This window comes from Prescottella agglutinans (assembly GCF_004011865.1).
Classification (GTDB): Bacteria; Actinomycetota; Actinomycetes; order Mycobacteriales; family Mycobacteriaceae; genus Prescottella; species Prescottella agglutinans.
Genome location: NZ_RKLP01000003.1, coordinates 340,146 through 396,043, shown reverse-complemented (window position 1 = coordinate 396,043; position 55,898 = coordinate 340,146). Strand labels below are relative to the sequence as shown.

Annotated in this window: 58 protein-coding genes (2 of these 58 cut by a window edge); 19 read left to right on the top strand and 39 right to left on the bottom strand. The window is 69.6% G+C overall.

From position 1 onward, the window contains the following. From EGT67_RS08805 to EGT67_RS08790, 4 genes are all read right to left on the bottom strand, one after another. On the bottom strand, window positions 1-430 hold the 5' end (the start) of the coding sequence (locus tag EGT67_RS08805) for an MFS transporter (RefSeq protein ID WP_127915674.1). It extends 893 nt beyond the left edge of the window; only the first 430 of its 1,323 coding nucleotides appear in the window; it begins with the start codon at window positions 428-430; its stop codon lies beyond the left edge, outside the window. A gap of 116 nt (window positions 431-546) precedes the next feature. After that, a complete protein-coding gene (locus EGT67_RS08800) occupies window positions 547-1,203 on the bottom strand; it encodes a YoaK family protein (protein ID WP_127915673.1) in 657 nt (218 codons plus the stop codon). A gap of 73 nt (window positions 1,204-1,276) precedes the next feature. Beyond that, window positions 1,277-1,831, bottom strand: a complete 555-nt coding sequence (locus tag EGT67_RS08795) for a hypothetical protein (protein ID WP_127915672.1) — start codon at window positions 1,829-1,831, stop codon at window positions 1,277-1,279. 93 nt (window positions 1,832-1,924) lie between these two features. Beyond that, window positions 1,925-2,683, bottom strand: a complete 759-nt coding sequence (locus EGT67_RS08790; RefSeq protein ID WP_241565941.1) for a TetR/AcrR family transcriptional regulator — start codon at window positions 2,681-2,683, stop codon at window positions 1,925-1,927. Between the two features lie 123 nt (window positions 2,684-2,806). Here EGT67_RS08790 and EGT67_RS08785 point away from each other — a divergent pair, with 123 nt between their 5' ends. Beyond that, a complete protein-coding gene (locus EGT67_RS08785; protein WP_127915671.1) occupies window positions 2,807-4,570 on the top strand; it encodes a DEAD/DEAH box helicase in 1,764 nt (587 codons plus the stop codon). Then, window positions 4,570-5,127, top strand: a complete 558-nt coding sequence (locus EGT67_RS08780) for an SWIM zinc finger family protein (protein ID WP_127915670.1) — start codon at window positions 4,570-4,572, stop codon at window positions 5,125-5,127. The genes EGT67_RS08785 and EGT67_RS08780 overlap by 1 nt, the downstream gene beginning before the upstream one ends. A 42-nt stretch (window positions 5,128-5,169) precedes the next feature. On the opposite strand, the gene EGT67_RS08775 is transcribed toward EGT67_RS08780, so the two are convergent. The 8 genes from EGT67_RS08775 to EGT67_RS08740 all read right to left on the bottom strand — a co-directional run bounded on the left by EGT67_RS08775 (window position 5,170) and on the right by EGT67_RS08740 (window position 14,202). Then, window positions 5,170-5,688, bottom strand: a complete 519-nt coding sequence (locus tag EGT67_RS08775; protein WP_127915669.1) for a DUF779 domain-containing protein — start codon at window positions 5,686-5,688, stop codon at window positions 5,170-5,172. Continuing rightward, window positions 5,685-6,710, bottom strand: coding sequence for an alcohol dehydrogenase AdhP (gene adhP / locus EGT67_RS08770; protein ID WP_127915668.1), 1,026 nt, complete (start codon window positions 6,708-6,710; stop codon window positions 5,685-5,687). The genes EGT67_RS08775 and adhP overlap by 4 nt, the downstream gene beginning before the upstream one ends. A 59-nt stretch (window positions 6,711-6,769) precedes the next feature. Further along, window positions 6,770-8,293 (bottom strand): acetaldehyde dehydrogenase ExaC, encoded by a 1,524-nt coding sequence (gene exaC / locus EGT67_RS08765; RefSeq protein WP_127915667.1) that lies wholly within the window; start codon window positions 8,291-8,293, stop codon window positions 6,770-6,772. Window positions 8,294-8,404: 111 nt separating this feature from the next. Beyond that, window positions 8,405-9,724: a helix-turn-helix domain-containing protein gene (locus tag EGT67_RS08760; RefSeq protein WP_127915666.1), complete on the bottom strand. Its 1,320-nt coding sequence runs from the start codon at window positions 9,722-9,724 to the stop codon at window positions 8,405-8,407. A gap of 62 nt (window positions 9,725-9,786) precedes the next feature. Then, window positions 9,787-11,274: a mycofactocin dehydrogenase MftG gene (gene mftG / locus EGT67_RS08755; protein ID WP_127915665.1), complete on the bottom strand. Its 1,488-nt coding sequence runs from the start codon at window positions 11,272-11,274 to the stop codon at window positions 9,787-9,789. Window positions 11,275-11,276: 2 nt separating this feature from the next. Continuing rightward, entirely contained in the window at window positions 11,277-12,674 is a 1,398-nt protein-coding gene (mftF, locus tag EGT67_RS08750; RefSeq protein WP_127915664.1) for a mycofactocin biosynthesis glycosyltransferase MftF, read from the bottom strand. Window positions 12,675-12,747: 73 nt separating this feature from the next. After that, entirely contained in the window at window positions 12,748-13,428 is a 681-nt protein-coding gene (gene mftE, locus EGT67_RS08745) for a mycofactocin biosynthesis peptidyl-dipeptidase MftE (RefSeq protein ID WP_127915663.1), read from the bottom strand. A gap of 150 nt (window positions 13,429-13,578) precedes the next feature. Continuing rightward, complete coding sequence (locus EGT67_RS08740) at window positions 13,579-14,202, bottom strand: hypothetical protein (RefSeq protein ID WP_127915662.1); 624 nt, start codon at window positions 14,200-14,202, stop codon at window positions 13,579-13,581. A 316-nt stretch (window positions 14,203-14,518) separates the two neighbouring features. Between EGT67_RS08740 and EGT67_RS08735 the strand changes: the two genes are divergently transcribed. The 4 genes from EGT67_RS08735 (at window position 14,519) to EGT67_RS08720 (ending at window position 18,007) form a co-directional block, all read left to right on the top strand. Further along, window positions 14,519-15,010, top strand: a complete 492-nt coding sequence (locus EGT67_RS08735; RefSeq protein ID WP_127915661.1) for a VOC family protein — start codon at window positions 14,519-14,521, stop codon at window positions 15,008-15,010. Between the two features lie 89 nt (window positions 15,011-15,099). Then, the gene (locus tag EGT67_RS08730) at window positions 15,100-15,900 is read left to right on the top strand and encodes a mycofactocin-coupled SDR family oxidoreductase (protein ID WP_421958108.1); all 801 of its coding nucleotides are present in this window, start codon (window positions 15,100-15,102) and stop codon (window positions 15,898-15,900) included. A 1-nt stretch (window position 15,901) separates the two neighbouring features. Then, window positions 15,902-16,786: an aldo/keto reductase gene (locus EGT67_RS08725; protein WP_127915660.1), complete on the top strand. Its 885-nt coding sequence runs from the start codon at window positions 15,902-15,904 to the stop codon at window positions 16,784-16,786. A 303-nt stretch (window positions 16,787-17,089) separates the two neighbouring features. Further along, window positions 17,090-18,007, top strand: coding sequence for an alpha/beta hydrolase (locus tag EGT67_RS08720; RefSeq protein WP_127915659.1), 918 nt, complete (start codon window positions 17,090-17,092; stop codon window positions 18,005-18,007). Window positions 18,008-18,026: 19 nt separating this feature from the next. On the opposite strand, the gene EGT67_RS08715 is transcribed toward EGT67_RS08720, so the two are convergent. The 7 genes from EGT67_RS08715 to mftA form a co-directional block, all read right to left on the bottom strand. Then, window positions 18,027-19,985, bottom strand: coding sequence for a mycofactocin system FadH/OYE family oxidoreductase 2 (locus EGT67_RS08715; protein ID WP_127915658.1), 1,959 nt, complete (start codon window positions 19,983-19,985; stop codon window positions 18,027-18,029). Between the two features lie 13 nt (window positions 19,986-19,998). Continuing rightward, entirely contained in the window at window positions 19,999-20,811 is an 813-nt protein-coding gene (locus EGT67_RS08710; RefSeq protein WP_127915657.1) for a mycofactocin-coupled SDR family oxidoreductase, read from the bottom strand. A 9-nt stretch (window positions 20,812-20,820) separates the two neighbouring features. Beyond that, a complete protein-coding gene (locus EGT67_RS08705) occupies window positions 20,821-22,785 on the bottom strand; it encodes a mycofactocin system FadH/OYE family oxidoreductase 1 (protein WP_127915656.1) in 1,965 nt (654 codons plus the stop codon). Between the two features lie 26 nt (window positions 22,786-22,811). Then, window positions 22,812-23,990 (bottom strand): pre-mycofactocin synthase MftD, encoded by a 1,179-nt coding sequence (gene mftD / locus EGT67_RS08700; RefSeq protein ID WP_127915655.1) that lies wholly within the window; start codon window positions 23,988-23,990, stop codon window positions 22,812-22,814. Window positions 23,991-24,078: 88 nt separating this feature from the next. After that, entirely contained in the window at window positions 24,079-25,296 is a 1,218-nt protein-coding gene (gene mftC, locus EGT67_RS08695; RefSeq protein ID WP_127915654.1) for a mycofactocin radical SAM maturase, read from the bottom strand. 96 nt (window positions 25,297-25,392) lie between these two features. Next, window positions 25,393-25,713 carry a mycofactocin biosynthesis chaperone MftB gene (gene mftB / locus EGT67_RS08690; protein WP_421958107.1) on the bottom strand — a complete coding sequence of 107 codons (321 nt, stop codon included), beginning with the start codon at window positions 25,711-25,713 and terminating at the stop codon, window positions 25,393-25,395. Further along, entirely contained in the window at window positions 25,698-25,790 is a 93-nt protein-coding gene (gene mftA, locus EGT67_RS08685) for a mycofactocin precursor MftA (protein WP_127915652.1), read from the bottom strand. Before mftA ends, mftB begins: the two co-directional genes overlap by 16 nt. Window positions 25,791-25,914: 124 nt before the next feature. On the opposite strand from mftA, the gene mftR reads away from it, so the two are divergent. The 5 genes from mftR (at window position 25,915) to EGT67_RS08660 (ending at window position 29,856) form a co-directional block, all read left to right on the top strand. Then, the gene (mftR, locus tag EGT67_RS08680; RefSeq protein WP_127915651.1) at window positions 25,915-26,556 is read left to right on the top strand and encodes a mycofactocin system transcriptional regulator; all 642 of its coding nucleotides are present in this window, start codon (window positions 25,915-25,917) and stop codon (window positions 26,554-26,556) included. Next, complete coding sequence (mftM, locus tag EGT67_RS08675) at window positions 26,546-27,349, top strand: mycofactocin oligosaccharide methyltransferase MftM (RefSeq protein ID WP_127915650.1); 804 nt, start codon at window positions 26,546-26,548, stop codon at window positions 27,347-27,349. Before mftR ends, mftM begins: the two co-directional genes overlap by 11 nt. 159 nt (window positions 27,350-27,508) lie before the next feature. Beyond that, a complete protein-coding gene (locus EGT67_RS08670) occupies window positions 27,509-28,564 on the top strand; it encodes a ferredoxin--NADP reductase (protein ID WP_127915649.1) in 1,056 nt (351 codons plus the stop codon). A gap of 280 nt (window positions 28,565-28,844) precedes the next feature. Further along, complete coding sequence (locus tag EGT67_RS08665; protein ID WP_127915648.1) at window positions 28,845-29,207, top strand: SPW repeat protein; 363 nt, start codon at window positions 28,845-28,847, stop codon at window positions 29,205-29,207. Window positions 29,208-29,247: 40 nt separating this feature from the next. After that, window positions 29,248-29,856 (top strand): TetR/AcrR family transcriptional regulator, encoded by a 609-nt coding sequence (locus tag EGT67_RS08660; RefSeq protein WP_127915647.1) that lies wholly within the window; start codon window positions 29,248-29,250, stop codon window positions 29,854-29,856. Window positions 29,857-29,872: 16 nt separating this feature from the next. Here the strand turns inward: EGT67_RS08660 and EGT67_RS08655 are convergent, their stop codons facing one another. Together EGT67_RS08655 and EGT67_RS08650 are read right to left on the bottom strand one after the other, a co-directional pair. Next, on the bottom strand, window positions 29,873-30,640 hold the full coding sequence (locus tag EGT67_RS08655; protein ID WP_127915646.1) for a glutamate racemase: 768 nt from the start codon (window positions 30,638-30,640) through the stop codon (window positions 29,873-29,875). Between the two features lie 45 nt (window positions 30,641-30,685). Next, a complete protein-coding gene (locus EGT67_RS08650; protein WP_206612317.1) occupies window positions 30,686-31,888 on the bottom strand; it encodes an NAD(P)/FAD-dependent oxidoreductase in 1,203 nt (400 codons plus the stop codon). Between the two features lie 221 nt (window positions 31,889-32,109). Here EGT67_RS08650 and EGT67_RS08645 point away from each other — a divergent pair, with 221 nt between their 5' ends. Genes EGT67_RS08645 through EGT67_RS08620 form a run of 6 tightly spaced genes read left to right on the top strand, consistent with a single transcriptional unit; the run spans window position 32,110 to window position 35,315 of the window. Then, window positions 32,110-32,598, top strand: coding sequence for an Asp23/Gls24 family envelope stress response protein (locus EGT67_RS08645; RefSeq protein WP_127915645.1), 489 nt, complete (start codon window positions 32,110-32,112; stop codon window positions 32,596-32,598). Beyond that, window positions 32,595-32,933 carry a hypothetical protein gene (locus EGT67_RS08640; RefSeq protein WP_127915644.1) on the top strand — a complete coding sequence of 113 codons (339 nt, stop codon included), beginning with the start codon at window positions 32,595-32,597 and terminating at the stop codon, window positions 32,931-32,933. The genes EGT67_RS08645 and EGT67_RS08640 overlap by 4 nt, the downstream gene beginning before the upstream one ends. Beyond that, window positions 32,930-33,109, top strand: a complete 180-nt coding sequence (locus EGT67_RS08635; protein ID WP_127915643.1) for a DUF2273 domain-containing protein — start codon at window positions 32,930-32,932, stop codon at window positions 33,107-33,109. The genes EGT67_RS08640 and EGT67_RS08635 overlap by 4 nt, the downstream gene beginning before the upstream one ends. After that, window positions 33,102-34,067 (top strand): DUF6286 domain-containing Asp23/Gls24 family envelope stress response protein, encoded by a 966-nt coding sequence (locus EGT67_RS08630; RefSeq protein WP_127915642.1) that lies wholly within the window; start codon window positions 33,102-33,104, stop codon window positions 34,065-34,067. The genes EGT67_RS08635 and EGT67_RS08630 overlap by 8 nt, the downstream gene beginning before the upstream one ends. Beyond that, a complete protein-coding gene (locus EGT67_RS08625) occupies window positions 34,064-34,678 on the top strand; it encodes an Asp23/Gls24 family envelope stress response protein (RefSeq protein WP_127915641.1) in 615 nt (204 codons plus the stop codon). Before EGT67_RS08630 ends, EGT67_RS08625 begins: the two co-directional genes overlap by 4 nt. A 4-nt stretch (window positions 34,679-34,682) precedes the next feature. Continuing rightward, window positions 34,683-35,315 (top strand): pentapeptide repeat-containing protein, encoded by a 633-nt coding sequence (locus EGT67_RS08620; RefSeq protein ID WP_127915640.1) that lies wholly within the window; start codon window positions 34,683-34,685, stop codon window positions 35,313-35,315. Here the strand turns inward: EGT67_RS08620 and EGT67_RS08615 are convergent. Beyond that, window positions 35,312-35,689 (bottom strand): YybH family protein, encoded by a 378-nt coding sequence (locus tag EGT67_RS08615; RefSeq protein WP_127915639.1) that lies wholly within the window; start codon window positions 35,687-35,689, stop codon window positions 35,312-35,314. The two genes, EGT67_RS08620 and EGT67_RS08615, sit on opposite strands and share 4 nt — an antisense overlap. Window positions 35,690-35,791: 102 nt before the next feature. Here EGT67_RS08615 and EGT67_RS08610 point away from each other — a divergent pair, with 102 nt between their 5' ends. Beyond that, entirely contained in the window at window positions 35,792-36,682 is an 891-nt protein-coding gene (locus tag EGT67_RS08610) for a LysR family transcriptional regulator (protein ID WP_127915638.1), read from the top strand. Window positions 36,683-36,721: 39 nt separating this feature from the next. Here EGT67_RS08610 and EGT67_RS08605 read toward each other — a convergent pair whose 3' ends face one another. The 8 genes from EGT67_RS08605 to EGT67_RS08570 all read right to left on the bottom strand — a co-directional run bounded on the left by EGT67_RS08605 (window position 36,722) and on the right by EGT67_RS08570 (window position 44,803). Continuing rightward, window positions 36,722-38,317, bottom strand: coding sequence for an FAD-dependent monooxygenase (locus EGT67_RS08605; RefSeq protein WP_338324850.1), 1,596 nt, complete (start codon window positions 38,315-38,317; stop codon window positions 36,722-36,724). Between the two features lie 82 nt (window positions 38,318-38,399). After that, window positions 38,400-39,590: an elongation factor Tu gene (gene tuf, locus EGT67_RS08600; protein WP_127915636.1), complete on the bottom strand. Its 1,191-nt coding sequence runs from the start codon at window positions 39,588-39,590 to the stop codon at window positions 38,400-38,402. Window positions 39,591-39,679: 89 nt separating this feature from the next. After that, entirely contained in the window at window positions 39,680-41,782 is a 2,103-nt protein-coding gene (fusA, locus tag EGT67_RS08595) for an elongation factor G (RefSeq protein ID WP_127915635.1), read from the bottom strand. A gap of 151 nt (window positions 41,783-41,933) precedes the next feature. Next, window positions 41,934-42,404 carry a 30S ribosomal protein S7 gene (rpsG, locus tag EGT67_RS08590; protein ID WP_005518273.1) on the bottom strand — a complete coding sequence of 157 codons (471 nt, stop codon included), beginning with the start codon at window positions 42,402-42,404 and terminating at the stop codon, window positions 41,934-41,936. Further along, window positions 42,404-42,778, bottom strand: coding sequence for a 30S ribosomal protein S12 (gene rpsL, locus EGT67_RS08585; protein WP_127915634.1), 375 nt, complete (start codon window positions 42,776-42,778; stop codon window positions 42,404-42,406). The genes rpsG and rpsL overlap by 1 nt, the downstream gene beginning before the upstream one ends. A gap of 322 nt (window positions 42,779-43,100) precedes the next feature. Next, window positions 43,101-43,631 carry a DUF3558 domain-containing protein gene (locus EGT67_RS08580; RefSeq protein ID WP_127915633.1) on the bottom strand — a complete coding sequence of 177 codons (531 nt, stop codon included), beginning with the start codon at window positions 43,629-43,631 and terminating at the stop codon, window positions 43,101-43,103. Further along, the gene (locus tag EGT67_RS08575; protein WP_127915632.1) at window positions 43,628-44,158 is read right to left on the bottom strand and encodes a DUF3558 domain-containing protein; all 531 of its coding nucleotides are present in this window, start codon (window positions 44,156-44,158) and stop codon (window positions 43,628-43,630) included. The genes EGT67_RS08580 and EGT67_RS08575 overlap by 4 nt, the downstream gene beginning before the upstream one ends. 18 nt (window positions 44,159-44,176) lie before the next feature. Next, window positions 44,177-44,803 (bottom strand): TetR/AcrR family transcriptional regulator, encoded by a 627-nt coding sequence (locus EGT67_RS08570; protein WP_127915631.1) that lies wholly within the window; start codon window positions 44,801-44,803, stop codon window positions 44,177-44,179. Between the two features lie 220 nt (window positions 44,804-45,023). Here EGT67_RS08570 and EGT67_RS25455 point away from each other — a divergent pair, with 220 nt between their 5' ends. Beyond that, entirely contained in the window at window positions 45,024-45,152 is a 129-nt protein-coding gene (locus tag EGT67_RS25455; protein ID WP_277750146.1) for a hypothetical protein, read from the top strand. Window positions 45,153-45,210: 58 nt separating this feature from the next. Here EGT67_RS25455 and EGT67_RS08565 read toward each other — a convergent pair whose 3' ends face one another. From EGT67_RS08565 to EGT67_RS08525, 9 genes are all read right to left on the bottom strand, one after another. Continuing rightward, window positions 45,211-46,005 carry an enoyl-CoA hydratase family protein gene (locus tag EGT67_RS08565; protein ID WP_127915630.1) on the bottom strand — a complete coding sequence of 265 codons (795 nt, stop codon included), beginning with the start codon at window positions 46,003-46,005 and terminating at the stop codon, window positions 45,211-45,213. Between the two features lie 11 nt (window positions 46,006-46,016). Beyond that, window positions 46,017-47,180 (bottom strand): acyl-CoA dehydrogenase family protein, encoded by a 1,164-nt coding sequence (locus EGT67_RS08560; RefSeq protein ID WP_127915629.1) that lies wholly within the window; start codon window positions 47,178-47,180, stop codon window positions 46,017-46,019. Further along, window positions 47,177-49,195 (bottom strand): acetyl/propionyl/methylcrotonyl-CoA carboxylase subunit alpha, encoded by a 2,019-nt coding sequence (locus tag EGT67_RS08555; RefSeq protein WP_127915628.1) that lies wholly within the window; start codon window positions 49,193-49,195, stop codon window positions 47,177-47,179. Before EGT67_RS08555 ends, EGT67_RS08560 begins: the two co-directional genes overlap by 4 nt. Before the next feature lie 13 nt (window positions 49,196-49,208). After that, the gene (locus tag EGT67_RS08550; RefSeq protein WP_127915627.1) at window positions 49,209-50,807 is read right to left on the bottom strand and encodes an acyl-CoA carboxylase subunit beta; all 1,599 of its coding nucleotides are present in this window, start codon (window positions 50,805-50,807) and stop codon (window positions 49,209-49,211) included. Beyond that, the gene (locus tag EGT67_RS08545) at window positions 50,804-51,952 is read right to left on the bottom strand and encodes an acyl-CoA dehydrogenase family protein (protein ID WP_127915626.1); all 1,149 of its coding nucleotides are present in this window, start codon (window positions 51,950-51,952) and stop codon (window positions 50,804-50,806) included. Before EGT67_RS08545 ends, EGT67_RS08550 begins: the two co-directional genes overlap by 4 nt. Next, the gene (locus EGT67_RS08540; RefSeq protein WP_127915625.1) at window positions 51,949-53,697 is read right to left on the bottom strand and encodes an acyclic terpene utilization AtuA family protein; all 1,749 of its coding nucleotides are present in this window, start codon (window positions 53,695-53,697) and stop codon (window positions 51,949-51,951) included. The genes EGT67_RS08545 and EGT67_RS08540 overlap by 4 nt, the downstream gene beginning before the upstream one ends. Continuing rightward, window positions 53,694-54,533 carry a TIGR03084 family metal-binding protein gene (locus EGT67_RS08535; protein WP_421958106.1) on the bottom strand — a complete coding sequence of 280 codons (840 nt, stop codon included), beginning with the start codon at window positions 54,531-54,533 and terminating at the stop codon, window positions 53,694-53,696. The genes EGT67_RS08540 and EGT67_RS08535 overlap by 4 nt, the downstream gene beginning before the upstream one ends. Before the next feature lie 90 nt (window positions 54,534-54,623). Next, window positions 54,624-54,977 carry a hypothetical protein gene (locus EGT67_RS08530; protein WP_127915623.1) on the bottom strand — a complete coding sequence of 118 codons (354 nt, stop codon included), beginning with the start codon at window positions 54,975-54,977 and terminating at the stop codon, window positions 54,624-54,626. A gap of 150 nt (window positions 54,978-55,127) precedes the next feature. Beyond that, a protein-coding gene (locus EGT67_RS08525) for a DHA2 family efflux MFS transporter permease subunit (protein ID WP_127915622.1) crosses the window boundary here: on the bottom strand, window positions 55,128-55,898 show its 3' portion. The gene runs 768 nt beyond the window's last position; the window shows 771 of its 1,539 coding nt (coding positions 769-1,539); its start codon lies beyond the right edge, outside the window — the gene reads right to left on this strand; it ends in the stop codon at window positions 55,128-55,130.

Here is a 55,898-nt window from a genome sequence, read left to right as displayed (position 1 = left end):
CCCACTCCCCGCCCACGGCGAAGCCCTGGCCGAAGCGGAGCAGCACGAGGATGATCGGCGCCGCGACCCCGATCGTCGCGGCACCCGGGAGCAGGCCGATGAGGAGCGTCGAGATGCCCATCAGCAGGAGGGTGGAGACGAGGGTCTTCTTACGACCGATGCGGTCGCCGTAGTGCCCGAACAACATTGCGCCCACGGGCCGGGCGATGAACGCCACCGCGAAGGTCGCGAACGACGCGACGGTGCCGGCGGTGGAACCGAGCGCGGGGAAGAACACCGTCGGGAAGACCAGTGCGGCCGCGGTTCCGTAGATGAAGAAGTCGTAGAACTCGATCGTCGTTCCGATGCAACTCGCCACGGCCACCCTGCGCACGCTGGTGCGCGGGGAGGTGGCGGCAGCGGAGTCGACCGATGGCGACACAGTCGTCATGGATCCCTCTTCTCGAGCCGTGCATGACGCCCCGATTGGCGTCAGCGACTGCGAGGAAAGGTAGTGATCTGGCTCACGCGCCAACTACCCCCGGAAGGGGGTGGGAGTGATTCCGGTCACCCCCGGGCGGGCAGCGGCGGTGGCATCCGGGCGAGGAGAACGGCGAGTACCGCTCCCCACGACGCCGCCAGCCACAGCGCGTTCAGTCCGAGGAACCGGTGGGCGGTCGCCCCGAGAGCGGCCCCCACGACCATGGCCAGCCACAGGAGGAAGTGCCGGACCCATCCCCAGCGCTCACCGCCGGTCAGCGCGGTCACCAGGCGCTGCCCCATCTTCACGAGGGTGCCGGTCATGTAGGTGAGGCTGATGCTCACCTCGCCCTCCCGCTCGAACGTGGAGTTCTCCGCGCCCATCGCGAGCACCATCAGCGTGATCGCGACGGGGGTGGCACCCAGCAGGTGGGCCGCGGCGGCGAGGACGAGCATCGTCGTGACCAGCGTCAGGACCGCCGGGCGATGACGACGTCCGGCCCTGCGGCCCGTGAAGGAACCGGCCATCACCCCGATCACGAACAGCGCGACGATGCCGGCACCGGTCAACGCCGTCCCCAGAAGCCCGTCCGCGACCGAGACCGCCAGCTTGGTGGAGTTCCCGCTCATGAAGGACACGAAGTACCCACCGAGCGTGATGAATCCCAGCGCGTCCACGAATCCCGCGAGGGCGGACAGGAACACCGCGACGACCGCGACGCCACGGGGGTAGTGCAGCACCATTCCTGGAACATAGCCCCGACCCCGCCCACCGGCGCACACCGGTGAGCGGGGGCTCGTCGCGTCGGGCGGCGGGCTACTGCGCGTCGAGCCCGCAGGCGCCGCGCAACTCGCGCGCGATCTCGCCCCACACGGTGGCGTACGACGCGATCCCCGGGGCGGCGGCCCACTCCGCCTCGCCGGCCTTCACCCGCTGCAGCGCCTCGGCGAACAGGTCCTGGTAGCGCGACAGTCGCGGGACGAACGCGGAGACGTCGTCGAGCACGTCCTGAGCCTGCTTGTCGAGGGCGGCGAGCGCGGCGGCGTCGACGTCACCGCCGGCGACGAGTTCGCGCAGCGGCCCGTCGAGCTCGAGGAAACGCTCGTGGATCTCGGCGATCGAGTCCTCGTCGATCGAGACGCGTTCGGCGTCGAGCTGGTCGCCGAGTTCGGCGATGCCGGCGGCGGTCAGCGCGAACGCGCCGTCGCCGGTCTCCTCGGCCTTGCCCTGCGCGAGCAGGGCGTCCCGCGCGGCCTCCGCGGACGCGGCGGCCACCCCGAGCTGGGCGGCGAGGACGTCGGCCGTCACCCGCCCCTTCAAGCGGATCGTCTGCAGCAGTGCCAGTTCGTCGACGTTGCCCGCGAAGGCCATCGTGTACTCCTCGTGTTCTCGAAACGTGTCCCTCGAGAACCTACAGCTCGACGTTGCGGGCCGGGGACGCCAGCGCGTCCGCCGGTCCACCGTTCAGTCCCCGGCAACGTCGCGCACGAGCCCGTCCAAGAGCCGGTCGAGTCCGTACTCGAACGCACCGTCCGGGTCGGCAGGTGCCTGGTACAGCTCGCCGACGGTCGAACCCACCCGCGACGACAGCGGAAACAAGGTCGGCGGCATGACCGCGGCGAACAACGGGCCGTACACCTCCCACCACTGGGTGTCGCTCAACTGACGCGCAGCATGGATCGCGGCGACCGCCACCCGGGCGTTGCCCGTGGCGAACTCCGACAGCACCGTGATCACCCGGTCCATCGCGACGTCCGACAGACCGATGCCTTCGATCGCAGCGAGTTGCTGCTCGTAGCGGCGCATGCGCCCCGGTCCGAGTACGAGCCGCCAGGGCGGCACCTCCAGGAGCCAGGGATGCGCGATCAGCTCGGCGCGAACCTGGCGGGCGATGGCTGCCATCCGGTCACGCGGTGAGCACTCCGCGGAGATCTGGGTGGTGTCCTCGTCCGCGACGGCGTCGACCATGAGGATCGTGAGCACGTCCTTGCTGGGAATGTAGGTGTAGAGGCTCATCGGGCGCAGCCCCAACTCGGCGGCGACCGCGCGGATGGAGACGCTCCCGTAGCCCTCCCTGTCGGCGAGCGTTATCGCTGCGGCGACCACCGCGTCGAGGCTGACCGTCTGCTTCGGGCCCCGTCTGGCAGGGCGCGGCGGAAGCTCGTGCCGCCACAGCAGGTTCACCACCTGTTTCGCTTGCTCGGCGGTGATCTCTCCGCTCACAGATTCCCCTCCGGAACAAATCCAGTACGCTGTACGTTGTCACGGTACTCCGTACACCATACTCCAATTGTCCCGGGGGTCATTCTGCCCAGCACAAACGCCACCTACCTGCCGGATCGGCACATGTTCGCGCTGTGGACGTGGACGGGACGCGGCATCGGCCCGGCCCCGAGCGTCCACGGTGACCGGGAAACCCTCGCGCTGGCACTCCCGCTCGGCGCGGACGGCGCGATCGAGGTCGCCGACGTCGACACCACTCTCGTGAGCCCCGCGAGCTTCGCCGGTCTGACGGTCGAACCCGCGGGAGAGTCGGTGCCGCTCTGGCAGGACGCGCTGCACGCGGCTGCCGCGGACCCGCTCGCCGCGGCGGACACCGAGCGCCCGTCGCTACCCGTTGCGGCGCACGCGGTGCCGAACGCCACCGGCACCGCGATCGTGTCGGCGGAACGCGCCCTGCGCGTCCTGCGCGATACCGAAGCGGTGTCGGCGGAACTGCGCCCGACACTGAAGGCGCAACTGCGGCCGTATCAGGCGCGCGGGGTCGGCTGGCTGCGGGAGACCGTCGCCGCGCACGGTGGTGCGGTGCTCGCCGACGAGATGGGACTCGGCAAGACCGTGCAGACCATCGGCTTCCTCCTCGGTCGTGCCGGGGCGGGGCCGCAGCTCGTGGTCTGTCCGACCTCGCTGGCCGGAAACTGGGCACACGAGATCGGGCGGTTCGCACCGGGGCTTCGGGCAACGGTCTGGCGCGGCGGTGAGGTCCCCGACGAACCCGGAACCGTCGTCATCGCGGGGTACCCGACACTGCGCCTGCACGGCACGCTGCTGGCGGGGCAGCGCTGGGCGACTGCGGTTTTCGACGAGGCACAGGCACTGAAGAATCCGCGTACCCAGATCTCGAAGGCCGCGCGGGCGCTGGACACCGAGGCGAGGGTCGCACTGACCGGCACCCCGGTGGAGAACCATCTCGAGGAGCTGTGGGCGCTGGTGAACCTGGTGTCGCCCCGGCTGCTCGGACACCGGGCACAGTTCCGGCGGCGATTCGCCCATCCGATCAGGGAGGGCTCGGTTCCCGCCGCGGCACGGTTGCGGGACGCCGTCGAACCGATCGTGCTGGCGCGCAAGAAGGGCCAGGTCGCCGCGGCGCTGCCCCCGAAGATCCACAACGACGTGCTCTGCGATCTCACCGCCGAGCAGGAGGAACTCTACGACCTGCTGCTCGCGGAGGCCATCGACGACGGGTTCGGCTCCGGCATCGAACGCCACGGCCGTGTCCTGGCGGTGCTGACCTCGCTGAAACAGGTCTGCAACCATCCCGGCCTGGTCACCGGTGAGCTGGCCGCACTGGCCGGCCGGTCCGGGAAGCTCGATCTGTGCACCGACATCCTGGCCACCAATCTGGAAACCGAAAGCCCCACATTGGTCTTCACCCAGTACCGCCGGACCGGCGAGCTGCTGGTGCGTCATCTCGCCGAACAGTTCGCGGTCACGGCACCGTTCCTGCACGGCGGGCTGAGCCAGGCCGAACGCGACGAGATCGTGTCCCGGTTCCAGGCCGAGGACGGACCGCCGGTGGTGATCCTGAGCCTGCGCGCCGCCGGCACCGGTCTCACGCTGACCCGCGCCGCCGATGTCGTCCACTTCGACCGCTGGTGGAATCCCGCGGTGGAGGCGCAGGCCTCCGACCGGGCACACCGGATCGGCCAGACCCGTACGGTCACCGTCACCACGCTCACCTCGAACACCACCGTCGAGGAACACATCGCGGGCATGCACGACCGCAAGGCCGCACTCACCGATCTCAGCGACACGGCGGGCATCGCCGCGCTCGCCGGACTCGACGACGGCCAGCTGATCGAGGTGCTGCGCCGCAAGAGGGAGAGCTGATGGCGGACAACGAATTCGGCTACACCGCGTGGGGCATGGACTGGGTGCGCCTGGCGCAGCCGCTGCACCAGAGTGGACCGGCGCGGCTGCTGCTCCCCCGCGCCCGCAGCCTCGCACGCAACAACCTCGTGCAGGCCACGACAGAGGGAAGGATCGTGCGCGCCTCCATCCACCGTGGGGGTCAGGCATCGGTGACCCGACTGGAGGTGGCACCGATGACCCGAGCGTCGATCACCGGAATCGCGGAGATCGTTCCGGACACCACCGTGTTGACCGACGACATGCACCGGAGCATCGTCTCGGCCGGGATCGCGCTCGCGCCGGTTCTCGCGGACACCGACTGCTCGTGTACGGCTCGCTCGGCACCCTGCCTGCACCTGCTCGCCGTGCTCTACGAGATGGCGCGCCGGGTAGACGAGAACCCCCGGCTCGCCCTCGACGTCCAGGGGTATTCGCCCGCAGCATTGCACGATTCGGGGGTGGCGATGCCGGACGCGCGCTGGACCCCGATCAGCGCTCTCGATCCGGCGGCGTTCTTCGGGAGGGTCTCGCGCTGAGCCGGTCGGAATCGGTCCCGGCGATCTGCGTGCCGCGCCACGTCATTCGGACTCCTCACGGACGGCGGACGCGACGATCACCGGGCCCGTCTCGAGAGCGGGGCGGCGGCCGCGCGCCCACTCCGCGCCGACGACGGGAGGCCGCTCGGCGAGGGCGTACCGCTCGACGTCGTCGAACACGCGACCGCGGCTGAGTAGCCGGACCCCCTCGGGCGCCTCGAGGCTGAATCCCGCGCCGCGGCCCGGGACGACGTCCAGGACGAGTTGGGTGTGCCGCCACGTGCCGAACTGCGGACCGGAGATCCACACCGGCACGGCGTCCTCGTCCTCGGCCGTCCCGACCGGGACCTCCCCCACCCCCAGGCTCAGGTCGAGGACGCCGAGCAGCACGTCGTGGTCCCCGACGACGAACTCGCCCAACGGAAAGCACATCGGTGCCGAGCCGTCGCAGCACCCGCCGGACTGGTGCACCATGAGCGGGCCGTGGACGTCCGCGAGATGCCGGAGCAGGGCCGCCGCGGCCGCCGTGACGACCACCCGCGGCGGTACCGGCGCGCTCATGCGAAGTCCAGGACGACGCGGCCGTCGATCATCCCGCGGTCGAGTTGGTCGAAGATGTCGTTGATGTCCTCGAGTCGGCGCGCGTGGACGGTCGGATGGATCGTGCCGCGGGCATAGAAGTCGAGTGCCTCGACCATGTCCTGCCGGGTGCCGACGATCGACCCCCGCAGGGTCAGCCCCTCGAGGACGGTGTCGAAGATCGGGGTGGGGAACTCGCCCGGTGGCAACCCCACGAAGACGACCGTGCCGCCGCGGCGGGCCATGCCGATCGCCTGCCGGAACGCAGCCGGGTTCACCGCGGTGACGAGGACGGCGTCGGCGCCGCCGGTGGCCTCCCGGATCCGCTGGACCGGATCCTCCTCGTGCACGTTGACGAGCACCTCCGCTCCGTGGCGAGCGGCGAGTGCCAGTTTCGAGTCGGCGACGTCGACCGCCGCGACCCGCAATCCCATCGCCGTCGCGTACTGCACCGCGACGTGGCCCAGTCCGCCGATCCCGGAGATCGTCACCCACTGGCCCGGAATCAGGTCGGCGACCTTCAAGCCCTTGTAGACCGTGACCCCCGCGCACAGCACCGGCGCCACCTCGATCGGATCCGCGCCCGCGGGGACCCGCGGCGCGAACCGGGTGTCGACGAGCATGTACTCGGCGAACGACCCGTCGACCGTGTAGCCGCCGTTGACCTGCTTCTCGCACAGCGTCTCCCACCCGGTGCGGCAGTACCGGCACTCGAGGCATGCAGACCACAGCCACGCGTTGCCGACCAGATCGCCCACCTCGAGGTCGGTGTCCCCCTCGCCCAACGTCACGATCTCGCCGTAGCCCTCGTGCCCGGGGATGAACGGCGGTGTCGGTTTGACCGGCCAATCCCCCCTGGCCGCATGCAGATCGGTATGGCAGACACCGCTCGACCGGACCTTCACGAGGGCCTGGTGCCGCCCCGGGGTGGGGACGGGAACATCCTCGATGGTGAGGGGTTTGCCGAACTCGCGCACGACGGCCGCCTTCATGGTCTCGGTCATCTGACACCTCCCGGGTTCGCGATCACCGTTCGTCTGTTCCGTGCACCGGCGCGGGTCCGTCAGAAGAAGCCTTGTGCCTTCGCCGTGTAACTGACGAGCAGGTTCTTCGTCTGCTGGTAGTTGTCGAGCATCATCTGGTGATTCTCGCGGCCGATGCCGGACTGCTTGTACCCACCGAACGCCGCGTGCGCCGGATACCGGTGATAGGTGTTGGTCCACACCCGGCCGGCCTGGATGGCGCGTCCGGCGCGGTATGCGATCGTGCCGTCCCGCGTCCACACGCCCGCACCGAGGCCGTAGAGGGTGTCGTTCGCGATCGAGATGGCCTCGTCGTAGTCGGCGAACGCCGTCACCGACACCACCGGACCGAAGATCTCCTCCTGGAAGATCCGCATGTCGTTGGTGCCGGTGAAGATCGTCGGCTGCACGTAGAACCCGCCGGACAGGTCGCCGCCCAGTTCGGCTCGGCGACCACCGGTGACCAGGCGGGCGCCCTCGTCCTTACCGATCTCGATGTACGACAGGATCTTCTCGAGTTGATCGTTCGACGCCTGCGCGCCGATCATCGTCTCGGTATCGAGCGGATTGCCCTGCCGGACGGCCTTGGACCGCACCTTCGCGAGCGCGAGGAACTCGTCGAAGATGTCGGCCTCGATGAGCGCCCGGGACGGGCAGGTGCACACCTCGCCCTGGTTCAGGGCGAACATCGTGAAGCCCTCGAGCGCCTTGTCCTGGAAGTCGTCGTTCGCGGACAGGACGTCGGAGAAGAAGATGTTGGGGCTCTTGCCGCCGAGTTCGAGGCTGACCGGGATCAGGTTCTGCGCCGCGTACTGCATGATCAGGCGGCCCGTGGTGGTCTCGCCGGTGAACGCGATCTTGCTGATCCGCGGGCTCGCGGCGAGCGGCTTTCCTGCCTCGACCCCGAATCCGTTGACGACGTTGACGACTCCCGGCGGAATCAGGTCGCCGATGACCGACAGGAGGTAGAGCACCGAGGCGGGCGTCTGCTCGGCGGGCTTGAGGACGACGGCGTTGCCCGCCGCCAACGCCGGCGCGAGCTTCCAGGCCGCCATGAGGATCGGGAAGTTCCACGGGATGATCTGCCCGACGACGCCGAGCGGTTCGCGGAAGTGGTACGCGACGGTGTCGGCGTCGATCTCCGACAGCGTGCCCTCCTGCGACCGGATCGCGCCCGCGAAGTAGCGGAAGTGGTCGATCGCGAGCGGAATGTCGGCCACGAGGCACTCACGAATCGGTTTGCCGTTGTCCCACGATTCGGCGAGCGCGAGTCCCTCGAGGTTCTCCTCCATCCGATCGGCGATCTTGTGCAGGATCAGTGCCCGTTCCGCGGCCGACGTCCGTCCCCACGCGGGCGCCGCGGCGTGGGCCGCGTCGAGTGCCGACTCGATGTCCTCCGCGGTGGAGCGCGGAACCTCGCAGAACGGCTGACCGGTGACCGGAGTCGGGTTCTCGAAGTACAGGCCCTTCACCGGTGGCACCCACTCGCCGCTGATCCAGTTGCCGTAGCGCGATTCGAAGGCCATCAGTGCATCCGGTGAACCCGGACGGGCGTAGATGCTCATCGGGGACTCCTGTCTGCGCTGCCACACTGACCAGAGGGGCGTGCCACAGGACCCTAAGCATGCGTACGTTGCAACCGCGTTGCGGAAGTGGTCACAAGTGCGCGTCGGACGCTAACGCCACGCGCCCCCGCCGAACCGGCGGTCGAGCAGGCGCACATGCGCCTCGACCTGTGCGTGCAGCGCCGAGGCAGGGTCGAGCGTCAACAGGTACGCGGCCCACGCCGCCAGGTCCTGGCGCCCGTGTATGGAACTGGTCCAGGTCGCGAGCAGGCGCGTGTTCCCGGCCCTCAGCACGGTCGCCCGCATCCGCGCCCGGAGGTCGTCCCGGACCTCCGCGACACCGGGCGCCTCCGACCCGGCCAGGACCGGCCTGTCGTACAGGCGCAGCGCCGACGAGACGTCCCCGCGGTCGAGGTACGAGCGGACCTCACCGACGTCGGAGTCGAGCGGGGTGAGCAGCCGGTACGGCCGCGAGCCCAGTCGGTGCGCCCCGAAGACCTTGCGCAACCGCGACATCTCGGCACGGACCGTGACCGCGTCGAGTTCCACCTCGTCGAGCAGCACCGCGAGATGGTCCGCGCCCAGCCCCTCCGGATGCTCGGCCAACAGCAGCAGGATCTCCGCGTGCCGGCGCGGCAGTTCGTGGCGTTCACCGTCGACCACCAGCGCGGGGCGTTGCGAGCCCAGCACCTCGAGCCGCGGGGTCGACGTCGACACCGGCGACGGCGACGCGAGCGCCTGCAGCCGGAGTTCCGACTCGACGGCCGCGGCCGTCGCCCGGACGAGGGCGAGCGCCTCGGGCACCGCGACCCGGGGTCCGCCGGTGATGTCGAGCGCGCCGATGATCCGACCGGTGGCCGGATCGTGCACCGGCGCCGCCGAACAACTCCACGCGTGCATGGCCCGGTTGAAGTGCTCGGCCGCGAAGATCTGGACGCTGTGATCGAGCGCGAGCGCAGTGCCGGGCGCGTTGGTGCCGACCCGCTCCTCGCTCCAGTCCGACCCCTCGACGAAGTTGATGTCCAGCGCACGGTCCTTGGCCGAGGTGTCGCCCTCGATCCACAACAGCCGGCCCGCGGCGTCGCTCATCGCGACGAGCAGACCGGTGTCGGCGGCGTCCTCGACGAGGAGTTTCCGGACGACCGGACGGATCGCTGCGAGCGGGTGCGCGGCGCGGTACTCTTCGAGCGCCCTGCCGTCGAGCACCACCTCGTCGTCGACGAGGTCCGGGCTCACACCGTTTCCGCGACTTCGCACCCACGACGCGTGGACGACGTCGCGCACTGTTTCCGTGTCTTCCGTGTCGGTCTGAACCGACTCGACGAACCGCTGATGAGCCCAGGAGGTGCGCTCGGCAAGCACACCGACGTCATCGCCCGGTCGCACCGCAATCCACGGATTGCGCGGCGGTCCGGGTTCACGCTGTGCCATCGGCGCCTCCATCCCGCACCAATCCCGCCTGTCACCTCAAATTCGGGCCAACTGTAGCGCTTTCAGAAGAAGGTGCTGGCGCGTTCAGCCACCATGACGGCCGTGGCGTGCGGTCCGCGGCTGGGGACGGACGGCAGGATCGAGGTGTCCACGACGAACAACCCGTCGACGCCGTGCACTCGGCACCGGTCGTCGACCACCGACGAATCCTCGTCGGAACCCATCCGGCAACTGCCCGACAGGTGCAGCGACGTGCCGAGATGATCGGCCAGCCAACTGTCGGACATCTCGATCGGCTCCGGATCGACGAGCCGGCTCATCGGCCCCACGTGCATGAGGTCGGCGGCCTGGGTGACCGCCTCGCGCAGCGCCCGCCGGTCCTCGGCGGACTCGAGATAGCGGTACGCCACCCGCGGCGCGTCGGCGGGGTCGGCAGACACGAGACGGATCTCGCCGCGGCTCCGCGGCTTCATCAGGACCACCCCCAGGCACGGCTTCCCGATTCCGGATCCGGGGACGAGGTCACCGAACGACGCTGTGTAGGGGCGCATCTCGATGTCGTCGGTGTTCAGGGTCACTTGCAGCGCCGGTGTCTGCCGGGTCCGCGCGACCGGCCGGCGGTACCGGTACGGCACCACCACCTCGGGGTGGTCGGTGAACTGGGCGCCCACCGCCGGCAGGTCCGCGACCACCGGGACACCCAGCCCCGACAGGTGCCGGGCGTCCCCGATGCCGGACAGCATCAGCAGGTGCGGGGTCGCGACGGCGCCGGCGGTGAGGATCACCGTGGACGTGCGGATCATGCGCACGCCGGAATCGGTGGCCACCTCGAGGCCCACCACCCGCGCACCGGAGAAGAGGACGCGGGTGACGGTGGTGTCGGACCGGACGGTGAGATTCCGGCGGCCGAGGTTCGGCAGCAGGTAGGCGGATGCCGGACCCACCCGGACCCCGTCCCGGATGTTCAACGGCACCGGACCGATCCCGTGCGAACCGGGGGCGTTCTTGTCCGGGTCGTCGGGATGCCCGGCGGCGTGCGCGACATCGGCGAACGCGGCGCTGATCGGGTGCCACCGCTCGGGCGGTTCGCGCCGGACCGGGATCGGGCCGCTCGCCCCGTGCCACGGGCCGGTGAAGTCCGCGTCGGTCTCGAGCGCCCGGAAGAACGGCAGCACATGCTCGTACGACCATGACTCCGGCCAGTGGTCGAAGTCCTCCACCCGCGCCCGCACGAAGTAGCCGCCGTTGACCGCACCCGAACCGCCGAGCACCCGGCCACGGGCGATCCATCCGGACCGACCGCTCGTCAACTCCACCGGATAGGGCCAGATCCAGCGACTGTCCGGCCCCACCGGCAGGACACCCGCGTCGACCAACTCGGGCGGGAACTCCGCCGGAATCCGATGACCCGGTCCGGATTCGACGAGCACGACGTCCCGATTCGGCTCCTCGCTGAGCCGGCCGGCGAGGACGCTCCCGCACGAGCCTCCGCCCACCACGACGACGTCGGCGGATTCCGGGAACTCCGGGGACCCCGCGGCGGACGCCACGGTCAGTTGCCGATGCGCGGTTCGAGCGCCCGCAGATCCCGCGCGCGGATCGCGCCCTGCCACAGGCCCGCCCCGTACGCGACGTCGTCGAGGCGCTTGAACGCGGTGTGCCGCACCGGCCCCAGCCCGCCCGGTTCCCGGTGCGTCGCCCAGTCGACGACGCCCTCGGCGACCGCGACCGTCAGCACGAGCCGCCTGATGCGGCGCGACACGAGCATCGCGAGCAGGGTGACGGGCCAGTACGAGCGGCACATCGCGGACGCGAGCTGCCATGCGCCGTTGCCGAAGCCCCGCGCCGCGAGGACCGCCGCGATCCGGGTCGGCTCGTCGAGGTCGGCGAACGTGCGGCGCAGACGCAGCACGGTGACCAGCGACGTCGTGAGGCTCGCGAGGAGCCCGATCCGGGTGCAGCTCGCGGCGGCGAGGACCGACATCAGCGTCCACTTCGACATCGCGACGGGCGGGACCATGCCGTCGTGCCGGGCCGCGAGCGGGGCCGCCCCGGTGCCGTAGAACATCTTGCGGGTGAACCACTTGCCGAACGAGACGCGATGGTCGTGCGCGACGTGGGCGACCGGTTCGTAGCGCAGCCGCCAGCCCGCCTCCTGCAGCCGCCAGCACAGATCGACGTCCTCCGCGACGTGCATCGACTCGTCGAATCCGCCGGCCTCCACCAGCACGTCGCGGCGCAGCAGCATCGCCGCGCTCGGCACGTACGACACCGGGCTGCCGGAACGAACGGCGGCCTCCTTGCGGCCGAGGTCGAGCGACGAGCGCGTGTGCTCGTAGCGGGCCAGCGCCGCCCCCTCCGGCTCGAGGGCGACGATGCGCGGCGCGACCAGGGCGACGGCCGGGTCGCTGAAATGCCCGAGCATGCGCTCGAGCCACCCCGTCCGTGGCACCACGTCCGAGTCGAGGAAGGCAACGAAAGGGGTTTTCGCGGCACGGAATCCGGTGTTACGCGCGGCGGCGGGACCACGGGAGCGCGCGTGCCGCAGGAGCGTCACGTGCGCGGTGCAGCCGGACAGGTCCGGCAGCTCGAGCGGGACCGCCGATCCGTCGTCGACGACGATGACCTCGAGACCACGGAGCGCGGGGACGAGGCGCGCGATGCCGTCGACGTTGTCGCGGAGCGGCACCACGACCGTGACGTCACTCGGGGACGGCGTGCTCATCGGCCGCGGGTTCGCGATCCCGGAGTCGAGCAGCCTGCGAGCGACGACGGCCGTCTGCGAATCGACCACCTCGAGGTAGCCGTCGCCGATCATCTCGGCGGCGGCCGGAGCGAGTTTGAGCATGCGCATCGGCGAACCACCGATGAGAACCCGGCCGCCGGAGTAGGCGCGCACCTTGGGGTCGATGCGGATCCCGAACCCATCGGGCAGTCGCGGCTCGTGCATCAGACGATGGTAGAGGCGAATCGGACGTTGGGCAGAACTTGCCGCAAAAAACCCGGGCGTTTCACCACAAGGTTCACAAGAGCCGCCCATCGGGCCGCGGCGTCCAGCCGGCGACCGCCTTCCGTGAACGCTCGACCAGGGCGTCGAACAACACACGGCCTTCGTCCGCCGAGGCCCCTGTCGGGTCCCCGAGGACGCCGTTCGCGGTGGCCGCGAGCATGCCACCGGACCTCAGCCGCGGCAGCAACTCCGCGATCGGCGCGGTGTTGCCCGGCTCGGCACGGTCCATCGCGACGTCGTCGGGCGAAAGGTGCAGCAGCAGGGATGTTTCCGTCCGCCCCGCGTGTGCGTCGGCGCCCGGCACCGCGCACGGCAGCCAGACGACGTCGCGACCCTCGTACCGGAGCAGTTCCACCGCCTTCACCAGCGCCGGACCGTTGCCGCCGTGCCCGTTGACGAACACGACCCGCCGCGCCCACCGGCACGCCGACCGGCCGTACTCGACGAGCAGCATCTCGAGCGCCGCGCTGCCGAGCGAGATCGTGCCGGCGAACCCCTCGTGCTCACCGCTCGCGCCGTACGCGATCGCCGGTGCGCACGTGACGCCGGGCAGGGCACGGGCAACGGCCGACGCGATCCGGGTGTCGGTGTCCAGCGGCAGGTGCGGGCCGTGCTGCTCGAGCGAGCCGACCGGGACCGCGACGGTCGAGTCGTCGCGCGGCACATCCGGCCAGGGGGTGCGGGCGAGGTGCATCGGTCGATCGTATGCGGGCGCGTCGGACCGATCCGCCGCGTCGGCCGCCGACTCCCGCCGTCGGCGCGCGCCCCGATGCGGCGGGGCCGCTGCCCTCCGGCCGAATCCGGCTATGGCACAGGACAGTTGACCAGGCTCAGCCCACCGGGATCAGCGACGGAAGAGCGCCGCGGCCGCGAGCCCGTCGCGCAGGTGCTCGTAGTCTCCGACCATCGCCGCCCGGAGAATGGCCTCGTCCATGTCCGGTCCGGCTGCGAGCAGCGCCTCGAGCGCGGCCTCGTCTCCCCGCACCGCGGAGCCGAGCAGGTCGTCCGAGGCCTGCTCGAGGAAGTCCGCGAGGGTGGAGAGCGCGGACGTCGACTCCTGCGACGGCCCCGGCGCCAGCATCATCGGCGCGACACGCATCGGATCGTGCCCCACCGCGGACCACCGTCCGCCGTCGTACCCGTACGCGAAGTTCAGAATCTCGTCACCTGCGGCCGACTCGAGCCACCAGGCGTCCGCCCCCTGATCCTGCAGGACGGTGCGGTCGCCCTCGAGGTCCGGATCGGGGTAGTCGCGATCGAAACCGAAGATCGCGGCCCGGCCGTCCGGGAGCGCGAGGAAACGGAAGTACGACCCGCCACCGTCGTGGTAGGTGACCCGATCGACCTCGACAGCGAAGGCGTACTCCAGATCGGAGAAGGAGAAGACGGCCGCGTGGGCCGCCGCCCATGCCGCGAGCATCCGGTGAACAGTGTCCGGATCCGGTAGATCGACCTGCGTCTGTGCCATGGCCGGACCGTAACGCGCACCTCGGACATCCGCCCGAGCACGCTTCAGCCGTGGACGTTGTCCGCGAGCAGCCTTCCCACGACACCGGTGTACCGGGCCGGACGTGATCGTGTTCGGGGCCGATCTCGCGCATCGCGGATGTCCCGAAATTGCTGGTTGAACCTTCATTCAGCGGGCTTTTGCCACATTGCACATGGCGGTCGAGGGATCGAGTCGAACGAACTCACCTTGAATTATATCCAGATTTGAACGATCATTCACTACCGAGTCCGGCGCAGACTCTTTCGCTTGTCGCACGCCCACAGGGAGGATTCTGATGGAACCGTTCACTGCACCCGAGACCGACTTCGGGCTGGGGCGACTGCATCACATCGGCATCGTCGTGCCGGACCCCGAAGCCGCAGTCCGACACTTCCGGGATCTCTACGGCCTCTCGATACACCTCCTGCCGGAGTCGCAGTACCACTGCCGGATCGACGGTCTCGAGCACTCGACGGCGCAACGCCTCGGCCTCACCATCGACGGTCCCCCGCACGTGGAGTTGCTACGCGAGGTTCCCGAATCCACTGTGTGGCAGCATCGGTCAGGGATTCACCACTTGGGGTTCGTGGTCGACCATCTGGCCCTGGCCTCGCAGGAACTCGAACGTCGAGGCGCCCCGCTGTGGATGGGGGGCCTTCGCGACGGCCGATGCCCCGTCGGCACCGCCTATCACAGGGATGCCCTCGGCCTGACCATCGAACTCCTCGATCGCGCGACCGCGGCACGGTTGGCCACCCGACTGAGCGAGACCCGGGGCCGCCCGTAGTCGTAGTCGCAATAAAGGACGAACAACCGGCCCGAAACACCAGTGACCACCCAGTGGAACAAAATCCTTTTCACGCCTGGAGGCCTTTTATGAGAATGCAAGGAAAAGTCGTACTGGTTACCGGAGCGGCGCAAAGTCAGGGGCGCAATCACGCAGTAGCGATGGCTTCGGAAGGTGCGGACGTCATCGCGATCGACCTCTGCCGCCAGATAGATCTCGTCCCCTACGCGATGGGGACCGGCGAGGGGCTTGCAGAGACCGCGCGCATGGTCGAAGCCACGGGACGACGCGTGCACGCCGCCGAGGTCGATGTCCGCGATCGACGCGCACTCGAGCGGGTGGTCACGGACGGCGTCGAGCAACTGGGGCGGCTGGATGTCGTCGTCGCCAACGCCTCGATCTGCACGGTCCAGCGCCACGAGGAGGTGACCGACGAGATCTGGAAGACGACGCTCGACATCAACCTCACCGGGGTGTGGAACACCTGCGCGGCATCCATCCCGCACATGGAGTCCGCCGGCGGCGGGAACATCGTCATCACCGGTTCGACGGCGAGCACGGTCGGGTTGCCGTTCTACGCCCCATACGTCGCGTCCAAGCATGCGCTCACCGGACTGTGCAGGTCGTTGGCCCTCGAGCTTTCGAACCGCAACATCCGGGTCAACATGATCAACCCCACGGGCGTCGACACTCCGCAGGGGCACTCGCAGGTGCTTCCCGCTCTCCTGGCGGAGCGTCCCGACCTCGCGCCCATCTTCCTCAACTCACTGCCGGTCGAACGGATCGACGCATCGGACGTCACCAACGCGTTGATGTACCTCGCGTCCGACGATGCCCGGTACGTCACCGGGATCTCGCTCCCCGTCGACGCCGGCTCGACCATCCGCTGACATGAGCAGCACACACACTCCCGTCCGCCGACTCGGCGATCTGCGGGTGCCGGCCATCGGATTCGGATCCATGACGATCACCCAGGTCCCGGGATACGACGTCGAGCGCGGACGCCGAGCGGTACATGCGGCGCTGGATGCCGGTATCCGACTGTTCGACACCGCAGACGTGTACGGGCCCGCCGGTGGAGGCGACGGCGTCAACGAGTCGGCGCTGGCGGACGCGCTGCGGACCTGGCCGGGGCCGCTGGACGACGTCGTGGTGGCGACGAAGGGCGGCCACCTCCGGTTCCCCGAGACCGACACGTGGTGGATCGACGGAAGTCACGGGCATCTGCGGAAGGCGTGCGTCGCTTCGATCCGGCGGCTCGGTCTCGACCCGCTACCGCTCTACCAGCACCACCGACCGGATCCTCGCCTGCCGTACGAGGAGTCAATGCTCGCGCTCCGTGCACTCCACGACGAGGGATTGGTCGCTCGGGTCGGGATCTCCAACGCCGACGTCCACCGGATCGACGTCGCGCAGCAAATCCTCGGAGATGCCCTGGTATCGGTGCAGAACGAGTACTCCCCCGCGACCAGGTCCGCCGAAGCGGAGATCCGAGCGTGCGAGGACCGCGGGCTCGCCTTTCTGTCGTGGGGCCCCTTCGGCGGCATGCGTCAGGCGAAGAGCTTCGGTGGCGACGGTTCCCCCTTCGATGCAGTGGCACAGGCTCGCGGGGTGAGCGTCCACCGCGTCGCTCTGGCATGGCAACTCCACCGATCTCCGGTGGTGATCCCGATACCCGGTGCGTCGCGGCCGGAATCCGTCGCCGATTCGTTTGCCGCAGCCACACTCGACCTGACCGCCGACGAACTCGCGCTGCTCGACGCATCCCACGGATGACCACTGCCCGGGCCGGACTTGGTACACGATCCCGAATCGATTCGTGGACAAAAGCTCTCGCGGATCGAGATCTCTGGGAAGAAGCCTCCCGATCGTTGGGACGACGGTATTGCGGCCGTGAGCGGCTTCCTGCGAGGCTGAGCGTCACGGCGAGATCGGTGTCGTCGCAGCCTCGCCGAGGTGTCTGCGCTTCGACGCAGCGCCCGGTGCGCCGCTACCGGGGATTCGAGATGTCGAATACGAGAAAGGAATTGTGACGTGGGAGTGGATCGCCGAACCGACTTGCACCCCGATGTGGAAGCCATGCTCGATGTTCTCGAGTCAGGCTTCCCGGACGTCACGAAGCACCCGGCTTCGGAGCTTCGTGAGATCATCGCCTCTCGCCGGGCGCCGCTCACGCGCACGCCGGACTTGGCGATCGCCCGCGACGTCGTCATCGACGGCCCGGGTGGGGACCTGACGCTGCGTGTGTACGTCCCGCACTCCGAGTCGAACGATCCGCTACCGGTCATCGTGTTCGCCCACGGTGGCGGATTCGTGTTCTGCGACCTGGATTCCCATGACGAATTCTGCCGTTCGATGGCGGAGGCCGTCGACTCCGTGGTCGTCTCGGTCGACTACAGGCGCGCACCGGAACACCGGGCGCCCGCTGCCATGGAAGACGTCTACGCCGCTCTGCTGTGGGCCTCGGAGAACGCCGGCGGGTACCGCGGAGACCCGGACCGGATCGCGATCGCCGGGGACAGCGCCGGCGGGAACCTCGCGGCGACGGTTGCCCTGGCGGCGCGGGACCGCGGTGCTCCCCGGATCACCGCGCAGATCCTCGTCTACCCGGTCATCGACGACGACTTCACGACCGAGTCGTACACGAAATACGGGGTGGGCTACTACAACACCACCGATGCGATGCGCTGGTACTGGGACCAGTACGCGCCCGACGACAGGTCGAGCGAACTCGTGGTTCCGACCCGGGCCGCGACGCTCGCGGGCCTCCCTCCCGCCCTCGTCGTCACGGCCGAGTTGGATCCTCCGTGCTCGGCGGGCGAGCACTACGCGGAACGCCTCGCGGACGACGGGGTGCCGGTCGTCGCGCATCGCTTCGACGGCCTGTTCCACGGCTTCCTGACGTTTCCGAAGCTGTCGCTCACCGGTCCGGCCCGTCTCGAGCTGTGGCAGTTGATCCGGCGCGTGCTGAAGACGGGCGAGCAGTCGGCGAGCTGAGAGCCTCGACCGGTCGGTCCTACAACGACACCGCCACCCGGTGTCCCTCGAGCACCGCGGCATGCGACCGTCGCGGCGTCACGGCATCCCCGACGCGGTGCACCTCGAACGGCGGCGAAGCGCTGCCCGACAACACTTTCCACAGCCCGTCCTCGGGTTCCTGATGGATCGCGCACACCACCCAGTCGAACACCGCCACGTCGTCGCTTCCGGCCAGGTGATCGGCCGACGTGACCCGCACGGCATCACCGTCCGGCACCGCCGCGGTCACCGACAGATCGGTCCGCTGCTCGATCCCGGCCCGGTGCGCGCGCTGCTGCCAGCCCTCCATGTCCAGCGTGATGCCGAGGTCCTGGCCGACGATCATCCCCGCCGCCGCGATCGTCACCGCGCACCCGCGGGCGGCCAACGTCTCCGCGACCGACGGCCCCTGCTGGAAACCGAGTTCGTCGACGACCAGCACCCGACCGGCCGGGGCAGCAGCGCCTTCGAGCACCTCTCGGGCATGGACCACCCGCGGGCACTGCCCCGCCCACCCCGGACGCACCGGTCGCGCACCGGTCGCGACGACCACCGCGTCCGGGGACTCCGCGGCCAACGACTCGACCGTCGCCTCGACACCCGTCACGATCCGCACACCGCGGCGCACGCACTCGCGCTCGAGGTTGCGCACCAGATCCCCCAGTTCGCCCCGACCGGACGCCGACGCCGCCACCCGGATCTGCCCGCCCACGACGTCCGCGCGCTCGAACAGGGTGACGCGATGCCCGCGCTCGGCCGCGGTCGCGGCCGCCGACAGCCCGGCCGGGCCGCCACCCACCACGACCACCCGCCGCCCCGTCGGCGCGGGCGTCGGCAGCGTCACCGATTCCCTTCCCGCACGCGGATTCTCGACACAGCCGAGCCAGCGGCCCAGCCCCATGCGGCCGACGCACTCCTGATTGCACGACAGGCACGTGCGGATCTCGTCGTCGGCGCCGCGACGCGCCTTGTCGACGAACTCCGGGTCGGCGATCTGCCCGCGCACCACACCCACCAGGTCGCACCGGCCGTCGGCGAGCGCACGCTCGGCCTCGGCCGGCTCCTTCAGCCGCCCCACCCCGATCACCGGCAGCCGCACCGCCCGCCGGATCGCGTCGGAGATGTGCAGGGCGTACCCGCGCGGTGTCGCCATCGACGGCTCCACCAGGTGCAGCGTCGCGGTGGCCATTCCCATCGTCGTGTTGACGTAGTCGACGGCAGCGGTCGCCTCCACCAGCCGGGCGACCGCGACCGCCTCGTCGAGCACGATCCCGCCCGCCACCCGCTCGTCACCCGAGAGCCGCACGCCCAGAACCAGGTCCGGGCCGATCGCCTCCCGCACCGCCGCGATCACCTCGAGCAGGAACCGTGCCCGATGCTCGATCGGGCCGCCGTACTCGTCGGTGCGCCGGTTCGTGCCCGACGCGAGGAAGCCGCGGATCAGCGACGACTGCGAGCCCTGCAACTCGACGCCGTCGAACCCGCCGTCCCGGCAGTGCCGCGCCACCGTCGCGTATCCCGCGACCAGGTCGGCGATCTCGCGGCGGTCGAGCGCCTTGGGCACCTCCCGGAACAACGGGTCCGGGACGGGACTCGGCGCCCACAGCGGGCGCCGCGAGTACATACCGGAGCCCTGCCCGCCGTTGTGATTGAGCTGCGCGAGGATCACCGCGCCGCGACTGTGCACGGCGGCGGTGATCTCGCGGTAGCCGTCCACCACCTCGGGCCGGTAGCCGTGGATCACCTTCTCGTACGGCCAGTCCGACGGATGGACACACTGCTCCTCCGTGATGATCATCCCCGCTCCGCCCGCGGCACGCGCCGCGTAGTACGCGGCGTGCTGCGCGGTGGGCAGCCCACCGTGCGCGTAGTTCGTCAGGTGCGCGGTGAACACCACCCGGTTGCGCAGCGTGTGCGCACCCAGGCGGAGCGGGGAGAACAGCAGCGGATGACGCATGGACGTCCTCGCGTCAGACCTTCGTGTTGCCCTGATCGAGCGCGACCTGGCTCGCGGTCACCGTCTTGGAGCCGTCACCGGCCAGCCACATCACCGCATCGGTGATGTCGTCCGGATCGGCGATGGGCTTCTCGGTGAGGATCGGGGCGAAGCTCGCGCCGTAGTGCGGGTGCTTCTGCAGGATCACCAGGCTGCCCTGGTCGGTGCCCATGGGCGTGTTGACGCCGTACGGGTGGATCGAGTTGACGCGGATGTTGAACTCGCCCAATTCCTTCGCGGCGGCCTGCGTGAGACCGACGAGACCGAACTTCGACGCCGCGTAGTGCGCCTGACCCGGCAGGCCCTTCATCCCGGCCACCGAACTGACGAGGATGATCGAGCCGCCCCGGCCGCCCTCGATCATCGTCGGCACCGCCGCCTTCAGCGTCTTGAACGCGCCCGTGAGGTTGATGTCGATCAGGGTCTCCCACTGCTCGTCCGACATCTCCCAGAAGCGGTTCCAGTTGCAGATGCCGGCGTTCGCGATGACGATGTCGAGCCGACCGAACTGCTCCACACCGGCGTCGACGACGGCCTTCAGTGCGGCACTGTCGCGGACGTCGGCCTCGCGGGCGTAGATCTTCGCGCCCTCGGCCTCGACGAGGCGGACCGTCTCCGCGAAGTCGTCCGCGGTCGCCGCGTCGTAGGTGTTGTCGTCGGTGACGCTCTTGCACACGTCCACCGCGATGATCGCGGCACCCTCCCGCGCCAAACGCACCGCATGCGAGCGACCCTGACCGCGCGCCGCACCGGTGATGAAGGCGACCTTGCCGTCGAACTGTCCCACAGTGATCTCCTATCCCGTGACTACCTCGTGTACCGATCTCGTCGGCGACGCCGACGGTTTGGAACTCGTCGGCAGCGCCGACATTGCCGCGAGACGTCCCTCGCGGACAGCTTCGAGGACGGTCCGGGGTGCGACGCAGTCGCCGACCCGCAGCGCGTCCGTTCGGTCGATCTCCTCGTTCGGCAGCGGATGCGCACAGTCCACCAGCACCGCGCACGGAACCCGCGACACCTCGTCCGTGAACCGGCTGCGCAGCACCGCTTCTCCGGCCTCGGCCGACACCGGGACGGCCGCGAGGTGCAGTGCGATCCCGGCCCGCCGCATCCGCGCGTTCGCCCCGACGAGATCGCCGGTGGGTCCGAGCCGGGAGCCGACGATCTGGTCCGGGGTCACGATCGACACCGCCCGGCCCCGCTCGGCCAGCCACGACGCCACCGACACCGCGACGGGCCCGCCGACCGGGTCGACCACCAGCACCGGCCCCGGCTCCAGCGCGGCGCCCGCGAGGACCTGTGCGGCCGTGGTGGCCTGCACACCCGGGCCCACCGGACAGGGGACCGGACGGGTGCTGCTGCCGGTCGCGAGCACGACGGCGGAGTCCCGGGCCGCGTCGAGGTCGGCGGTCGACACGTCGACGCCGGTACGGATGTCCACCCCGAGTCGCCGGCACTCGTCCTCGAGCCACTCGACGAGGTCCGCCAGCCGCCCGCGGCCGACCGCGGCGGCCGCCGTCCGCAGCATGCCGCCCGGACGCTCCCGCCTGTCGCACAAGGAAACCCGGAATCCACGGAGGGCGAGCACCCGCGCGGTCTCGAGGCCGGCCGGTCCCGCCCCGACGACGATCGCCGGGCCGCGGTCGCCGCCGTGCACGGGTTCGGGGTCGACGGTCTCGTGTCCGGCCGACGGGTTCCCGATGCACGTGACGACCGGGTTGCGCGGGTCGCGCACCAGGCAGGTCTGGTTGCACAGCACGCACGGCCGGGGGACGACGCCGGCCCGCACCCTCGTCACGAGGTCGGGGTCGGCGATCTGCGCGCGGGTCATCTCGACGGCGTCGGCGACCCCGTCGTCCAGCGCACGCCGCGCCTCGTCCGGGTCGACGACGCTGCCCTGCAGCACCACCGGGACCCGCCCGCGCGCGGCGGCGCGGACACCCCGGCACAGGCCGACGTTGAATCCGGGTTCGGTGTGCCCGTCCGGCCGGTAGGACGTGGCCGAGTACGGCCCGCCACGCACCACGACGAGCAGATCCAGCGAATCGGCCAGTGCCCGAACCTGATCGGCGGCCTCCTCGGGCGTGACCCCCGCCCACGGGGCCTGCTCGTCACAGCTCAGCCGCAGCGACAGGACGCGCTCGTCGCCGAGTTCGGCGCGAACCGCACCGATCACCTCACGGGTGAGGCGCAGCCTGTCGGACCCGTACTCGTCGGCGCGATGGTTGGTCAGGCCCGAATGGAACTGCCGCAGCAACGACGACGCGCCCGCGTCGATCTCGACACCGTCCACGCCCGACGCCGCCGCGAGGGCGGCCGCGGCCCGGAAGCCGGCGACGAGCGCCGCGATCTCGGCACGCTCCATCTCCATCGGCAGTTCCCGCGACACCGGATCCGGGAACCGGGACGGCGCCCACAGCGCCGACTGCGACCACGCGCTCGAGCCCTGGAACCCGGTGTGCCCCAGGCCGGCGAGCACCAGCGATCCGTGCGGGCGGCACGCCTCGACGATCTCCCGCCAACCCGCGCCGCAGTCCGCCGCCAGCGGCGCCCGCTCGTACGGCCAGTCACTCGGATGGACCGACGCCGTCTCGGTGACGATCACCCCGGCACCGCCGCGGGCACGTCGTGCGTAGTACGCGACGTGCCGCGGCGACAGCGCACGGCCGGCACCGAGGTTGGTCTCGTGCGGACCGAACAGCACCCTGGCCGGGGCGGTGCGCCCGGCCAGGATGAACTGCTCGGTGAGTGTGCTGGGCATCGCGCCCCGTTCGACGCGTGCGGCTTCTAGCCGACGCCCAGGTCGCGGCGGAAGCCCTCGGGGATCACCAGATCGTTCGGGCTCAGGTCGTGAATCGACTTGTGGCCCAGGCCGAGGACCGCCGAGTCGATGCCGCCGCGGAGGATGTCGAGGACGTTCTCGACACCGGCCTGGCCGTTGGCCGACAGACCCCACAGGTAGGCACGGCCGATCATGACGGCACGGGCGCCGAGGGCGAGCGCCTTGACGACGTCGCTGCCGCGGCGGATGCCGCCGTCGAGCACGACCTCGAGCTGGTCGCCGACCGCCTCGGCGATCGCCGGCAGCGCCCGGATCGGTGCCGGGGTGCCGTCGAGGTTGTTGCCGCCGTGGTTCGACACCGAGATCGCGGAGCAGCCGGCGTCGAGTGCCCGCTTGGCGTCGTCGACACGCATGACGCCCTTGAGCATGAACGGTCCGCCCCACTGCTCACGCAGCCACGCGACGTCCTCCCACGTCGGCAGCGGGGTGCCCATCCACTGTCCGTACGCGCCGAAGAACGTGGGCGCGTCCTGGCCCGGTGCGGCCAGGTTCGGCGTCGTCAGGTCCGGCACCTTGCCGGTCTTGGCGAACTCCCACAGCCACTTCGGGCGCGTGATGCCCTCCGGGGCGAACTGGAACATCGCCTTGAGATCCATCTTCTCCGGGATCGCCGGGCTGCCCCAGTCGCGGCCGTTGGAGAAGGACCAGTCGAGGGTGATGATCAGGCCGGTCGCGCCGGCCGCGCGGGCACGCTCCATGCGCTGCAGCAGCGTGTCCCGGTCGCCCACCCAGTACATCTGGAAGAACGTCTGCGGGTTGGCCGACGCCACCTCCTCGATCGACTTGCTCGCGAACGAGCTCAACCCGATCGCGGTGCCGCGGGCGGCGGCGGCACGGGCGACGGCGACCTCGCCGTCCGGGTGCACGGCCTGCACACCGGTCGGCGAGATCATCACCGGCATCGAGATGGGCTGGCCCATCACGGTGGTCGACAGATCACGCTCGCCGCACAGGCCCGCGACGTGCGGGGCGAACCCGAGTTCGGAGAACGCCGCGATGTTGTCGTCGACGGTCAGGCCCTTCTCGGACCCGGCGACCAGCGCCGCATACACCGACTTGGGCAGACGCTTCTTCGCGCGACGTTGCGCCTCGGCAACCGTCTCGAACCACGCGCTCTTGGCCATAACGCACTCTTCCTTCGATCAGGGGGTGTGGCCGAATGTCACATGCGTCCAGTCGGATTGAACGCGTGTGACATTCGGCCATCGGGAACTACATACCGGCAAGCGGATTTTCGTCGCAGATCTTGGCCGGTGGACGGGTCAGCAGGGTCAGCGGAACCGGCGCCTGCGGCGTGCGCCGCTCGGCACGCTTACCGGTCCGCGAATGGTCCTGGCTCGACTTCGGCACGGTGCGCTCGGCCTCGAGCGCGGACGTGCCGTAGCCCTGGACGCACTCGGGGTCCGGGCCGTCCATCGGCAGGCCCGTGAAGAACTTGGCCGCCATGCAGCCGCCGCGGCACGAGTCGTAGTGGTCGCACTTGCTGCAGGCGCCGCCGGTCTGCGGTGACCGCAGATCCTGGAACAGCTCCGAGTGCTGCCACACCTGCTGGAAACCACCGTCGGAGACGATGTTTCCGGCCAGGAACTGGTCGTGGATCGCGAACGGGCACGCGTACACGTCGCCGATCGGGTCGATCAGGCACACGACGCGGCCGGCGCCGCACAGGTTGAGGCCCGGCAACGCGTCCCCGTATGCCGACAGGTGGAAGAAGGAGTCACCCGTCAACACACCCTCGCCGTTGGCGACCAGCCAGTCGTACAGCTCGCGCTGCTGCTCCTGCGTGGGGTGCAGCTCGTCCCACACGTCGGCGCCGCGGCCGGACGGGCGCAGCCGCGTGATGCGCAGCGTCGCACCGTACTTGTCGGCGAGCGTCTTGAACTCGTCGAGCTGGCTGACGTTCTCGCGGGTGACGACGACCGAGATCTTGGCGTCCCGGAAACCGGCCTCGGAGAGATTCTCGAGCGCCCGGATCGCCATGGCGAACGAGCCCGGCCCGCGCACAGCGTCGTTCACCTCGGCGGTCGCGCCGTCGAGCGAGATCTGGACGTCGACGTAGTCGCTCGCCGCGAGGCGCTCGGCCACCTTCTTGTCGATCTTGACGCCGTTGGTGGAGAACTTCACGCCCACCTGGTGTGCGGTGGCGTAGTCGACGAGCTCCCAGAAGTCCGAGCGCACGGTCGGCTCGCCGCCACCGATGTTGACGTAGAAGACCTGCATGCGCTGCAGCTCGTCGATGATCGACTTGCACTGCTCGGTCGAGAGCTCGCGCGGGTCCCGGCGTCCGGAGGACGACAGGCAGTGCACACAGGACAGGTTGCACGCGTAGGTGAGTTCCCACGTGAGGCAGATCGGAGCATCGAGGCCGAGTTCGAACTGGTCGACCAGTCGCCCCACCTTGGGAGCAGGAGGCTCGAGAACTGAGGTCATGGCTGAAATCCTCGAATCAGGCTGAATCCTCGGAACAAACGGTCGGGAAATTCAGGGATGTCTGGTTGGGTGCAGAGCGTGAGAAGGAGAAGCAGATCAGGACGGCACGATCATGTGCGAGTCGGCCAGGGTCTCGAGGGCGCGCAGATACGGCCGCGCCGCATCCTCCTCGATGCCGTTGGCCTGGAGTGCTGCCCGCACATTCCGGTGCTCGGGCAGGGATTCGACGATCGCGACGATGGCCCGGTTCTTCAGGAACGACAGCTTTCGCGTCCCGAAGTGGTAGAGCAGCGCCCCGAAAGGTTCGGGGCGCAGCGCCACCTGCGGGTGAAGCTTCCACGCCGCGTCGAGATCGATCGTGCCGACCGACGAACTGCCGCCGGCGACTTGTTCGGACACGATCAGTACACGCCGCACATGCCGTCGATGGAAACCTCTTCGACGAGGGACTCCTCGACGAGCTGGCTCTCGGTGACACTCTGGCGATCGGACATCGATTCCTCCTCCAAATCGGACCCCGGGACCGGAGTCAGAGGCCATAGTGACTGCTTCACTGTGACTCGGTTCACCACTGTAATGGCATCGGGTGCACAATGACTAGTGAAGGAGGTCACACAGGTGCGAAGCCGTAGGAACCCGTCGTCGCGGATCGGCCGACGGCCGACGACCACGCGCGACCGGATCGCCGCGGTCGGGATCGACCTGTTCGCCACGCGCGGATTCGACGACACCAGCGTCGACGACATCGCCGAGGCCGCAGGGATCGCACGTCGCACGTTCTTCCGGTACTTCCCGTCGAAGAACGCAGTCCCGTGGGGCGACTTCGACGCGCACCTGTCCGAGATGCGCACCCTGCTCGCCGAGATTCCCGACGACACGCCACTGCTCGACGGCCTGATCTCGGCACTGTTGGCGTTCAACACGTTCCCGCCCGAGGTCGCCGCGGCTCACCGCGAACGCATGCGGCTGATCTTCGTGGTGCCGGCCCTGCAGGCGTACTCGGTGGTGATGTACGACGGCTGGCGCCGGGTGATCGCCGAGTACGTCGCGCGCCGGATGCGACTCGACCCCACCGACCAACTCCCCCGCACCGCCGGGTACCTGCTGCTCGGCGTCGCCCTCGCTGCCTACGAGACCTGGCTGACGGACGACTCGCTCGACCTGATCGACCTGCTCACCGACGGCAGTCGGATCCTCTACACCAGCCTGAACGACATCGACGAAACTCTGCTGAACGGGACCGCCCACCATGACGCTTGACTCGCTCGCCCCCTGCCCGCCCGGCCTGTGGTCGCACGACCACGTCACCGTCGAGCGCGTCCCGAGCGGACCCATCACGCTCACCCGCTCGGGCGACGCGCTCCACGTGCGGCACTCGCTGGGACCGGAGTCGCTCAGCGAACGCCTGGTGGCGGAGGTGACCGCGTCGATCGGCGACGCCGACTTCGGTCAGACCGAGTTCGAACTGACGATGGTCGGACTGGTCCGCTCGACGGTGCCCGACGCCCTCGGGTCGTGGACCGCCTACTACCGCAACTCGCTCGCCGAACTCCTGGACGGCACCGCGGACTTCGCGCCGATCCACGACAAGGCCGCCGAACTCGTCCGCGGCAGCGTGCTGGATCTGGGATCGTGCTTCGGCTTCCTCCCGCTGCGCCTCGCCGGTGCCGGTGTCCCCGTCACCGCGACCGACATCCTGCCGGGCACGATGACGCTGCTCGACGCGGTGGCACCGACGCTCGGCCTGTCCGTCGACACCCTGGTGTGCGACGCCGCGAACGTGCCGGTGCCCGACGACAGCGCCGACACCGTCACCGCCGTCCACCTCCTCGAGCACGTCGACCCCGACACCGGGGCCACCGTCGTCGCCGAGGCGCTGCGGATCGCGCGCGAGCGCGTCGTGGTCGCGGTGCCCTACGAGGACGTCGCGACGGCGTGCCACGGGCACGTGCGTACATTCGACGCCGACGCGCTCCGGGCGCTCGGCGCCTCGACCGGACGACCGTTCGAGGTTTTCGATCATCACGGCGGCTGGCTGGTCCTCGAGGCCTGACCGCTCGAGTGTCCGATTCGGCGCTCGAGAACGCTCCCGATCAGCGGGAGCCGAAATCGGAGAATTACCATCGCCCCGGTAGCGTCGCTACGCTGCTACGCTGAAACTAGAACACGTTCTAAACGTTCTAGGCTGATCCACGAGAGGACCAGAGTTCGCATGACCACTATCGATGTGCCGCACAGCTCTCGATCCGCGGTGCTCACCGTGTCCGGGGTGATCGAGGAGACCCCCGACTCGCGGTCGTTGGTCTTCGACGTCCCCGCGGACATGAAGAGCAAGTTCCAGTACAAGCCCGGCCAGTTCCTGACGTTGCGCATCCCGAGCGACCTGACTGGCTCGGTCGCCCGCTGCTACTCGCTCGCGAGCTCGCCGTTCACCGACGACGCCCCCAAGGTCACCGTCAAGCGCACCGCCGAGGGCTACGGCTCCAACTGGCTGTGCGACAACGTCTCGGTCGGCGACCAGATCGAGGTGCTGCCCCCGTCCGGCATCTTCACGCCGAAGTCGCTCGACCACGACTTCCTGCTGTTCGGCGCGGGCAGCGGCATCACGCCCGTCATGTCGATCCTCAAGTCGGCGCTGACCGAGGGCAAGGGCAAGGTCGTCCTGGTCTACGCCAACCGCGACGAGAACTCGGTGATCTTCGCGGCCGAGCTGCGTGAGCTGGCCGCCAAGTACGCCGACCGCCTGACGATAATCCACTGGATCGAGTCGCTACAGGGCCTGCCCACCGCCGCCCAGGTCGCGACCCTCGCCGCGCCGTTCACCTCGCACGAGGCGTTCATGTGCGGCCCCGGCCCCTTCATGGACACCATCCACGACGCCCTGGCGCAGGCCGGCATGCCGCGCTCGCAGGTCCACGCGGAGGTCTTCAACTCGCTCGCCGGCGACCCGTTCAAGGACGTCGAGCTCGAGGAGGTCACCGCGGAGGAGGCCGCCGACGCCGCGACCGTCGAGATCGAACTGGACGGCGAGACGCACAACCTGAGCTGGCCGCGCAAGCAGACGCTCGTCGACGTCATGCTGTCGAAGGGCCTGGACGTGCCGTACTCCTGCCAGGAGGGCGAGTGCGGCTCGTGCGCCTGCACCGTGCTCGAGGGCAAGGTCGAGATGGAGCACGCCGGCGTCCTCGACGAGGAGGACATCGCCAACGGCTACATCCTGGGCTGCCAGGCCAAGCCGGTGAGCGATCACCTCAAGATCGAGTTCTGACACTCGACATCCGCTCGCAGAAGGGCCCGACCCCGCCGTCCGGTGGGGTCGGGCCCTTTCGCATGCAGCGCACCCTCCGGCCTTCCGGCCGAATGTCACATGCGTTCCGTCGAACTGAACCGATGTGACATTCGGTCACAGAACCGCGCCCTGAACTGCACGAATCCGTCATCGAAGTGCAACCCGGACATATTGATCGGCCGGTCAGTCAGCGTGACACTGAAGCCGAGGACGCGATCCTCTATCCCCTTTTCCGAGGCCTATCCCCAGGAGGCGGGTCATGAAGGCTTCAACTCGTTGGCAGGACTACGCGGCCGTGATCATCGGCGCGTTCGCGGCGCTCTCGCCGCTGTGGCTCTCGACGAACACCGGCGCGCGGTGGTCGCTGATCGTGCTGGGCGTGCTCACCGCCCTCGCCGGCCTGGCACACATGGCCCGGCCCGGGATGGCGGCGGCGGACTACGCGATGGGCGTGCTGGGCGTGCTGCTGTTCATCTCCCCGTGGGTCATGAACTTCCACACGATGACCGGGGCGGCGTGGACGGCCTGGGTCGTCGGCGCGCTGACCGTGGTGGTCTCCGTGGTCGGCATGCCCGCGATGAGCGCACGAATGCACGGACACGGAGGCGTTGCCGCGCACTGACAACCACCGAGAGACGACCCGACAGACAGCGAACCACGCCATGCCGCACCGTCGGCGCAGCGCCAGGATCGACGGGGACGCGCGCGCGAAGATCCTCGACGCCGCCGAGACCCTGATCGCGGACCGCGGCTTCGACGCCACGTCGACGGCCGCGGTCGCCGCGGCCGCCGGGGTCCCGAAGGGCCTCGTCTTCTACTACTTCCCCACCAAACCCGACATCCTCACGGCGCTGCTCGCCGAGCGCCTCCCCGCCGAACCCCTCGACGACATCACGCCGCTGGTCGCCCCCGGCGATCCGGCCCGGAGCCTGGTGAACCTCGACGACGCCCTCAACCTGCGGGACCACGACTCGTCGGTGATGCGGGTGATCATCTGGCGCGAGGCCGAGACCCACCCCGACGTCCGGAACTACCTGCGGCGGTTCCGGACGTACCTGCACGAGGCGACGGTCCGGATCCTGCAGGCCAGCGCGGTCGCCCCGGTGCGTCCGGGCACGCTGCGGGCCTGCGCGAACGCGTGGGTCGCGGCGATGTTCTCGGCCGCCAGCAACGACCGGATGCGCGACCTCGACGACATCCCCCGGCTGCACCACGACGAACTCGACACCGTCGCGCAGGTCGTGGCCGCGGGGATGGCCCAGATGGGCTGAACCGGGGACGGCGAGTTCAGCGGGACGGCGCTGCGAGCAGCAGACGGCCGGCGTCGAAACTGGCGGCGCTGACCGGCAGCTCACCGCGGGTCCCACTCAGCAGGACTTCGACCGTGCCCTTGCCGGTCGAATCGCGTCCCAGGGCGTCGATGCGCCGCAGGGTCTGTGCCGCGACGGCCTCGGCGCTGTCGAACAGCACGACGCCGTCGGGCAGGTGGGCCGCGATCTCCTCCGCCACCAACGGGTAGTGGGTGCAGCCCAGCACCACCCCCGTGACGTCGCCGGGGGTACGGGCGGCCGCCGACGCGATCGCCTCCCCGACCGCATCGATGTCGCCCCGGTCGATCGCGTCGGCGAGGCCGTGGGCAGCCACACCGACGACCGAACTGCCGTTGGCGAACTGTTCGACGAGGTTCGCCTGATACGCGCTGGACGTGGTCGCGGCCGTCGCCCAGATCGCGACCGAATCGCACATCGCCGCGGCCGGCTTGATCGCCGGGACCGTCCCGATCACGGGAATGCCGGAACCCAGGTCGGCGCGCACGTGCTCGAGGGCCGTGACGCTGGCGGTGTTGCACGGCAGCACCACGACCTCGGCCCCGCGGTCGACGGCCCGGCGGGCGGTGCCGACGACACGGTCGATCACCCACCGCTCGTCGCGCGGACCCCACGGGGCACCCTCCGGGTCGAGGGAGAGCATCAGGTCGAGGTCCGGACGCAACCGACGCAACCACGCAGACGTCGGGAGAAGTCCCAGACCCGAGTCGATGAGCGCAACGATCACCCGACAAATCTAGCCCGGTCTACTTCCGCCGGGTCGGGCAGGCGGTCAGGCCGGGGTGGACTCGAGCAGCTCCGCGATCGGTGCGCCGGCGGCGATCTTCGCCCGCATCTTCATCACCGCGCCGGCCGAGCCCAGGCCGACGACCGCGGTCAACACACCACCGCGCGAGTAGTAGGCCACGAACTTGCGCCCGTCGTCCTTGACCATGTGGACGTCGTCGTCGGGCGAGACCGTGCCGAGGGCCTGGATCTTGAGGCCGTACTGGTCACTCCAGAAGTAGGGGACCTGCGCCGGCGCACCCGGGTCGCCCGTTCCGGTCAGCGCCCCCGCGAGGATCTTCGCCTGGTCGCCGGCGTTGCTCCAGTGCTCGACGCGCTTGTGCCCGCCGAGCTCGTGCCGCCACGCCGCGACGTCACCGATGGCCCACACGTGCGGATCGTTGGTGCGGCCCACCTCGTCGCACAGCACCCCGTTGCCGATCTCGATGCCCGAGCCGTCGAGCCAACCCGTGACCGGCACCGAACCGATGCCGATCGCGACGACGTCGACCGCGAGCTCGGTGCCGTCGGACAGCACGGCGCCGCTGACGCGCCCGTCGCCGGTGAGGGCCGCGAGCCCGACCCCGGCCCGGACGTCGACGCCCTCCTCGGTGTGCAGACGCCCGACCAGCTTGCCGATCCGCTCACCCAGCACCGACGCCAGCGGGGCCGGCTGCGGCTCGAGGAGCACGACGTCGAGCCCCAGGGCCCGCATGCTGGCCGCGAGCTCGCACCCGATGAAACCTGCGCCGACCACGAGCGCACGCGCACCCTCGCGCAGGTCGGCGCGCAGCGCGCGGCTCTCGTCGACCGAACGCAGCACGTGGACGCCTTCGAGGTCCGGCAGGCCCGGGATGCGGCGCGGGGTCAGCCCGGTCGCGATGATCAGCTCGCCGTACGCGACCTCGCCGCCGTCGGCCAGGTGCAGCACCCGGCGCTCGCGGTCGACGCCCGTCGCGGCCGTGCCGAGGCGCAGGTCCACCCGATGCTCGTCGTAGAACTCCTGCGGACGCAGCGTCGTGTCGTCGTTCTCGCCCCGGACGACCTCCTTCGACAGCGGCGGCCGGTCGTACGGCAGGTGCGGCTCGTCGCCGACGACGACGAGTTCGCCGTCGTACCCCGACTGCCGCAGTTCCTCCGCGGCGCGGACGGCGGCCAGCCCGGCCCCGACGATCACGACCGGACCGACGGCCTTGTCACTACTGGTCATCCCTGCCAACCCCTCCGTCACCACACGCGACACCTCATCCGGCGTCCCACGCGAGCACGCCACATTTGGAACATGTTCTACCAAATCCGCGGGGTATCGGGTACCCGCCGGGTCCGGGACGTGTGGAACCGCTGCGCGTCGCACCCCATGCGGTGGCGGCACTCATTACAGTTGGACGGGAACCGGGCCGACGCGGGAACGGGACCGGGCGAGGAGCGACGATGACCACTGATCCGGGTGCAGGTGTTTCGGGCACGGAGGGCGGACGAATCCGGTTCGGCGGATCCACACCCGAACTGATCGACTCCCAGGGCAAGACGATTATCGCGGACGCGGTCGTCGCGAAGATCGCGGGCATCGCCACGCGGGAGATCAGCGGCGTCTACGACGTCGGCGGCGGCACCGCCCGCGTCGTCGGAGCGCTCCGCGATCGCATACCCGGCGCCCGGGTCAACCACGGGCAGGGCGTCGCCGTCGAGGTCGGCGAGAAGCAGGCCGCCATCGACATCGGCATCGTCGCCGAGTACGGAGTCGCCCTCCACGAACTCGCGGCCGGGATCCGGCGCAACGTCATCGCGGCCGTCGAGAACATGACGGGCCTCGAGGTGACCGAGGTGAACATCACCGTCTTCGACGTCGTCCTGTTCGACGAGGACGAACCGGGCGCCGGCGACACGAAGCCGGGCGACACCAAATCGCGAGTGCAGTGACCGAGCCTGCGACACAATCACTTTCGACGGCCGAGCGCGCCGCCGAGGCGGCGCTCGCCGTCGCGGGGGTGACGGGTCTGCACGGCGGCGAGTTCGGCACGGTCGCCACCTACCTCCCGGGACGACGGGTCACCGGCATCCGGATCGACGATGACACCTGCGCGGTCCACGTCACCGTGTGCTATCCGGCCGACCTGTTCGCGACGGCCGAGCGCATCCGCGCCGCCGTCCGCCCGGTGGTGGGCGTGCCGGTCGACGTGACGATCGAGGACCTCGACGATCTCCGTGAGGACTACGCGGACTACACAGCCGACCAGACGGGACCGGAACGATGACCAGCACAGGTATGGGACTGATCGCGGGACTGCTGCTGGCGCTCGCAGGAATCCTCGGCGGCTTCAGCGGATTCGTGTTCGCGGTGCTCCTCGGCGCGGTCGGGATGGCGATCGGCGCCCACCGCGACGGCCACCTGGACCTCGGAGCCCTGCTACGGTCCCGCGGCCGTGGCTGAGTCCGACTCCGCCACCGCGTCACCCGACGCGACCGACGAACCGGGCTCGCGCGGACGCCTGATCATCAAGGACCGCGCGATCGAGAAGATCGCGACGACCGCGGCCCTCCAGGTGCCCGGCGTCGTGCAGCAGGGCGGCGGGCTCACCCGGTTCACCGGTCGCGATCTTCCCCGCGCCGACGTCTCCACCGGCACCCGGTCGGTCGCGGTGAGCCTGTACCTCGGGGTGCGCTGGCCGTGCGACGTCGCCGAACTGACCCGACGGGTCCACCGCGAGGTGGGCGATCAGGTCGAGAACCTCACCGGCATGCCCCTGCACCAACTGGGGGTGCTCGTCGCCGGCACCGACACCGCGGCGCCGGGCGACGCCGACGTCGGCGAGTGCCCCACTCCTGTGCCCGCGCCGACCGTCACACCTCCCCGAACCCCGACGGCGGCGCCCGCCGCCGTCCCCGCGGCCGTCGCGATCGCCGTCGGGCTTCTCGCGCTCGCCGCAGTCGCGGCCCGCGAACTGCTCATCGCCCGCGGGGCGATCTCCGGTGCGCCGTGGCTGCGGAACACCTTCGAGTGGGTCGGGCGCCTGCACTGGGAGCAGTGGCTCGTCCCCGCGTCGATCGCCGCCCTCGCCGTCGGGATCCTGTTGGTGCTGCTCTCGCTCGCGCCACGCACCCGCACACACGTCCCGGCGCGGATCGGGGCGGAGGCCCCCGCCGTCTGGCTGCGACCGGTCGACGTCGCGCGAATGTGCAGTGCCCGCGCCGGCACGGTGGCCGGGGTGTTCACCGCGCACACCACGGTGGACCGTCGACGCGCGACCGTGCACGTGGTCACCGCGCCCGATCTCCCCGCCGGCGAACTGCGCGACGCCGTGACGGACGCCGTCCGAGCGCAGCTCGCGGTACTCGACCGGCCACTGAAGCTGCGGGTGCGGATCAAGCGGTCGCGGAGCGAGTCGTGAAGCGCGGCGCGGCGGCACTCAACCGCCTGCTCGTCCTGGTCGTCGGACTCGCGCTGGCCGCGGTCGGCGCAGCCGCGCTCGCCTGGGATCGCGACGTGGAGACGGTCCGAAACGCCGTGTCCCGCATCGACCGTGACCGGATCGCCGCGGTACCCGAACAGACTTGGTGGCACTGGGCACTCGGTGTCACGGTCGCCGTCGGGGTGATCCTGGGCATCGTCGTGCTGGCGGTCGACCTCACCCGGCGACGCGCCGCCCCCAGCACGATGCTCGAGACGAGCACCGATACCCCCGTCGCGATCGACCTCGGTCCCATCGCGGGCGGCGTCGCCGCCGAACTGCAACGGCTGCCCGGCGTTCGGCGGGCCCGTGGGCGGGCCGTGTCCGACCGCGGACTGGCCACGCTCCAGGTCACGCTGGACGCCGACCCGCACTCCGACATCGCCGCACTCGTCCGCGACGCCGAACGCGTCGCCGCGACGACGACGTCCGCGCTCGGCGGGACCGCCGTCGCCGACGTCGCCGTCCGCGTCCTGCTGCACCTCGACCGCGCCGACCATCCCCCGGCCCCGACCCCCGAACAGTCGGCGCCCGTCGACGGAGGAGACTGACACGGTGAGTGACACGCAACCCGACCCGGCCGCCGACGACACCGAGTTCGAGCGCGAGGACTTCTCCGACGCGTGTTTCGCCGGTGAGACCTGGCGCCGCCGCACCTACACCGGGTGCGACTTCCGGGACGCGGATCTGTCGGGACTCGTCACCGAGAACGTCACGTTCACCGGCTGCGACTTCACCGGTGCCGACCTCACCGGATCCCGGCACAGCGGCACCGCGTTCCGGAACTGTCACTTCGAGTACACCCGCATGTGGGACAGCACGTTCCGGCACTCGAGCTTCATGGGTTCGGTGATCCGGGAGTCCCGGATCCGCCCGCTCACGCTCGAGGAGGTGGACTTCACGCTCGCGTCGCTCGGCGAAGTCGATCTCCGCGGCGCCGACCTCTCCGGGTGCCGACTGCGGGAGGCCAACCTCGTCGACGCCGATCTCCGCAAGGCGAACCTGCGCGGCGCCGACCTGACGGGCGCGCGCACCGCCGGACTGCGCCTCGACGACGCCGACCTCGAAGGCGCCCGCGTCGACCCGTCCCTGTGGACGTCCGCGAAACTCGCCGGCGCCGCCATCGAACTGACCCAGGCCGTGAGCTTCGCTGCCGCGCACGGCTTGCGCGTGGCGGTCGGCGACTAGCGGTCGGCGCCGGGGGTGACGAACTCCGGCTGATCGAGCACCCGCAGCCAACTGCCGTCGGCCTGCCGCCGGACCACCTGTGCCCGGGCGCCCGCCCCGTCCCGCGGCGGCGTCGAGGTCAGCGCGAGGTCACCACTCACCAGCGTCGGGAGCGGGGGTTCGGGTTCGAAGCGCGGCGCATGGCTGAGCACCTGTGCCCACAGGTCCCGGATCGCCGCGCGGCCGACCGTGAACGATCCCGGCGGGTAGGCCATCACCGCATCCTCCTCGTACAGCGCGGCGACGCCGTCCGCGTCGCCGGCGTTCGAGCGCTCCACGAACAACCGGGTGAGGTCCTCTGGGGTCATCGCCTGCTCGACATGCGCCTTCGTCATCGTTGTGTCCTCTCGTGTGCGTCCGATCCGTCACTACGAGCGTCGGTCATTTCGAATAAGAAATCCAACAGATAGTTCTGCTCGAAACTAGAATCCACAGTTATGGAACTTCGTCAGCTCGAGTACTTCGTGGCGGTCGCCGAGGAAGCCAACTTCACCCGTGCCGCCGCGCGCGTACACGTCAGCCAGTCGGGCATCAGCGCACAGATCCGCCAGCTCGAGAACGACCTGGGAGCACCCCTGTTCGACCGCTCGACGCGCATCGCCACACTCACGGTGGCCGGCGAGGCCGCCCTGGCGCACGCCCGCGCCGCGCTGGCCGCAGCCCGCGCCGTCCGTGATGCCGTCGACGACGTCAACCAGCTGGTCCGGGGTCGGCTCGAGGTCGGCATGGTCACGGCCTGCACCGTGACGCCACTGTTCGACGCCCTGTCCGCGTTTCATCACGCGCATCCGGGCGTCGACGTGAGCCTGACGGAGGACAACTCCGATCGACTCGTCGACGGCGTACGCGGCGGGACCGTCGACCTGGCTCTCGTCGGGGTCGCTGGCGACACGCCCACCGATCTGGACTCGTTCACGCTGGTGCGTGAGCGGTTGGTCGCCGCGGTGCCCGCCGGTCATCCCCTGACCCGGCTGTCGTCGGTGACGCTGGCCGACGTGTGCGCTCATCCTCTGGTCGCGCTGCCGGCGGGCACCGGCATCCGCACCGTTCTCGAGCAGGGGTGCGGAGAACTGCGCTGCCGGGCCGACGTCGCGCTGCAGGCCAGCGCCCCCGATGCCGTGGCCGACCTCGCGGTCCGCGGGCTGGGCGTCGCGATCCTGAGCGAGTCCATGGCGGCGGCGTACCCGAACCTCGACTCGCGGGTGATCACCGACGTCCCTGTCGACGCCGTGCTGGCACTCGTGTGGAAGCAGGAACCCTCGCCCGCGCTGCGCGAACTCCTCACGCACACCCGGCGCGCGTTCGGGGAGCACGTCCCCTCCTCGTGACGTCGTCCCCGGGAGGCAGGTTCCGGTGTGTCCCGACGGTCACGGGGCGCCCGTCCAGGAACGGTATGCGGTCTCCCAGCCCGACGGGCCTCGGTCCTGCAGGCTCGGACCGGCCCATGCGATGTATCCGTCGGGGCGGACGAGCAGCGCCGGGCCGCTGTCCCGGCGTCGGGCATGCACGACGTGGTCGGGCACACCGGTGGGCGCGGGGGCGGCGCCGTTCTCACGGACCAGCACGAAGCCCGGGTGCTCTCTCTGAACCGCAGTCAGCCGCCCCGCGTGCAGCGGTACCTCGGTGGCGCGCCTGCCGGCCAGGCGGTGCTGATCTCGGCCCCGGGGATAGCGCAGGGTCACGCCGGAGAAGCTGCCCGCGATCATGTCCCGCGCCGGCGCGAACCGTGAGAGCAGCGGCGCGAGCGTGTCGCGCAAGGCACGGGCGGGGGCGGGTTCCAGGGTGACAGCGCGCATCATGAGGCCGCTCTGCAGGACGACCCGCTTCCCCACGGGATGCCGCTCGTGCTGGTACGAACTGAGGACTGCGGGGTCTGCGCCCGACAGCACGGCATCGAGCTTCCAGGCAAGGTTGGCGGCGTCCTGGATGCCGGTGTTCATCCCCTGACCTCCCATCGGGGAGTGCACGTGCGCGGCGTCGCCCGCCAGGAACACGCGCCCGTGTCGGTAATCGGTCACCTGCCGCTCGTCGCAGTGGAAGCGGGACGACCACGAGAATTCCTCCACTCCGACGTCGCGCCCCATCGCGCGACCGAGGACGGCGATCACCTCGTCCTCCTCCACCGGGTCGGTGTCGGGAAGGGGTCGGGCCCGGTCCCAGGTCATCGATCTGAACCATCCGGGCCGGGCCTTGCCGTAGGGCGCCAGGAAGCCGAAGCAATCCCTGGTGGTGCCGAGTGTGAGGCCGGCGCCGTCGGGACCCGCGCTCAGCCGGACATCGGCCAGCGCCACGGACGACAGCACCGTCTTGCCGGGAAAATCGACCCCGAGGAGTCGGCGGACCGTGCTGTGGGCGCCGTCCGCGCCCACGACGTACTCGGCTCGCCACACGTCGCTGTCGACGCCGCCCTTCGGGCGAGACGTGACCGTCACGCCACTCCGATCCTGCGCCAGACCCGACACCTCCGAACCACGCAGCACCATCGCCCCTTGGGCTTCGGCGTAGCGCGTGAGGGCTCGGTCGACGACGGTCTGCGGGGTGATCATCACGAACCGGTATCGCGACGGCAGGTTGCTCAGATCGAGCGCCGCGCCGGCGAACAGATTGACGCGCGAAGCAGTGCCGGCGTCCGCCAGCAAGTCGTCAGCGAGACCGCGGCTGTCCAGCACCTCGAGGGTGCGGGGCATGGTGACGAAGGCCCGGCTGGACGGATTGATCGACGGCCACCGCTCCAGGACCACGACCTGACGGCCGGCACGAGCGAGATCCCCCGCGACGGTCATCCCGGTGGGTCCTCCCCCGATCACCAGCACCTCGGTCTCGTGCCTGGCGAGGGATTCGCGAGAGGGCATCGCCGCTCCTTGTCCGACGCCGGAAGCCGGCGCGTTCTCGGTCCCGGTTTCCGTCCAGCCTAGGGCGAGCCTGAACCCAGGTCCCGCGAACAAGTCCGCCGCATCCCCCACCCGGACCGATTCCGGCCCTCGAAACGCCGAAGGGCGCCCACTCCCGAAGGAGTGAGCGCCCTTGGCGTCAGTGAGAACTAGCTCACTTGATGATCTTCGTGACGCGACCGGCGCCGACGGTGCGGCCACCCTCACGGATCGCGAAGCGCAGGCCCTCGTCCATGGCGACCGGCTGGATCAGCACGACGGACATCTCGGTGTTGTCACCGGGCATGACCATCTCGGTGCCCTCGGGCAGGGTCACAACGCCCGTCACGTCAGTCGTACGGAAGTAGAACTGCGGACGGTAGTTGTTGAAGAACGGCGTGTGGCGGCCGCCCTCGTCCTTGGACAGGATGTACGCCTGGCCCTCGAACTCGGTGTGCGGGGTGGTGGTGCCGGGCTTGACGACAACCTGGCCACGCTCGACGTCCTCGCGCTTGATGCCACGAACCAGCAGACCGACGTTGTCGCCTGCCTGGCCCTGGTCGAGCAGCTTGCGGAACATCTCGATGCCCGTGACCGTGGTCTTGGTGACATCGGGACGGATGCCGACGATCTCGACTTCCTCGTTCACGTTGACAACGCCACGCTCGATACGACCGGTGACGACGGTGCCACGACCGGTGATCGTGAAGACGTCCTCGACCGGCATCAGGAACGGCTTGTCGGTCTCACGAACCGGGTCCGGGATGGACTCGTCGACAGCGTCCATCAGGTCCTCGATGGACTTGACCCACTTGGCGTCGCCCTCGAGGGCCTTCAGAGCCGAGATCGGGATGACCGGAGCGTTCTCGTCGAACTCCTGGCCGGCCAGCAGCTCGCGGACCTCCATCTCGACGAGCTCGAGGATTTCCTCGTCGTCGACCATGTCGGCCTTGTTCAGGGCGACGAGGATGTAGGGCACGCCGACCTGGCGGGCGAGCAGCACGTGCTCGCGCGTCTGCGGCATCGGGCCGTCGGTGGCCGCCACGACCAGGATCGCGCCGTCCATCTGAGCCGCGCCGGTGATCATGTTCTTGATGTAGTCGGCGTGACCGGGGGCATCGACGTGAGCGTAGTGACGCTTCTCCGTCTGGTACTCAACATGCGAGATGTTGATCGTGATGCCGCGAGCCTTCTCCTCGGGAGCCTTGTCGATCTGGTCGAACGCGAAGCTCTCGTTGAGGTCCGGGTACTTGTCGGCGAGCACCTTGGTGATGGCCGCGGTGGTCGTGGTCTTGCCGTGGTCGACGTGACCGATGGTGCCGATGTTCACGTGCGGCTTGGTCCGCTCGAACTTCGCCTTCGCCACTGGATGTCCTCCTGGACTGATTGTGCTTGCGGTATGCAGCAGTGCGGTTGGTTATTACGTTGGTCGTGCTTCGGCCGACGAAACCGAGGTTACTCGCCGGTCGCCTTGGCGATGATTTCCTTCGAGACGTTCGCGGGAACCTCTGCGTAGGAATCGAACACCATGGAGAAGTTCGCTCGACCCTGGGTCTTCGACCGCAGGTCACCGATGTAGCCGAACATCTCCGAGAGCGGAACCAGCGCCTTCACGACACGGGCACCACTGCGTTCCTCCATGGCCTGGATCTGGCCACGGCGGGAGTTGAGGTCGCCGATCACGTCACCCATGTAGTCCTCGGGCGTGGTGACCTCGACAGCCATGAGGGGCTCGAGAATGACCGGGCCGGCCTTGCGGGCGGCTTCCTTGAGCGCCTGCGAACCGGCGACCTTGAAGGCCATTTCCGAGGAGTCGACGTCGTGGTAAGCGCCGTCGAGCAGGGTCAGCTTCAGGTTCACGAGCGGGTAACCGGCGAGAACACCGTACTGCATCGCGTCCTGGGCACCGGCGTCGACCGACGGGATGTACTCGCGCGGAACGCGACCACCCGTGACCTTGTTCTCGAACTCGTAGCTCGCGCCGTCCTCGCCGACGAAGGGCTCGAGGGCGATGATGACCTTTGCGAACTGGCCCGAACCACCGGTCTGCTTCTTGTGCGTGAACTCGTGCTTCTCGACCGGCTTGGTGATGGTCTCACGGTACGCAACCTGCGGCTTGCCGACGTTGGCCTCGACCTTGAACTCGCGACGCATACGGTCGACGAGGATGTCGAGGTGCAGCTCGCCCATGCCGCCGATGACGGTCTGGCCGGTCTCCTCGTCCAGCTCGACCGAGAAGGTCGGGTCCTCTTCCGCGAGCTTCTGGATCGCGGTGCCCAGCTTCTCCTGGTCGGACTTGGTCTTGGGCTCGATGGAGACCTGGATGACCGGGTCCGGGAACGTCATCGACTCGAGGACGATCGGGTTCGCCTGGTCGCACAGGGTGTCACCGGTCGTGGTGTCCTTCAGGCCGATCATCGCGTAGATGTGGCCGGCCACGGCCTCGTCGACCGGGTTCTCCTTGTTGGCGTGCATCTGGAAGAGCTTGCCGATGCGCTCCTTCTTGCCCTTGGTGGCGTTGAGCACCTGGGCACCCGGCTCGACACGACCCGAGTAGACGCGCACGAAGGTGAGCTTGCCGAAGAACGGGTGCGCCGCGATCTTGAAGGCCAGAGCCGAGAAGGGCTCGTCCTTGCTGGGCTTGCGGACCAGCTCCTCTTCCTCGTTGTTCACGGCGTGGCCGTGGACCTCGCCGATGTCCAGCGGGTTCGGGAGGTAGTCGATGACCGCGTCGAGCATGGGCTGAACACCCTTGTTCTTGAACGCGGAGCCACACAGCACCGGGTACAGCTCGGAGTTGACCGTCATCTTGCGGATGGCGCCCTTGATCTCCTCGACCGTGAGCTCCTCGCCGCCGAAGTACTTCTCCATGAGAGCTTCGTCGGACTCGGCAACGGTCTCGAGCAGCTTCTCGCGGTACTCGGCGGCCTTGTCGGCCAGATCCGCGGGGATCTCCTCGATGGTGGGCTCGGCACCGGTCGGCACGACGCCGCGCCAGGTGATGGCCTTCATCTCGACGAGGTCGACGACACCGTCGAAGTCGTCCTCGGCACCGATCGGCAGCTGGAGAACCAGCGGCTTCGCGCCGAGGCGATCGATGATGGTCTGCACGGTGAAGTAGAAGTCCGCGCCCATCTTGTCCATCTTGTTGACGAAGCAGATGCGCGGAACGTCGTACTTGGCAGCCTGGCGCCAGACCTGCTCGGACTGGGGCTCGACGCCCTCCTTGCCGTCGAACACTGCGACAGCGCCGTCGAGGACGCGCAGCGAACGCTCGACCTCGACCGTGAAGTCGACGTGGCCGGGGGTGTCGATGATGTTGATCTGGTTCTTGTTCCAGAAACAGGTCACAGCAGCGGAGGTGATGGTGATACCACGCTCCTTCTCCTGCTCCATCCAGTCGGTGGTCGACGCACCGTCGTGGGTCTCACCGATCTTGTAGTTCACACCGGTGTAGAAGAGGATGCGCTCGGTGGTGGTGGTCTTGCCGGCATCGATGTGCGCCATGATGCCGATGTTGCGGACCTTGTTCAGGTCGGTCAGCACTTCCTGTGCCACAGGATTCTTCCCCGCTCGTTGATCGTGTCGGCCCTTCTGGGGCCACGTCTCTTTTTCTTGTCAGCCGGCCCGGTGACGGAACCGACACAGTAGTGACAACGCCAGGCCGAGGGATTCGGTGCCCGGAAGGCTCCCTCGGCCTGGCGGGGTGTCACCAGCGGTAGTGCGCGAACGCCTTGTTGGCTTCAGCCATCTTGTGGGTGTCCTCGCGACGCTTCACGGAAGCGCCCAGGCCGTTGCTCGCATCGAGAAGCTCGTTGGCGAGACGCTCGACCATGGTCTTCTCACGACGAGCGCGCGAGAAGGTGACCAGCCAGCGCAGGGCCAGCGTGGTGGAGCGGCCGGGGCGAACCTCGACCGGCACCTGGTAGGTGGCGCCACCGACGCGACGGCTGCGGACCTCGAGGGCGGGCTTGACGTTGTCGAGCGCGCGCTTGAGGGTGACGACCGGATCGGTGCCGGTCTTCTCGCGAGCCTGCTCGAGGGCACCGTAGACGATGCGCTCGGCGGTGGACTTCTTGCCGTCCAGCAGGATCTTGTTCACCAGCTGGGTGACCAGCGGCGAGCCGTAGACCGGGTCGGCGACGAGCGGGCGCTTGGGAGCGGGGCCCTTACGTGGCATTAGCTCTTCTCCTTCTTGGCGCCGTAACGGCTGCGAGCCTGCTTGCGGTTCTTGACACCCTGGGTGTCGAGCGAGCCGCGGATGATCTTGTAGCGCACACCGGGGAGGTCCTTCACACGACCGCCGCGGACGAGCACCATCGAGTGCTCCTGCAGGTTGTGGCCTTCACCCGGGATGTAAGCGGTGACCTCGACGGAGCTGGTGAGGCGCACACGTGCGACCTTCCGCAGCGCGGAGTTCGGCTTCTTCGGGGTGGTGGTGTACACGCGAGTGCACACGCCACGACGCTGCGGGCTGCCCTTCAGGGCCGCGGTCTTGACCTTGGCGGCCTTGTCGCGGCGGCCCTTACGGACCAGCTGGTTGATGGTTGGCATGTATCGGCTTTCTTCGTTGGTTCCAGACTGCTCAGACGAGCAACACTGGCTGTTCTGAAATTAGGGATCCATCGGTTGGGGCAAGAAAGCTGCTGCCCCGCACCCACCCCGCGCGTGCACACGAGGTCGGGCGTGTCGCGTACCCCCACACAGGCAACCGGATGCTCGTACCTGCAGAAACCTCACGGAAACTCCAGAAACACGCGCACGCCAATGCCTCGCATAGGCACACAGATCGGCCCGAGCACGTCGGACACGACCCCCAACGATACCTGGCGGCTCCATTCGAGGTCAAAGCGGGCCCGGGGTCCGGACGAGGACGTCAGGCACTCAGATCGAGCGTCAGTTTCGCCAGCGTCGCCGCCGCCTCACAGGGATCGGGATGCCCCGCACCCTGGTACTGCACCCACCAACCGACGACGCCCGAGACGGGGCTGCCGGTGGAGATCCCGCACGCGCCGGGATCCTGCGGCTGCCTCGACAGCACCGCACGACGACCGTCGACACTGGCGTCCTCGACCGTGTAGCCCAGCCGCCGCGACGTCTCGCGCTCGACATCGAGCGCACCCGTCTCGAACCAGTCGAACGTCACCCGCACCGGCCCGGACGGCCCGGTGACGGACCACCGACAGATGGCACCGAAGAAGCCGCGTTCGATCGCGCCGCCGCCGACGACCTCGGCGATCTGGTCGCGGTCGACGGCGTCACACTCGGTGAGCAGGGCCGCGTACTCGGACGACGAGCCCGGCGCGGTCGCCCCCTCCGGGACGGCCGTGCCGTCGACGGCGGCGCCGCAACCGGAGAGCACGAGGACGCCGGCGATCGCGGCAGCCGGGATCGCGCGGCGCCTCACTTCGCCGCCCTCTCCACCGTCAGTTCGGCGAGCCGGCGGGCCGCCCGGCACGGATCCGCAGTCGGCGCGGCTTCCGCATAGGCGATCGACCAGTGCACGAAGTCGTCTCCGAACTGCACGCCCAGCTCGCACAGCCGGCTCGAGAGCGAGGCGACGAACCCGGGGTTGCCGTCGATCTCGATGTCGGTGGCCGGACGCCCGATCAGTTCACTGCCCGCGCGTTCGCGTCCGATCGGGCTGCCGCGGTACCAGGAGAACGACACGTGCGGGGAACGCTGTCCGTCCTGCGCGGACAGCTGCCACTCGCAGCCCACCGAATTGCGGACGACGGTTCCGAAACCGGGAACGCCGAACGCCTGCGCGACCTCGTCGTCGGTGACGGATCCGCATTCGCCGAAGAACGGGGCCGCGCCCCGCGCGGTCGACACCGACGCGTCACCGGACGCCTCCTCGGATTCCGCGCCGCCGCAACCGGCGAGCAGCAGGCCGGCCGCAGCCAGCAGCGCACCCACCAGCTTCTTCGGCATGGAGCGGAACTGTACCGGCTACGGCAGTGAGGCCGTGGGTGACGACGCGGCGGCGATCGAACGCAACCCGGCGTCGAGCTGGGCGGCCCAGCAGCGCACGATCTCGGCGCGCCGCCGCGAGTCGTCGGTCAGGACGTCGGCGAGGCCGAGTCCGCGGGCCAGATCGAGGGTGGCCTGGACGAGTCCACGAACGGCGGGGTCCGAGTCGTCGACGCCGAGGCTCTCGACGGCGGTGCGGTGCGCGACGCGACCGAAGCGCTCCTCGAGCGGGAGCACCCGCGCGCGCAGTTCCGGGTCGGCGGCCGCGGCGGTCCACACCTGCAGCGCCGCCTTGAACAGCGTGCTCGTGTAGTAGTCGACGAGCCGCGCGACCACGGCCTCGGTGCGGTCGGCGCCGTCGGGCAGTTCGGTGGCCTCCCGGTGCGCCTGCTCCATCCGGCTGTCGAACATGAACTCGAGCGCCGCGGTGATCAGGTCCTCGCGGGTCGGGAAGTGGTGCTGTGTGGCGCCGCGCGAGACGCCGGCCCGCTGCGCGACGACGGCGACGGTCGTGGCGGACCAGCCGAACTCGGCGAGGCAGTCGACGGTCGCCTCGAGGAGTCGATGCCTGGTGAGGCGGCTCCGATCCTGTTGTGGTGCGCGCATCCCGTTCGCTCTCCTGTCGCCCTCACCGGTGTCTGCCGGTCGTCGTGGTCAGTGGCTGCACCGCCTTGTGGGCGGCGTGCGGATCCCTAGAGTAGCGACCCTTGAAGTTAGGGTAACCTTCATCACAAATTTATTGCAGAAGGGCCTCGGCCACGTTACAAATTCCGCAAGGAAGGGTGCCCTTCCTTTCTTCCTCCCAACAACTCACAGGAGCAAAATCATGGGTTCTGCCGAGCTCGTCGACTTCTTCGACTTCGTCACCGACTTCGCCGGCTACGCCAGCGACCTCATCGGCGCCCTGAGCTTCTTCGCCGGTTCGCTCGACACCGTTTCGGGCATCTTCGGCTGAGCCGACGCCCCGACCACTGCGGGGTCCGTTCCGTGACGGAACGGACCCCGCAATCGCCTCACCCGCCGGCGGCCCAGCTCGGCGACCGCTTCTGCAGGAACGCCGTCATTCCTTCGACGGCCTCCTCCGAGCCGAACAGCCGGGCGGACTGCGCCGCCAGGTCCTCCGCGTAGCGATCGAAGTCGGCCAGCATCCGCATCGTGGTGAGCTTCTTGGACTCGGCCAACCCCTGCGGCGAGCACTTCCGCAGCGCCGCCGCCAGTTCCGCCACCACCGCCGTCGGATCCTGAACGGCCTCGCTGATCAGACCGATCGCCTCGGCCTCGTGCGATCCGAACTTCTCCCCGGTCAGGAAGTAGCGTCCGGCCGCGCGCGAGGTCAGTCTCGGGACCACGGTCAGCGAGATGATCGACGCCGCCAGGCCCAGCCGCGCCTCGGTGAGCGCGAAGGTGGCCTCCGGTCCGGCGACCACGATGTCGCAGGCACCGACCAGTCCCATGCCCCCGGCCCGGACGTGCCCGTCGATCCGACCGATCACGGGCTTCGGCAGTTCGACGATCGATCGCAGCAGTTCCGTCATTTGTCGGGTGCGCCCGGCCGCCAGTTCCGCCGGGTCCGAGTCCGCGGCCCCGCTCGCCTCCGACAGGTCCGCGCCCGCGCAGAAGGTGCCGCCCGTGTGGGTGAGCACGACGGCCCGCACCGTCTGGTCGGCCGCGGCCTCGGCCAGGCCCCGCCGCAACTGTTCGACGAGCCTGCCCGAGATCGCATTGCGGTTGTGCGGCGAGTCCAGGGTGAGCGTCGCGACGCCGTCGGCGACGTCGTAGCGGACGAGGAGATCCGTCGTGTTCGTCATGTCGGCCACCGTCAGTAGGACTTGGGCAGGCCCAGCGAGTGCTGGGCGACGAAGTTGAGGATCATCTCGCGGCTCACCGGCGCCACCCGCGCGATCCGGGCGGCACCCAGCATCGCGGACAGGCCGTATTCCTTGGTGAGCCCGCCGCCGCCGTGCGTCTGGATCGCCTGGTCGAGGGTCTTGATGCTGGCCTCCGCGGCCGCGTACTTGGCCATGTTCGCGGCCTCGGCGGCACCGAAGTCGTCGCCGCCGTCGTAGAGGACCGCGGCCTTCTGCATCATCAGCTTCGCCAGCTCGAGCTCGATCTTGCACTGCGCGAGCGGATGCGCGAGACCCTGGTGGGCACCGATCGGCGTCTTCCAGACCGTGCGCTCCTTCGCGAACTTCACGCCCGCCTCGAGCGCCCAGCGGCCCATCCCGATGGCCATGGCCGAGCCGAGGATGCGCTCGGGGTTCAGGCCCGCGAACAGCTGCATCAGCGCCGCGTCCTCGGAGCCGACGAGGGCGTCCGCGGGCAGTCGCACGTCGTCGAGGAACAGCGTGAACTGGTGGTCCGGCTCGACGATGTCCATCTCCATCGGCGTCGCGACGAAGTTCTCGGCGTCGGTGGGCACGATGAACAGCGCCGGCTTGAGCTTGCCGGTCTTGTGGTCCTCGGTGCGCGCGACGATCAGGACGGCGTCGGCCTGGTCGACCCCGGAAATGAAGACCTTGTTGCCCCGCAGGATCCAGTCCTCGCCGTCCCGCCGTGCGGTGGTGGTGATCTGGTGGGAATTGGAACCGGCGTCGGGTTCGGTGATGCCGAACGCCATGATCTTGGAACCGTCGGCCAGCGCGGGAAGCCATTCCTGCTTCTGAGCGTCGGTGCCGTACTTGCCGATGATGGTGCCGCAGATCGCGGGCGAGACCACCACCAGCAGCAGCCCGGCGCCCTGCGCCGCGAGTTCCTCCTGCACGAGGGCGAGTTCGTAGATGCCCGCTCCCCCGCCGCCGTACTCCTCGGGCAGGTTCACGCCGAGGAACCCGAGCTTGCCGGCCTCGTTCCACAACTCGGTGAGCGGCTCGCCCCTGCGCGCCTTCGGCAGCACGTAGTCGACGTAGTTGAAGCGCTGCGCGAGCTTGGACACCGCCGCCCGCAACTCCTTCTGCTCCTCCGTCTCGATGAAGCTGCTCATGCGGTTTCTCCTTCTGCGACTTCTGCTTCCACGATTGCCAGGATCGATCCGACGTCGACCTGGTGGCCGACGGCGACGGGTAGTTCGGTGAGCACGCCCGAGGTGGGCGCCTTGACGGTGTGCTCCATCTTCATGGCCTCGAGCCACAGGATCGGCTGTCCGGCCTCGACGCGATCGCCGACGGCCGCACCGAGGCGGATCACCGCCCCGGGCATCGGTGCCAGCAGCGACCCTTCGGCGACGACGCTCGACGGGTCGACGAATCGCGCGAGCGCCGTGAGCGTCACCGGCCCGAGCGGCGAGTCGACGCACACCCGGTCGCCGTAGCGGGCGATGTCGAACCGGCGCTGCAGCCCGCCGATATCGAGGACCACGTGGTCGGGGGTCGACGACACGAGCGTGACGTCGTCGAAGCCCTCGGCGCGCAGCCCCGATCGGGTCAGCAGGTAGCGGACGTCGTGCTCGCCGTGGATTCCCTCGTACCGCTTGCTCTGCGGCTGCGACGGCAGGTTCCGCCACCCGCTCGGTAGTCCGCCGAGCACCGGTGCGACGGACCGGTTGGCCGCGGCGTCCGCGACCGCGGCCGCCAGTGCCGACAGCTTCTCCGCGGTCTCGTCGGCGAGCGGACGCGCCAGCGCGTCGAGCCCGTGGGTGTCGAAGAAGGCGGTGTCGGTGTCGCCCGCGAGGAACGCCGGGTGCCGCAGCACGTTGACGAGCAGGTCGCGGTTGGTCTGCAGCCCGTGCAGCCGGGTGCGGGCCAGCGCCGACGCCAGCACCTGCGCGGCCTGCGCCCGGGTGGGCGCGTACGAGATGACCTTGGCGAGCATCGGGTCGTAGAAGACGCTCACCGCCGAACCGTTCTCGACACCCGAGTCCAGGCGCACGCCGGTTCGCTCGAGGACCTCGAACTCGCCTGCGCTGCCCGGCAGTTCGATGCGCTCGACGACACCGCTCTGCGGACGCCACCCGTGCGCGGGGTCCTCGGCGTAGAGACGGACCTCGATCGAGTGCCCCCGGAGCGCGGGCGGTTCCGCCGGGAGTGCCGCGCCACCCGCGACCTGCAACTGCAGCTCCACCAGGTCGAGACCCGTGGTGCACTCGGTGACCGGATGCTCCACCTGCAGGCGGGTGTTCATCTCCAGGAAGAAGAAGTCACCCTGCTCGTCGGCGAGGAACTCGACGGTGCCGGCGCCTTCGTAGCCGATCGCGTTCGCGGCGAGCCGGGCGGCGTCGAACAGCCTGGCGCGCATGGCTGGCCCGGAAGAGGACTCGAGCCGTTCGACGAGCGGTGACGGGGCCTCCTCGACCACCTTCTGGTGGCGGCGCTGGATCGAGCACTCCCGCTCGCCGACGGCCCACACCGTGCCGTGCCGGTCGGCCATCACCTGGACCTCGATGTGCCGTCCGGTCTCGAGGTAGCGCTCGCAGAACACCGTCGGATCACCGAACGCGGACTGCGCCTCGCGGCGGGCCGCCTCGATCTCGCGGGGCAGCGCCGACAACTCGCGCACCACCCGCATGCCGCGGCCGCCGCCGCCGGCGGACGCCTTGACCAGCACCGGCAGGTCGGCCTCGGTCACCGCGTCGGGATCGAGTTCGGCCAGGACCGGCACCCCGGCCTCGGCCATGATCCGCTTCGACTCGACCTTCGAGCCCATCAGCGCGATCGACTTGACGGGCGGGCCGATCCACGTGAGACCGGCAGCCTCGACGGCCTGCGCGAAATCGGCATTCTCCGACAGGAATCCGTAGCCGGGGTGGATCGCGTCGGCGCCCGCGGCCCGGGCCGCGGCGATGATCGCGTCGGCCCGCAGGTACGTCTGGGCGGGGGTCGCGCCCGGCAACCGGACCGCGGCGTCGGCCTCGGCGACGTGCGGGCTCGCGGCGTCCGGGTCGGAGAACACCGCCACGGTGCCGACACCGGTGCGACGGCACGTCGCGAACACCCGGCGGGCGATCTCGCCGCGGTTGGCGACCAGCACGGACGTGATCGTGGAATTACTCGCAGAAGTCATCAATGTTCTCCACTCACATCCGGAAGACGCCGAAGTTCTCGGTGCCCTCGATCGGGGCGGTGGCAATGGCCGACAGGCACATTCCCACCACCGTGCGGGTGTCACGGGGGTCGATCACGCCGTCGTCGTACAGGCGCCCGGAGAGGAACATCGGCAGCGACTCCGCCTCGATCTGGTTCTCGATCATCGCCCGCATGCCGGCGTCGGCCTGCTCGTCGAAGACCTGACCGCGGGCCTCGGCGGCGGCGCGACCGACGATCGAGATGACGCCCGCGAGTTGGGCGCCGCCCATGACCGCCGACTTGGAACTGGGCCACGCGAACAGGAACCGGGGGTCGAACGCCCGCCCGCACATGCCGTAGTGGCCGGCGCCGTACGACGCGCCGAGCAGGATCGAGATGTGCGGGACCTTCGAGTTGGCGACCGCGTTGATCATCATCGACCCGTGCTTGATCATGCCGCCCTCCTCGTACTCCTTGCCCACCATGTAGCCGGTAGTGTTGTGCAGGAACAGAAGTGGGGTGTCAGAGCGGTTCGCCAACTGGATGAACTGGGTGGCCTTCTGCGACTCCTCGCTGAACAGCACGCCGCGTGCGTTGGCGAGGATGCCGATCGGGTAGCCGTGCAGTTCGGCCCAGCCCGTGACGAGCGACGAACCGTAGAGCGGCTTGAACTCGTCGAAGTCGGACCCGTCGACGATGCGCGCGATCACCTCCCGCGGATCGAACGGGATCTTCAGGTCCGACGGCACGATGCCGAGCAGTTCCTCGGGATCCTCGAGCGGTTCGATCACCTCGGCCCGCGGCGCCGGTCCCTGCTTCTGCCAGTTGAGGCGCCGGACGATGCTGCGGCCGATGCGGATCGCGTCCTGCTCGTCCAGGGCGAAGTAGTCGGCCAGGCCGGACTTGCGGGCGTGCATCTCGGCGCCGCCGAGGGACTCGTCGTCCGACTCCTCACCGGTCGCCATCTTCACCAGCGGCGGCCCGGCCAGGAACACCTTGGACCGCTCCTTGATCATCACGACGTGATCGGACATGCCGGGGATGTAGGCGCCGCCCGCCGTGGAGTTGCCGAACACCAGCGCGATCGTCGGGATTCCGGCCGCCGACAACTGGGTGAGGTCGCGGAACATGCGACCGCCGGGGATGAACACCTCCTTCTGCGTGGGCAGGTCGGCGCCGCCCGATTCGACGAGCGAGATGACGGGGAGGCGGTTCTGCACGGCGATGTCGTTGGCGCGGAACCCCTTCCGGAGGGTCCACGGGTTGCTGGTGCCGCCGCGGACCGTCGGATCGTTCGCGACGATGAGACACTCGACGCCGCTGACGACGCCGATCCCGACGATCGTCGACGCGCCCACCGGGAACTCGGTGCCCCACGCGGCGAGCGGGGACAGCTCGAGGAACGGCGAGTCCGGGTCGAGCAGCAGTTCGATGCGCTCGCGCGCGAGCAGCTTGCCCCGCTTGTGGTGCCGCTCGACGTACTTCTCCCCGCCGCCGGCGAGGGCCTTTGCGTGCTCGACCTCGAGTTCGCCGAGCTTGGTGGTCATCGACTCCACGGCCGACGTGTACTCGGCCGACTTCGTGTCCAGTGCCGACTTCAGGATCGTCACGACTGATACCCCAATCGCTTGGCCGCCAAGGAGGTCAGGATCTCGGTGGTCCCACCTCCGATGCCCAGAATTCGCATGTCCCGGTACTGCCTCTCCACTTCGCTCTCCGCCATGTAGCCCATGCCGCCGAACAACTGCACGGCCTGGTTCGCCACCCACTCGCCGGCCTCGACGGCGGTGTTCTTCGCAAAGCACACCTCGGCGACGAAGTCCTCGCTCGACGTGAGCGAGCGTTCGACGAGGGTGCGGGTGTAGACGCGGGCGACGTCGGTGCGCCGCGTCATCTCGGTCAGGGTGTTCTGCACGGCCTGCCGCGAGATCAGCGGCCGGCCGAACGTCTCGCGGTCGCGGCACCACTGCAGCGTCAGGTCCAGGCACCGCTGCGCACTCGAGTACGCCTGCGCCGCCAACGCGATCCGCTCGGTGAGGAACGCCTGCGCGATCTGCGCGAAGCCCGAGTTCTCTTCGCCCACCAGGTTTTCCACCGGCACGCGCGCGTCGACGAACGACAACTCCGCGGTGTCCGACGCGCGCCAGCCCATCTTGTCGAGCTTGCGCGCCACCTCGAATCCCGGCGTGCCCCGCTCGAGCACGAGCAGCGACACCCCGCCCGCCCCCGGGCCGCCCGTGCGCACCGCGGTGACGACGAAGTCGGCGCGGACCGCCGAGGTGATGAACGTCTTGGCACCGTTGACGACGTAGTGGTCGCCGTCGCGCACCGCCGTCGTCCGCAGGTGCCCGACGTCGGATCCGCCGCCCGGTTCGGTGATCGCGAGCGACCCGATCTTCTCGCCCGCGAGGGTGGGCCGCACCCAGCGGTCGATCTGCCGCGGGTCACCGGCCGCGATCAGGTGCGGCAGCGCGATACCGCACGTGAACAGCGACGCGAACAGTCCGCCGGACGCCCCGGCCTGGTGCATCTCCTCGCAGATCAGGACCGCGTCGACCAGGTCGCCGCCGTCGCCGCCGACCTCCTCCGGGAAGCCGGCGCCGAGCAGTCCGAGCGCGGCGGCCTTCCGGTGCAACTCGCGCGGGATCTCGCCGTCTCGCTCCCAGTCGCCGAGGTGCGGCAGGATCTCCTGCTCGACGAAGCCGCGGACGGTCTTGCGCAACTGCTGCCGCTCGGGGGTGTCCCACACACTCATGCGTGTCCTTCCTGGAGTTCGTCGGCGTAGCCGGGGACCAGGCCGAGGGGAATGTCGATGTGCCGCGACCGCAACCACTCCCCGAGCCCCTTGGCCTGCGGGTCGAAGCGGGCCTGCGACGCGACCCCGCGGCCGAGGATGCCCTCGACGACGAAGTTGACCGCCCGCAGGTTCGGCAGCACGTGCCGCGTCACCTCGAGCGACTTCGCCTCGGGCAACATCCTTTTCAGTTCGTCGACGGTCAGCGCGTGGACCAGCCACCGCCACTGCTCGTCGGTCCGCACCCACACCCCGACGTTGGCGTTGCCGCCCTTGTCGCCGCTGCGGGCGGCCGCGACCGTGCCCAGCGGCACGGTCACCGTGTCGTCCGAGTCCAGCGGATCGGGCAGCGCCGGTTCCGGCACGTCCTCGAGCACCCGCGCCTGCGTGCTCGGTGCGACGTCGCGGCGCGTGCCGTCGGGCAGCACCGCGACGTGCGGAACCTGATCCACGTCGACGTAGCCCGGCGTGAACACCGCGTACGGCTGCCCGTTCGACGGCGGCGCGGTGAGCGTGAATCCGGGGTAGCTGGCGAGCGCGAGTTCGACGGCCACCGACGAGAACGCGCGTCCGACGGCGTTCGGGTCGGTGTCGCGGACGGTGCACCGCAGCAGCGCGCTCGCCGCCTCCTCGGTGTCCGCGTCCGGGTGGTCGGTGCGCGCGAGCGTCCACTCGAGCTCCTGCGGCTTGACCTGGAGCCACGAATCCATCTGCCGTCGAACCAGTTCGGCCTTGGCCTCGATGTCGAGACCGGTGAGCACGAACGTCGCCTCGTTGCGGAATCCGGCGAGCGCGTTGAGTGACACCTTGTACTGCGGCGGCGGGGCCTCACCGGTCACGCCCGCGATGCGGACGCGGTCGGCGCCGTCCGCGGAGAGCTCGATCGAGTCCATCCGGGCAGTGACGTCGGGATTGGCGTACCGGCCGCCGGTGATCTCGTACAGCAACTGTGCGGTGACGGTGTCCACGGTCACCGCTCCCCCGGTACCCGCGTGCTTGGTGATGACCGACGAGCCGTCGGCGGCGATCTCGGCGATCGGGAAGCCGGGGCGGCCGAGGTCGGGGATCTCGGTGAACCACGAGTAGTTGCCGCCGGTGGCCTGCGTGCCGCACTCGATCACGTGGCCGGCCACCACCGCACCCGCCAGCTTGTCGAAATCGTCGCGTGCCCAACCGAAGTGCGCAGCAGCGGGACCGACGATCACCGCCGCGTCGGTGACGCGGCCGGTGACCACGACGTCCGCGCCGGCGTTCAGGCACTCCACGATGCCCCACGCCCCGAGGTAGGCGTTCGCGGTCAGCGGGGCGGTCTCGCGGTCGAGCCCGAGTTCGGACACCCGCGCGATCAGGTCGTCACCCTCGACGTGCGCGATCTTCGCGCCGAGCCCCAGCCGGTCGTTCACCTCGCGCAGCGCGGCGGCGAGCCCGGCCGGGTTGAGCCCGCCGGCGTTCGCGACGATCCGCACACCGCGGTCGAGCGCCAGCCCGAGACAGTCCTCGGCCTGCCGCAGGAACGTCTTCGCGTAGCCGCGCGACGGATCCTTCATGCGGTCCCGCCCGAGGATGAGCATCGTCAGCTCGGCGAGGTAGTCGCCGGTCAGGTAGTCGAGTTCGCCGCCCTCGAGCATCTCGCGCATCGCCGAGATCCGGTCGCCGTAGAAGCCGGAGCAGTTGCCGATGCGGACGGGTGTCGAAGCCCCGGTCATCGCGCCGCCTCCGTCCGGTCCGCCGGCTCGGCGCCCCGGCCCGCGCCGGGCGGGCCGGCGAACGCCTGCGCGATCCCGAGCCACGCGTCGGCGTCGTCGCCCGTCGCGCGGAGCGCCGTCGCATCCCGATCGACGCGCTGCGTGACGAGGAGACAGAAGTCCTCGGCCGGACCCGTCACCCGCTGCGCCGCGTCGTCGGGACCCCACGCCCAGACGGTGCCGTCGGGCGCGGTCAGCTCCACCCGGAACTCCTCGGCCGGCGGCGTGAGCTGGTGGACGCCGAACGCGAAGTCGCGCGTGCGAACACCCAGGCGCGCAATGTGCTTCAGGCGGTCGGTCGCGTCGGTCGACGCACCGAGCGCATCGGCCACGTCCCGCCCGTGAGCCCACGTCTCCATCAGCCGCGCGGTCGCCATCGAGGCGGCGCCCATCGCCGGCCCGTACCAGGGCAGCTTCGTGCCGGACGGGACCGCGAGCAGCACGTCTGCCAGCCTGTCCCGGGTCGCCCGCCAGTCGGCCAGCAGCTCGCGGGGCGGGCGCCGCGACTCGAGCTCGGCGCCCTCGTCGACGAAGCCGTGCGGGTTCTTCCAAGCCTCGGTGAGCTGCGCCGCGAACGCTTCCTCGTCGGTGGCCGCCATGAGCGCGGCCCGGTCGGTCCACGCGAGGTGGCCGATCTGGTGCGCGACGGTCCAGCCGGCGGCCGGTGTCGGCGTCGCCCACCGATCGTCGGGCAGATCCGCGACGAGCGCATCGAGCGCCGCACCCTCCGCACGAAGGTCGTCGACGATCTTGTTCAAGTCAGCCACATACCCCTCCTCGAATGATGAGACCAGCATCACATCGAGGGAGGCAGAAATCAAGCACGAATGATTGTTTATTGGTGCGCGCGCCGCCGCGAACCCACGTCGCCGCAGGTCAGATGCGGATCAGGCGCTCAGATCGGCCGCCGTACCCCAATCCCTCCGACCACCGCTCAGCGACCACTCGAAGTCCGGCACGCGGGTGACGGCGTGCTGCCGCTCGATCGCGAAGTTCGTGACCGGGAGGCGCTCCACCAGACCGAAGTCGGCCAACATGTTCCCCACGACCCCCTGCTCGAACATCGAGAACGCGGTGTGGTTCACCGATTGGACGGCGACCTGCAGCGCCAGGAGTGCGTTGTCGTGCGGACCGAACTCGGCGAGCGTGTGACCGCCGTCGATCGTGGTACCGACCACCGCGTAGTAGTGCCAGTGCGAAGTGTTGTCCGGGTTGTACGCGACGTCAGGCTCGACAGCCATGATCGCCCCTTCCCTAACTCGAGGCTCCTGTCGTGACGATAGAACCGACCCCCGACAGGTTCCCGGCGACGCGCCGACCCGAACTCGGACAACGCGAAGAGCCCCCGAGTGAACGCGTCGCTCGGGGGCCCTCCGGGGTGCAGCAGGGTGTCAGTGCATCATCACCGGCTGGACGTCCTCGGTCGTCGGCGTGGTCCGCCGGCGCGGCAGGAAGAACGCGGGGATCAGCGTGCACAGAACCAGCACGAACGCGACGAAGAACGTGTTGCCGAAGGCCTGCGCCGCAGCGTCGAAACCCTGCTCGAGGATCGACGGCGGAACCTGCTCCGCGATGGCCGGGTTCTCGTGCGAGGCGATCGCCGCGCCCGCCGCGGGACGGTCGAGCAGCTGGTTGGTCAAGACCACCGACATCGTCGCGGTACCGATCGAACCGGCGGTCTGCTGGACGATGTTCATCAGCGTCGAACCACGGGCGATCATCTCGTGCTTGAGCGTGACCATCGCGGCCGTCATCAGCGGCATCATCGTGCAGCCCATACCGAGGCCCTGCACGAACAGCGAGCCCAGCAGCAGCCAGTACGGCGAGTCGGCACTCAGCTGGGTGAACGAGAACATGCCCAGCGCGATGAGCGGCAGACCCGTGAGGACGATCTTGCCGGGACCGATCTTGTCCACCAGGCGGCCGGCGATCGGCATCGTCACCATCGCGCCGATGCCCTGCGGGGCCAGCAGCAGACCCGCGGCCAGCGTCGACTCGCCACGCACCTGGATGAAGTAGCTCGGGAACAGCAGACCCGCGCCCATGAACGCGATGATGAACATCGTCGTGGTGAGCACCGCGACCGTCAGCTGACGGTTCTGGAACAGGTGCAGGTCGATCAGCGGATGATCCTTGCGGAGCGCGTGGAAGATGAAGCCGAG

Excerpts from the sequence above, each read along its gene's own strand:
- EGT67_RS08800 (WP_127915673.1), bottom strand. The coding sequence starts at position 1,203 with ATGGTGCTGCACTACCCCCGTGGCGTCGCGGTCGTCGCGGTGTTCCTG.
- EGT67_RS08795 (WP_127915672.1), bottom strand. The coding sequence starts at position 1,831 with ATGGCCTTCGCGGGCAACGTCGACGAACTGGCACTGCTGCAGACGATC.
- EGT67_RS08785 (WP_127915671.1), top strand. The coding sequence starts at position 2,807 with ATGTTCGCGCTGTGGACGTGGACGGGACGCGGCATCGGCCCGGCCCCG.
- EGT67_RS08780 (WP_127915670.1), top strand. The coding sequence starts at position 4,570 with ATGGCGGACAACGAATTCGGCTACACCGCGTGGGGCATGGACTGGGTG.
- EGT67_RS08775 (WP_127915669.1), bottom strand. The coding sequence starts at position 5,688 with ATGAGCGCGCCGGTACCGCCGCGGGTGGTCGTCACGGCGGCCGCGGCG.
- adhP (WP_127915668.1), bottom strand. The coding sequence starts at position 6,710 with ATGACCGAGACCATGAAGGCGGCCGTCGTGCGCGAGTTCGGCAAACCC.
- exaC (WP_127915667.1), bottom strand. The coding sequence starts at position 8,293 with ATGAGCATCTACGCCCGTCCGGGTTCACCGGATGCACTGATGGCCTTC.
- EGT67_RS08760 (WP_127915666.1), bottom strand. The coding sequence starts at position 9,724 with ATGGCACAGCGTGAACCCGGACCGCCGCGCAATCCGTGGATTGCGGTG.
- mftF (WP_127915664.1), bottom strand. The coding sequence starts at position 12,674 with ATGCACGAGCCGCGACTGCCCGATGGGTTCGGGATCCGCATCGACCCC.
- mftE (WP_127915663.1), bottom strand. The coding sequence starts at position 13,428 with ATGCACCTCGCCCGCACCCCCTGGCCGGATGTGCCGCGCGACGACTCG.
- EGT67_RS08740 (WP_127915662.1), bottom strand. The coding sequence starts at position 14,202 with ATGGCACAGACGCAGGTCGATCTACCGGATCCGGACACTGTTCACCGG.
- EGT67_RS08735 (WP_127915661.1), top strand. The coding sequence starts at position 14,519 with ATGGAACCGTTCACTGCACCCGAGACCGACTTCGGGCTGGGGCGACTG.
- EGT67_RS08730 (WP_421958108.1), top strand. The coding sequence starts at position 15,100 with ATGAGAATGCAAGGAAAAGTCGTACTGGTTACCGGAGCGGCGCAAAGT.
- EGT67_RS08725 (WP_127915660.1), top strand. The coding sequence starts at position 15,902 with ATGAGCAGCACACACACTCCCGTCCGCCGACTCGGCGATCTGCGGGTG.
- EGT67_RS08720 (WP_127915659.1), top strand. The coding sequence starts at position 17,090 with ATGCTCGATGTTCTCGAGTCAGGCTTCCCGGACGTCACGAAGCACCCG.
- EGT67_RS08715 (WP_127915658.1), bottom strand. The coding sequence starts at position 19,985 with ATGCGTCATCCGCTGCTGTTCTCCCCGCTCCGCCTGGGTGCGCACACG.
- EGT67_RS08705 (WP_127915656.1), bottom strand. The coding sequence starts at position 22,785 with ATGCCCAGCACACTCACCGAGCAGTTCATCCTGGCCGGGCGCACCGCC.
- mftD (WP_127915655.1), bottom strand. The coding sequence starts at position 23,990 with ATGGCCAAGAGCGCGTGGTTCGAGACGGTTGCCGAGGCGCAACGTCGC.
- mftC (WP_127915654.1), bottom strand. The coding sequence starts at position 25,296 with ATGACCTCAGTTCTCGAGCCTCCTGCTCCCAAGGTGGGGCGACTGGTC.
- mftA (WP_127915652.1), bottom strand. The coding sequence starts at position 25,790 with ATGTCCGATCGCCAGAGTGTCACCGAGAGCCAGCTCGTCGAGGAGTCC.
- mftM (WP_127915650.1), top strand. The coding sequence starts at position 26,546 with ATGACGCTTGACTCGCTCGCCCCCTGCCCGCCCGGCCTGTGGTCGCAC.
- EGT67_RS08670 (WP_127915649.1), top strand. The coding sequence starts at position 27,509 with ATGACCACTATCGATGTGCCGCACAGCTCTCGATCCGCGGTGCTCACC.
- EGT67_RS08665 (WP_127915648.1), top strand. The coding sequence starts at position 28,845 with ATGAAGGCTTCAACTCGTTGGCAGGACTACGCGGCCGTGATCATCGGC.
- EGT67_RS08660 (WP_127915647.1), top strand. The coding sequence starts at position 29,248 with ATGCCGCACCGTCGGCGCAGCGCCAGGATCGACGGGGACGCGCGCGCG.
- EGT67_RS08650 (WP_206612317.1), bottom strand. The coding sequence starts at position 31,888 with ATGACCAGTAGTGACAAGGCCGTCGGTCCGGTCGTGATCGTCGGGGCC.
- EGT67_RS08645 (WP_127915645.1), top strand. The coding sequence starts at position 32,110 with ATGACCACTGATCCGGGTGCAGGTGTTTCGGGCACGGAGGGCGGACGA.
- EGT67_RS08635 (WP_127915643.1), top strand. The coding sequence starts at position 32,930 with ATGACCAGCACAGGTATGGGACTGATCGCGGGACTGCTGCTGGCGCTC.
- EGT67_RS08615 (WP_127915639.1), bottom strand. The coding sequence starts at position 35,689 with ATGACGAAGGCGCATGTCGAGCAGGCGATGACCCCAGAGGACCTCACC.
- EGT67_RS08610 (WP_127915638.1), top strand. The coding sequence starts at position 35,792 with ATGGAACTTCGTCAGCTCGAGTACTTCGTGGCGGTCGCCGAGGAAGCC.
- rpsG (WP_005518273.1), bottom strand. The coding sequence starts at position 42,404 with ATGCCACGTAAGGGCCCCGCTCCCAAGCGCCCGCTCGTCGCCGACCCG.
- rpsL (WP_127915634.1), bottom strand. The coding sequence starts at position 42,778 with ATGCCAACCATCAACCAGCTGGTCCGTAAGGGCCGCCGCGACAAGGCC.
- EGT67_RS08575 (WP_127915632.1), bottom strand. The coding sequence starts at position 44,158 with ATGCCGAAGAAGCTGGTGGGTGCGCTGCTGGCTGCGGCCGGCCTGCTG.
- EGT67_RS08570 (WP_127915631.1), bottom strand. The coding sequence starts at position 44,803 with ATGCGCGCACCACAACAGGATCGGAGCCGCCTCACCAGGCATCGACTC.
- EGT67_RS25455 (WP_277750146.1), top strand. The coding sequence starts at position 45,024 with ATGGGTTCTGCCGAGCTCGTCGACTTCTTCGACTTCGTCACCGACTTC.
- EGT67_RS08565 (WP_127915630.1), bottom strand. The coding sequence starts at position 46,005 with ATGACGAACACGACGGATCTCCTCGTCCGCTACGACGTCGCCGACGGC.
- EGT67_RS08560 (WP_127915629.1), bottom strand. The coding sequence starts at position 47,180 with ATGAGCAGCTTCATCGAGACGGAGGAGCAGAAGGAGTTGCGGGCGGCG.
- EGT67_RS08555 (WP_127915628.1), bottom strand. The coding sequence starts at position 49,195 with ATGACTTCTGCGAGTAATTCCACGATCACGTCCGTGCTGGTCGCCAAC.
- EGT67_RS08545 (WP_127915626.1), bottom strand. The coding sequence starts at position 51,952 with ATGAGTGTGTGGGACACCCCCGAGCGGCAGCAGTTGCGCAAGACCGTC.
- EGT67_RS08540 (WP_127915625.1), bottom strand. The coding sequence starts at position 53,697 with ATGACCGGGGCTTCGACACCCGTCCGCATCGGCAACTGCTCCGGCTTC.
- EGT67_RS08535 (WP_421958106.1), bottom strand. The coding sequence starts at position 54,533 with ATGCTGGTCTCATCATTCGAGGAGGGGTATGTGGCTGACTTGAACAAG.
- EGT67_RS08530 (WP_127915623.1), bottom strand. The coding sequence starts at position 54,977 with ATGGCTGTCGAGCCTGACGTCGCGTACAACCCGGACAACACTTCGCAC.